Consider the following 56,401-nt stretch of genomic DNA (forward strand, 5'->3'; position numbering starts at 1 on the left):
TGGGCATGCGGCGCGGGATGGACCGCTTCGGCCTCGCGCTCGTCGGCGCGGTGACGGCGCTCGGCGGCGGCACGGTGCGCGACGTGCTGCTCGGCCACTATCCGCTCGGCTGGATCGCACATCCCGAGTATCTCGTCATCACGCTGGCCGCGGCGACGTTTGCGTCGTGGGCGGCGCGCCGTCTCGCGCGGATGAGGACGCTGTTCGTCACGGTCGACGCGGTCGGCCTCGCGGCGTTCACGATCATCGGCTGCGACATCGGCGCAAAGACCGGCAGCGCGCCGATCATCGTCGTGCTGGCCGGCGCGATCACCGGCGTGTGCGGCGGGATGCTGCGCGACCTGCTGTGCAACGAAATGCCGCTGATCCTGCGCGAGGAGCTGTATGCGAGCGTCGCGTTCTGCACGGGTGCGCTGTATGTCGGGATGCAGTACCTGGGCATCGACGCCGGCGTGGCGACCGTGGCCGCGCTCGTGGCCGGCTTCGCGATGCGGATGCTCGCGGTGCGGCTGGGCTGGAAGATGCGGACGTTCGGCGTGGCCGACGTCGAGCGTTGACAGGCGGCGCAAGCCAGTCGTCGACGTAAGCGTGCGCTATGCCGGCACCATCACCGGCGGCCCACCGTCGCCGGTCTCGACCATCCTCACCGCAAACCCATAGCAGCGCGCGATATTTGCGGGCGTCATCACGTCGCGCGGCGCGCCGTGCGCGACGATCGTGCCGTCGGCCAGCATTGCGATGCGGTCCGCGTGGCGCGCGGCGAGGTTCGGGTCGTGGACGATCGCGAGCACGCCGAGCCGCCATTCGCGCGCGACCGCGCGCACGGTCTCGAGCAGCCGGTGCTGGTGCGCGAGATCGAGCGCGGCGGTCGGTTCGTCGAGCAGCAGATAGCGGGGCTGCGCGGCATCGTCGCCGTCGTCGGGCCACAGCTGCGCGAGCACGCGCGCGAACTGCACGCGCGCGAGTTCGCCGCCCGACAGCGTCGTGACGTCGCGGCCGACCAGCATGTCGGCGCCCGCGCGTTCGAGCGCGCACCACGCGATGTCGCGATCCCGGCGCGACGCCGAGCCGCCGCGGCGGGCGTGCGGATAGCGGCCGAGCAGCACGATCTCGTCGACGCTGAACGGAAACGCCGGCTGTGCCGCCTGCGGCAGCACGGCGCGCAGGCGCGCGAGCCGGGTCGCGTCGATGTGCGCGAGCGCTTCGCCGTTCAGCGTGACGGCGCCGGACATGCGTGCGCCGGCCGGCGCGCCGCGCCCGCTCAGCTCGCCGGCGAAGGTCTTCAGCAGCGTGCTCTTGCCGGCGCCGTTGCGGCCGAGCAGCGCGGTGACATAGCCCGGCTCGATCGACAGCGACAGGTCGCGAAGGATGACGGCGCGGCGGCGCGCGACTTCGAGTTGGTGGGCGATCAGCATGGTCGTGAAGGAAGGGGCGCTGGCGTGGAAAACGGCACGCTCATCCGCCGAGCGCGCCGCGGTTTTTCCACAGCAGCGCGAGAAAGAACGGCGCGCCGAGCAGCGCGGTCAGCACGCCGAGCGGAATTTCCGCCGGCGCGGCGACGGTGCGCGCCGCGAGATCGGCGGCGAGCGTCAGCAGCGCGCCGAGCAGCGCGGCGCCGGGCATCACGATCCGCTGGTCGGGGCCGCACGCGAGGCGGATGCAATGCGGCGCGACGAGCCCGATGAAGCCGATGATCCCCGCGCACGACACGAGCGCGCCGACGGCGAGCGCGACCGCGACGAGCACGCGCCGCTTGAGCCGCTGCACCGGCACGCCAAGATGCAGCGCTTCGGTTTCGCCGAGCTGCAGCGCGTTCAGTGCGTCGCGCTCGCGCGCGAGCAGCGCGCAGCCGATCGCGACGCACGGCGTGACCGCCGCGAGCGCCGGCCATTGCGCGCCGCCGAGGCTGCCGAGGCTCCAGAACGTCAGCGTGCGGAGCTGTGCATCGTTCGCGGCGAACGTGAGCAGCCCGATCGCCGCGCCGGCGAGCGCGTTGATCGCGATGCCGGCGAGCAGCAGCAGCGGCAGCGCGAGCCGGCCGCGCGACGCGGCGAGCCGGTAGACGAGCGCCGCGACCGCGAGCGCGCCCGCGAACGCGGCAATAGGGAGCACGGCGGCGCCGGCCGATGCGGCGAACAGCGCGGGACCGAGCACGATCGTCGTCGTCGCGCCGAGCGCCGCGCCGCTCGATACCCCGACGAGCCCCGGGTCCGCGAGCGGATTGCGGAACAGCGCCTGCATCGCGGCGCCCGCCGCGCCGAACCCGCCGCCGACCAGCAGCGCGAGCGCGACGCGCGGCGCGCGGATGTCGAGCAGGACCGCGCGCGCCTGTTGCGCAGCGGCGTCGCCGGTCAGCGCGGCCCAGAGTTCGGCCGGCGGGATGCGATACGCGCCGACGCACAGCGAGGCGACGGCGGCAGCGGCGACCAGGACGGCAAGGGCCGTCAGTGCGAACGGCGCGAGCCGGCGCGACGCGCCGACGCGCGCGGCGCCGGACGAGGCCGCGCGCGTCGGTGCGGTGAAGGACGAAGCATGAGCGGGCATCGTGACGATCCGGAATCAGGCGAGCGCATCCGACAGTTGCCGGTGCAGCGTGGTGAGGGCGAGCGGCAGGCGCGGGCCGAAGCCGAGCAGCAGCAGTGCGTCGAGCGACACGACGCGCCGCGCGCGGCCGGCCGGCGTCGCGGCGAAGCCCGGCGCGGCCAGCAGCGCCGCCCGGCCGCCGACCGCGGCGAGCCCTTCGTCGGAGATCAGCACGACGTCGGGCGCGGCGGCGGCGAGCGCCTCGGTCGTCAGCGGCTTGTAGTGATCGAAGCCCTGCATCGCGTTGCGCGCGCCCGCGTAGCGGATCATCGCGTCGGCGGCGGTGCGCTGGCCCGCGGCGAGCGCCTGGTTGCCGGTGTGGTTGAGCACGAACAGCACGCGCGGCGGTTGCGCGCCGCCGGGCGGCTGCGCGGCGACCGTCGCGCGCGCGGCCTGCCAGTCGCGGTCGAAGCGCTGCAGCAGCGCCGCGCCCGCGTCGCGCACGTCGAGCGCTTGCGCGACGCCCGTGATCTTCGCGCGGGCGGAATCGACGTCGTGGCCTTCGCGGAACGTCGTCACCGCGACGCCCGCGCCCTTCACCTGCGCGAGCGCGGCCGGCGGCCCGGCCTCGGCCGACGCGAGCACGAGGTCCGGCCGCAGCGACAGCAGGCCCTCGGCCGACAGCGCGCGCTGGTAGCCGACCTTCGGCAGCCGGCGCGCGGCGTCGGGATACGTGCAGGTCGTGTCGGCGCCGACGAGCGTATAGCCGCGCGCGTCGGCGGCGCCGAGCGCGAACGCCGTTTCCGCGAGTGCACCGCCGATCACGACGACGCGCTTCGCCGGCGCCTGCGCGCGCCCCCGGCCCGGCAGCGCGCCCGCGAGCGCACCGACCGCCGCGCTCGCGAGCAGGATGCGGCGCTGCCGGTTGAGCGGCCCGCGGCTCACCGTGCGTCTCCGTGCTCCACCGGCGGCAGGCCCGCCACCAGCGCCCGCCAGTCGTCGCGTTCCGGCCGGCCCGGCTTGCGTTCGCCGAACAGCAGCGCGACGTGCTCGCCCTGCCGGTCGAACAGCTCGAGCGACGTGACGATGCCGTCGCTCGTCGGCTTCTTCACGACCCACGCGGCGGCGATCATGTCCTCGCGCACGTGCAGGTTGAAGCCCGGATCGAGCACGTTGATCCACGCGCCCATCTCGCGCACGTTTGCGACGGGCCCGGTATGGATCTGGATCATCCCCGCATTGCCGACGAACACCATGATCGGCTGCCCGCTGCCGGCCGCGCGTTCGAGCGCGTGACGCAGCGCACGCGTGCCGACCGGGTACGCGTACCGCGGCTCGGCGAGCCGCAGCGCCTGCAGTCGGCTCACGCCGAAGCGCTGCGTGATGCCGAAGAACTGGTGCGTGTCGGTCATCGCGTCCCACGCCGCGCGAAAGCCCTCGACGTCGATCTCGCTGTCCGCGCGCTCGGGCGCCTTCGGCGCGGCCGGCGTCACCGCGAGCCCCGCTTCCTGCGACGGCGCGCGCCAGCGCTCGACGAATGCGTCGTATGCGGCGTGATCGCTGTGCGCGCGCAGATAGACCTTGTGGATCGCATCGCCGTGCGCGTCGAAGAACTGCAGGCTCTTCAGCGTGCCGTGCGCGGTCGCATCGCTGACCGCGAACGCGGATGCCCAGTGACGGTAGAAGATGCGCAGGTCGATGTCGCCGAGCGCGAGCCCGACCGGGCCGTCGTGGCTCATCTGCGCATATGCGCCGTCCTTCTCGTGGACGGCGGTCTCGTTGCGCGTGAGCGCCATCACGCGGCCGAGCCGCGGCATTTCCTCGAACATCGCCGGGAAGCGCGCGTCGAGCCGCACGACGTGCTCGCCGACGAACGCGGCGAGCGCCTCGCCTTCGCTGACGCCGAGCGCCTGCGCGGCGTCGCGGTTGCGCAGCTGGCGCTCGGCCTTGAGCTTGACGAACGCGTCGCGCAGCGCGGCGGCGGTGCGCGCTTGGGCGGCGGGTTGACCGGGAGCGGCGGATTGCATCATGTCGGACTCCTTCATGTGACGGATGGGTAGGGAACGCCGGCGGCACGCATCAGAAATCGACCTTCATGCTGACGGCGACGGTGCGCCCGGGCGCGGTGTACGCATCGAGCACCTGCGAATCGGCCGCGATGCCGCGCACGTCCGACCAGTTCCAGTATTTGCGATCGAACAGGTTGCGGATGCCGATCGTCGCACTCACGTGCTTGTTGAAGCGGTAGCCGCCGCGCACGTCGACGACGAACGACGACGGCGGCGCGAAGCACGGCTTGTTGGCCTGCGAGCATGCGCCGGCCGGGATGTCCTTGTCGCGCTTCGCGGCCTGGAACAGCAGGTCGGTCTGCACGAACCAGCGCTCGCCGGGCTCGTAGCGCACGCCGAACACCGCGGAGAACGGGTTGATCGAATCGAGCGGCTGGCTGGCCGCGCCGTTGTTCTGCGTCGAGCCCTTCGTGAAGGCCAGCGCGGTCTTCAGCGTGATGCCGTTCGGCATGATCCATTCCGCGCGGCCTTCGAGGCCGTGGATGCGGGCGTCGGCGAAGTTCACGTACTGGAACACGAACGGATCGTTCGGCCGGCCGCTGCCGGCGATCGTGGTGCGCGAGATGAAGTTGCGATAGCGGCCCGTGAACGCTGCGGCGCTGTAGCGCACGACGCCGTAGCCGGTGCCCGCCTTGCCGCGCAGGCCCGCCTCGAACGTGTCGCTCGTCTCGGGCTTCAGGTCGGGATTGCCGATCGACGTGTAGCCGAACACCGGGTTCGAGAAGCTGCTGTTGGCCTGGTCCGGCGTCGGCGTGCGGAAGCCGTGCGCGTACTGCGCGTACGGAATCAGCGCGGGCGTGATCTCGTACAGCACCGCGACGCGCGGCGACAGTTCGCGCGCGCTCGTCGACACCGCCTTGCCGGTGAACAGCGGATCGTTCGCGCTCGGGCTCAGCCGGTACGCATCGAAGCGCAGCCCCGGCGTGACGAGCAGCCGCCCGTAGCCGATCTGGTCCTGCACGAACGCGCCGAGCAGCGTGTAGTCGGTGTCCGGGAACGCCTTGTTCGGGAATGCCTCGCCGACGCCCGGCACCGTGCCGTCGCGATAGTTCTTCACGCGCGACAGGCTGCCGTCGACGCCATACAGCAGCTTGTGCGCGAACGGGCCGGTCGAGAAGCCGCTTTCCGCGAACGCCGAGCCGCCGAACGTGCGTTCCTCGTAATGGTTGTCGCGCGAGCGGGAGCGCAGCGAGCCGCCGCGCGTCTCGAACGCGAGCTGGTCCTGCGTCGCTTCCTGGTAGTAGAACTGCGCGTGCGCGTTCTGGAACCAGCGGAAGGCGTCGTCGTGGAAGTCGTAGTCGATGCTGAAGCGGTTGCGCTCGAGGCGGTCGCTCGTCGTGAGGCCGAGTGTCGTCGGCGGATTGATCGCCGACAGCACGTTCGTGCCGATGCGCCGCTGCACGGTTTCCGCGGTGAGCTTGATCGTGTCGCGCGAGGTCGGCGTCAGCACCAGCTTGCCGAGCAGCGATTCCGAGTAGACGTCCTGAGGATTCGACGTGGTGCGCAGCGTGCTCGCGGTGTTGTTGCTGCCGCGCGTGTCGATCTCGTGGCCGCGCCGTCCGTCGGCGATGATCATCCCTTGCACGCGATCGTTGCCGGCCGCGGCCGACACCGTCGCGCCGATGCTGCGGTCGGTCGAGTCGTAGCTCGGCCGGAACGAGAAATAGTAAGGCTTGCGATAGATCGACAGCAGGTCCTGCGGGTCTTTCGTGATGAAGTTCACCGCGCCGGTGAGGCCGTCGCTGCCGTACAGCGCCGACGCCGGCCCGCGCAGGATCTCGATGCGCTTCAGTGTGTCGAGGTCCGCGTAGTCGCCGCGGCCCGCTTCGAGCGGGCCGAACGAGAACGCGCTCGGCAGGCGGATGCCGTCTTCCATCAGCAGCACGCGATTGCCTTCGAGGCCGCGGATGTTGATGCTCGAGTCGCCGTCGCGGCCGCCGCCGAGCGCGGCGTTGCCGGGCCGGTACGCGGTGCGGCGCACCGTGACGCCCGGCTCGTAGCGCAGCGCGTCCTTGATGTTCGCCGCCTGCTGTTCCTCGAGATCCTCGTCGGTGATCACCGACACGGACGCGGCCGTGCGGCTCGCCGCCGTTGCGGTGCGGGTGGCCGTGACGGTGACGGGGTCGAGCAGCGCGGCATCGCCGCGCGTGGACGCGGCGAGCAGGGTCGGCGGGGTGGCGCCTTGCGGCAACGAATCGGCGAAAGCCGGAGCGACGGACAGGCCGAACGCGCCGAACAGCGCAGCGCAAATCGGCCGCCGCGCCAGCGTGTAGCAATGCACAGGTGGTCTCCCAGTGATGAAAACAAGCCCGAAGGCTGGCTGGGTGACGCGTTCACCTGGCTGGCCCGTTCGCGCACGCGAGGCGGCGAACGGCTGGATGAAAGGAAAAGAGTAAAACGTGCCGAATTGTAAATGAGAATTATTATCAATTCAAGGCGGGTGAGTGCGTCGGGTGCCGCGAGGTGGCGATGACGCGCGGACGCCGCAAGCGCGGACGCCGCTCTACGACAACGATTCGAGGCGGATCAGCAGATTGCGCGCATGGGCGATGAACGCGTCGTGCGTGTCGCGCTCGCTGCGGCCCTCGAGGTGGTGCTCTTCCGCGAACGCGATCTGCTCGGCGAAGATCTCGCCGAGCGTGTGGCGGGCGTCGGGGGGAAGCGCACGGATCATCGAGACGAGCAGCAATTCCTGCGCGCGGAGCATGCCGGACAGCGATTGAGCGTTCATGCCGACCCCCTTGGTCGATGCGGCGCCGGGCGCCGGTCTTTCCATACTAGGCGGTCGGCGCGCGCGCGTCGCGGTGCGGCGGCGGAAAAGCAGAGCGGCGGAAGAGAGGGAAAAGGCTGAAGCGATCAGGCGGCAGCGGCCGCCGCCTGCGCGTCGCGCACGACCTGCGCGACCTGCTCGACGAACCCGGCGTCGATGCTCGACAGCGCCTCGCGCTTGCCGTCGGGCATCTCGACGATGAGCCGGTACGTGACGTCCTGCGTCGTCCACGCCAGATAGCCGACGACCACCAGCATCACGCCGACGACGAGCGCGGCGGTCGACCCGAAAAGGCCGCCCGCGACAGCCGACACCGCGCCGATCAGCGAGATCAGTGATGGCACGAGTTTGTTTTTCGGGATCTTGACGACATCGACGCGACGAATGTCACGCAAGGGAAAGACCTGCCCGGCGGCCGACAGGCCGTTGCGCGTGACCGTCACGCCCCGTTCGTTGAAAGCGTTTTCCATCATGTGTGGCGTGGACGAAAACGCGCAGCGTAGCAGACTTCAATGCCGCGTCAAACGGGGCCGAGTGCCGCACGCGAGGCGGCATCGCGTCAGAACTGCAGCCGGCCGTCGCCGTAGAGCCGGCCGGGCACGTGCGACGCGACCGCTTCGGCGATCTCCGCGTCGGTCGATTCGGCCGGCACGACCTGGCGCCGCGCGGGTGCGTCGAGATGCATCGTCCATTCGACGAGCCGGTACGGGCGCCCCCACGGGCGCTGCATCTCGACCGACACGCGGCAACTCTGGACGGGCAGCGAGTGCTCGCGCGTCAGAATCGCATGCAGATGGCTGAAAACGGTATCTTCGATCATCGTGGCCTCCGATCCTGTCTCGTGGTGGCCGGCAGCCGCGCCGCCGGAGTCAAAAAAAAAGCCGCCGATGCTCAGGCGGCCAACAGGGGGGGTGAGTGCATCGTCTCAGCCCAGAATTAAGCGAAACTTAAAAGCCCATAAAAAAGCGCCCCGCCTGGGAGGCGGGGCGCTCTTGCCGTCGTGATCCGCGTGTTAAGCGAACGCTTTAGAACTTGTGACGGATGCCGAGGCGCGCGGCGACCTGGTTCGACGAGCCGGTGCCCGACGTGCCGAAGTAGCTCGATGCGCTCGAGCCGATTTGCGCCTGGACGTTGTCGCCCGACGCCTTCTGGTAGATCACGAGGCCGTACACGTCGGTACGCTTGCTGAGCGCGTAGTCGAGCGCGAGGTTGCCCTGGTTCCAGTGGGCCGAACCGCCGTTTTGCGTCGCGTTCGTGTACGTGTATCCCGCAGCGGCCGACAGGGCCGGCGTGAGCGCGTACTTGAGGCCGGCTTCATACGCGTTGTAGAACGTGCCGCCCGAACCGGAGACCGTGGAGAACTGCGTGCGCGTCCAGAGCGCCCATGCCGTTGCCGGGCCCCAGACATAGCGGCCGCCGACACCGTAGGTGCGCAGGTCGCGGACGTTGCCCGTGACGACGTTCGAGAACGACGACGAGATCGGCGGCGTCGACTGGCTCGGGTAGCGGATGTCCGTGTACGCGGCGCCGAGCGCGAACGGGCCGTTCGCGTAGTTCAGGCCGAAGCTGTATGCACGCGACGAACCGCCCGAGTTCGTGGCGCCCGAACCCGGTGCGCCTGCGAAGTCGGTCGTGTTCGAGAAGCCGTACATCGCGCCGAACGTGAAGCCGGCGTAGTTCGCGCTCTGGAACTTCACTGCGTTGTTGATGCGGCTCGACGTCAGTTGGTCGACGTCGTTCGAGTGGTAAGCGTAGTTGCCTGCGACCGTGTTGCCGCCGGTCGAGTAGTTCGCGCCGAGGACGTCGGTCGAGAACGAGTACTGGCGGCCGAACGTCAGCGTGCCGTACTGGGTCTGGCTCAGGCCGACGTATGCCTGACGGCCGAACATTGCGCCGCCTTGACCCGCCGCGCCCGTGCCGACGTTGAAGCCGTTTTCGAGCACGAAGATCGCCTTCAGGCCGCCGCCCAGGTCTTCCGTGCCGCGCAGGCCCCAGCGGCTGCCTTGCGCAACGCCGTCGTCAAACTTGAACAGCTTGCTGCCGACGCCCGTGGTCTTGGGGCTGCTGTGGTTCACATAGCTGATACCAGCGTCGATCAAGCCATACAGCGTGACGCTGCTTTGCGCATGGGCCGCGCTGGCCGTGGCTGCCAGGATGGCGGCGGTCAACAGTTTCTTGTTCAAAGGAATCTCCGAGCGAGTAAAGCGAGTAATTTGCGTGTCCAGTTGCGGTTCCGGCGCTCTTCGGGCGCGTCTACGGACCGGTCGCAACTTTACCGGCAGGCAACGTAATGAATGTGACAGTTTCTGTCATATGAAGAATATGTGGTGCCGATACGACACCCAATCATGCCCGGTTGCGATCGCTGCGGTTATGCCGATTTCGGCTGAGGTTCGACGCGGATCGGGAATATGCACATGAAATAAGCTTGGTTGGTGCCGGTCTGGCCCCGTGCGACGATGCGCGCTCTTACAACGACACGCGACGGAGAACACCCACATGCGACGCTCGAACTGGTTGACCGGCCTTGCCGCGCTCGGCGCGGCCCTGATGTTCGCGGCGCCCGGCGCGCACGCCGACCCGCAGGCACTGAAGATCGGCACGATGAGCGGCCCCGACGCGGACATCTGGGCCGTGGTGACGAAAGTGGCCGCGCGCGACGGCCTTGCGATCAAGGTCATCGAATTCAACGACTACGTGCAGCCGAACGCCGCGCTCGACGCCGGCGATCTCGAAGCGAACGGCTTCCAGCACCAGCCGTTCCTCGACAGCCAGATCAAGCAGCGCGGCTACAAGATCGTCAGCGTCGGCCTGACCTACACGATGCCGATGGCTTTCTATTCGAAAAAGATCAAGTCGATCAAGGATTTGCCGGTGGGCGCGAAGGTCGGCATCCAGAATGACCCGTCGAACGGCAACCGCGCGCTGCTGCTGCTGCAGAAATACGGCGTGATCAAGCTGAAGCCGGGTGCCGGCACGAACGGCGTGAACGCGACGCCGCTCGACGTCGCCGAGAACCCGAAGAAGATCAAGCTCGTCGAGCTCGACGCCGCGCAGCTGCCGCGCGCGCTGCCCGACCTCGACGCCGCGTCGATCAACACCGATTACGCAGTGAAGGCCGGGCTCACGCCGGTGAAGGACGCGATCGCGATCGAGGACCTGAAAGGCCCGTACGCGAACCTGATCGCGGTGCGCGCGCAGGACCGGGACAAGCCGTGGGTGAAGAAGCTCGTCGCCGCCTACGAGTCGAACGACGTGCGCCGGTTCATCGAGACGAAGTTCGGCGGTGCGATCGTGCCGGCGTTCTGACGCAAACGGCCGGCGCACGTAACGTGGCCGCCCCGTGAAAACGACATCGCCCGCGCAAGCGGGCGATGTCGTTTGAAGCAGACCGTCCGGGTGATCAGGCCGACAGCAGCGAGCCCGTGCGGATCGGCGTCGCGCCGGCGATGCGCGCGACCTCCATGCCGGCCGTCGCGAAGCGCACCACCTGGCGCGCGTACAGCACGCCCGACACGCTGCTCTTCAGCGTGACGACGCGATCGGTCAGCGGATCGACGATGTCGGCCACTTCCTGCCCCACCTCGATCCACGCGCCGACCGGCGTGCGGAACACGATCACGCCCGACACCGGCGCGACGAGCGGATCGGTGCCCGCGAGCGGCGTCGCCGGATACGCGAGCGGCGGCAGCGGCGCGGGCGTGCCTTCGATCACGCCGCGCGCGGTCAGGTATTCGACGATCGCCTGCGCGTCCTTTTCCGCGAATTCATACGACACGTCGCGTTCGCTGCGCAGCTCGACGGTGACCGAGATCGCGCCGTTCGGGATCGGGAAGCGGTCGCCGAAGCGCTCGCGCAGGTCCGACCAGCAGAAGCTGTGGATCTCGTCGAACGGATTGCCGACCGAGTTCAGCGCGAGCAGCGACGCCTGCGCGTCGAGGTAGCGCGCGAGCGGCTCGACGTCTTCCCACAGGTCGGGGTTCGTATACAGGTGCATCACTGCGTCGTTGTCGCAATGCAGATCGAGCACGATGTCGGCGTCGTACGACAGCTTCTGCAGCGCGAGGCGCTGCGATTCGAGCTCGGTGCGCGGCGCCTGCTCGTCGAGCGCCTCGCGCATCGCCGCGCGCACGGCCGCGACGTTGCGCGCCCCGTCCTTCGTCAGGCGTGCTTCGACGCGCGGCAGCACGAGCGCCGCGAGGTCGTAGAAATTGCGGTTGAAGTTCTGCATCGAGCCGAGCTCGAAGCGGCCGAGGTGATCGCCGAACACATGCTGCGCGAGGCCGATCGGGTTCGGCACCGGCACGATGACGATTTCGCCGCGCAGCTTGCCGGCCGTCTCGAGCGCGGCGATCTTGCGGCGCAGCAGCGCGGCGACCAGCATGCCGGGCAGCTCGTCGGCGTGCAGCGACGACTGGATGTAGATCTTGGTGCCGCCGCGCGGGCCGTAGTGGAAGCTCGTGATGTGGCGTTCGGTGCCGACGGCGGGGGAAATCAGCGGATGGGTCTGCGTTTGCATGATGAGAAGAGTGCGGCGCAGCCGCGAATGATCCGGTGTGCGGGGAAGATCGATTGTACGTTGCCTTACGCGAACCCATCAAACCGCTTCCGCCGCGCTGGTTTTTCCGTTGAGAATCATCCGTTTAATGCGAAAAAAAAACGTGCATCCCGCCATCGGCGCCGGCATGTTTCGCGCGATTCGTTGCGCGCGCGCATAAAAAAACGGGCTCCTCGCGGAGCCCGTCTGCGTGCGCGCAAATCGCGCGCTGCTTACTTGCCGTACACGTCGAAGTCGAAGTACTTCTTCGCGATCTTGTCGTACGTGCCGTCCTTGCGCATGTCGCCGATCGCCTTGTCGATCTTCGCCTTCAGGTCGGTGTCTTCCTTGCGCAGGCCGATGCCCGCGCCGTTGCCGAGCGTCTTCGGATCGTCGAGATCCGTGCCGACGAACTGGAAGTCCTTGCCGCGCGGGGTCTTCAGGAAGCCGATGTCGGCCTGCACCGCGTCCTGCAGCGCGCCGTCGAGGCGGCCGGCGATCAGGTCGGCATAGACCTGGTCCTGGTTCTGGTACGGCACGACCGTCGCGCCGGCCGGCGCCCAGTAGGTCTTCGCGTACGTTTCCTGGATCGTGCCCTGCTCGACGCCGATGCGGTGGCCCTTCACCGACTTCACGTCCGGCATCAGCGACGAACCCTTCTTCGCGACGAGGCGCGTCGGCGTGTTGAACAGCTTCGCCGAGAACGCGATCTGCTCCTCGCGCGCCGGCGTCATCGACATCGACGACAGCACGCCGTCGAACTTGCGCGCCTTCAGCGCCGGAATCATGCCGTCGAAATCATTCTCGATCCACACGCACTTCGCCTTCATGCGCGCGCAGATTTCGTTGCCGAGATCCACGTCGAAGCCGACCACCTTGCCGTCCGGGCCTTTCGATTCGAAAGGCGGGTAGCTTGCGTCGACGCCGAAACGCACGGTGGTCCAGTCCTTCGCGTATGCGCTGCCGGCCGATACGGCAAGCAGGGCAACCGTCACAGCCGCAAGAATTTTTTTCACTCGGTGACTCCTCGTTTTGTTCGATGGATGCGCGGTCGTGCCGCGCCGTAAGCCTTCGGCCCGGCGCGGCTTCGCGTCGGACTGTCAGATTCGCCCGCCCGATAAGGACGCACGACGTGCGCAGATTATCAAGACAAAATACCGGTGGTGCGCTTAGGACATGCCCTTAGCGCCTGTTCACGCCGGTGACGGGCCTGCGCGACCGTCTCGGGGAGAGGAACGATTCAGCCCAGCGTTTCGTTGACGGCGCGCTGCAGGCACGTGACGAACTGGGTGACGGCCGGCGTCGGCAGCAGGTCGCGCCGCGCGATGATCGACAGGTCGAAGCGAGGCAGGCGTTCGTCGAGCTCGGCCGTGCGGATGCCGAGCGGCGCGACCATCGCCGCGAGCGGGCGCGTGAAGCAGCCGATCACGTCCGAGCGCGCGACGAGCCCGAGCGTCACCGCGAACGACATCGGCGAGTGCAGCAGTCGCTGCGGCGGCGGCAGGCCGTGCGCGCCGAACATCGCGATCATCACGCTGTGCGGGAACTCGTCGGGGCCGACCGTGACGATCCATTCCGCGTCGACCAGCTCGGCGAGCCGGCGCGCGCCGGCGAGCGGATGGCCGTCGCGCATCGCGACCACGAACTCGGTCGAGAACAGCGGCCATTGCGTGAAATCGCGGTCCAGCGCCGGGACATGGTGCATCGCAGCGATGTCGAGCGTGCCGTTGCGCAGTTGCGCGAGCGCTTCCGGCACCGTCACCTCCTCGAGATGCAGGCTCACGCGCGGCATCGCGCGGCGGAACGCCGTGACCGCGTGCGGCAGCGCGGTCAGCGCGATCGACGGCATCGTGCCGACCGCGACGCGTCCCGCCATTTCCCCCTTTACCTGCTCGACCGCCTCGACGGTGCGGCGCATGTCGCCGAGCAGCTGCTCGGCGCGCGGCAGCAGCGCATGGCCGCACGCGGTCAGCTCGACGCCGCGCACGGTGCGCACCAGCAGCTCCGCGTTGAGCGCCGTTTCGAGTTCGCGGATCGTATGCGTGATCGCGGGCTGCGTGACGCCGAGCTCGCGCGCGGCGGCGCGCAGGCTGCGGTGGTGCGCGGCGCAGACGAAGGCCTGGAGCTGCGCGATGTTCAGGGGGCTGCGGATGCGGGTCATGGGGCGGGTCCGGGTGCATGGGGCGATGCCGGCGAATTCGCTTAGCGGTTCTTATTTACATCGCGAGGCCGGGTTTGCAAAGCGGGACGGCATCGCAACGCAAACCGGATCTTTATCCGACAAAATTCGCCGCCGTTCGGGCAAGATGGCGACCGGAAGGCCGCACGCGACATGAATTCGGCCAATTCAAGAAAATATCCGGGAAAAGCCATTTGATGCGTGACTGGCTCGATCGGGTTTCGGGGAAGGTGACGTCGGGGCTGCAGGCGATCCGCGTCGCCTGCGCGTCGCTGCCGAGCGGCGACGTGCGCGGCTACGCGCAGGATCATGTGTCGAGGCTCGGCCATGTCGCAGCCGGCACGCTGAAGCGGATGCTTTGACGATTGGTGGCGCAGACACCAAGGGTGGGAAGCGCCGCAGCCGCTCCCGTGCTACGCGAGCGCCGTTTCGACGGCAGCCAGCGTGCGGCGGCGGATCCAGCCGCTCGCCAGCCGGATCGCCAGCCAGTAGGGCGTGAACAGGAGTCTCGTGCGCGCCGTGGGGCAATGCACGAAGGTTTCGGTGCGCAGCGCGTGCGCGCCGTGTCCGCACTCGACCACCTCGAAACGCAGCACGAGCTTCGCATCGCGCGGGTCGGCGTGGCGCATGAAGGCGGCAGCGTCGTCGATGGTTCGCACGTCGAGAGCCGGGCGCCAGAATGGCCCGACGAGGCCGAGCGTCAGCGATCGATCGTCGCGTTGCAGCGGCGTGAACGTGTCGAAGCCGAATCGCTCGCGGCGCGCCGATTCGTTGCGCAGCGCGCCAATGACGGTCGACGGGAATTCGCGCACGGTCAGCAGCGCGTCGACGAGCGGGTCGGCGCGCATGTCCAGCGACGTAACGGCGTCGATGATGCGGCGCGCGTCCGCGGCGATCGGCCGCGATTGATGCACTTCATGGAAACCGAACGATGGAATGAACGGCGGCCGGCGCTCGGATGCCCGGCTCGCCGATTCGGAAACGATCCCCAGCGCGTTCATCGCGGCTCCGTGACGAAAAGCTCGATCGTAGCACCGGCATTGCGATATTGCCTTTTGCGCTGCACGCGCTACGAGAGCGCCCGCAACTGGTCGCGCAGGCGATCCACCTCGTCCGGGGAGAACGGCTGCTCGATTTCGGCGTGCGTCTGCTGCCATACGGGGAACGCCTTGGCCAACAGTCGATGGCCGGCCGGCGTCAGGCTGAGCAGGCGGCTGCGCTTGTCGTCGGGGTCCGGCTCGATCGCGACGAGGCCGCGGCGCTCGAGCGGCTTGAGCGCGGCCGTCAGCGTCGTGCGATCCATAGCCAGCAGCGACGCCACGTCCTTCATCGCGGGCGGATGAGGACGATTGAGCGACATCAGCAGCGAGAACTGCCCGTTCGTGAGGTCGAGCGGACGCAGCGCGTCGTCGAAGATGCGCGCGAGGTTGCGCGCCGCGCGCTGCATGTGCAGGCACAGGCAGCAGTCGCGCACCATCAGCGTCGTTTCGAAGGGGAGCTTGGCTGTACGGGACATGTTGCAATTGTGTTGATATCAACCTATTGTGTCAAGGGCGGGGAGCGACATCCCGTTGCTCCCTTCATCGGACGGAGGCGTCATGAGCGATCAGCAGTTGTTTCTCGCGGTTTTCCTCGCCGGCAAGGACAGCCCGCGCATGAAGGCGTGGCAGGCGATGACGGAGCAGGAGCGGCATGCCAGGGAGCGGGAAGGCATCGCGGCCTGGAAGGCGTGGGTTGAAAGGCACCAGCCGTCGATCGTCGAGCTCGGCGGGCCGCTCGGCAAGACCAAGACGATCGGCGAGCACGGCATCGCCGATACGGCCAACGCGCTGACGGCCTTTACGGTCGTGCGCGCCGCTTCGCACGAAGACGCGGCCAGGATGTTCGAAAGCCATCCGCATTTCACGATCTTTCCGGGCGAGACGATCGACGTGATGCCGGTCCTGCCGATTCCCGCCGCGTGAACGCCGCCGGCAGGAGCTTTCCCCGACACTTTGGAGATTCGCCATGAAACTCTACGGATTCGCCGGAACCCGTTCGCAACGCGCGCTATGGGGGCTCAAGGAGCTCGATGCGGATTTCGAATTCATCTCGGTCAACCTGCTCGAAGGCGAGCACAAGCGGCCCGAATTCCTGCGCCTCAATCCCGCGGGCAAGGTCCCCGTGCTGGTGGACGGCGACCTCGTGATTCCCGAATCGGCGGCAATCGTGCTGTATCTCGCGGACAAGTACCCGCAGAAGGCGCTGCTGCCGGTCGATCTCGCCGCGCGGGCGCAGGCCTATCGCTGGGTCATGTTCGCGGTCACCGAGCTCGAACAGCCGCTGTGGAGAATCACCCGGCACACGATGCTCTATCCGCCGGACAAGCGCCTGCCGGCCGATATCGCGCTGGCGCGGGAGGATTTCGTGAACATGGCGGCGATCCTCGACAGGCATCTCGACGGGCGTGCGTTCATCGTCGGCGACGCGCTGACGGTTGCCGACTGCGTGACGGCCTATCTGATCGACTGGGCCAACGAACTCAAGCTGATCGACGCATTTCCGCAATTGCAGGCGTATCTCGAACGCCTGTATGCGCGGCCCAACGCGCCGCAGCGCATCGCCGACGCGCGCCGGGCGGCGTGACGAAGCGGGCTGGCCGCCGGGGAGGGAGGCGATCCTGCGACGAGCGCGTCTCTCGTCGGCGTTTCGAAGCCCGGCCAAGCATTGCCTGCCCGTCAAAGGGCTGCCGAAAAAGGGCGTTCATCAACTGTTTGCCAACGCAACCGGTTATCCGGAATGGCGGCCGTTCATCGCGCAATACGCGCGGCTGGCCATGCGCGAGCACGAGTGGTACACGAACATCGACGAAGCGGACCCGGCGATGCCCGGCACGTTCGCCGTGTTCGACGGCGGCGGCTGCGTTCCTGACCACGCGTGGAAGGCGGTCGTCCATGCGATCTGGGGGGAGGCTGGGAGCACGCATCCCGAGACGCTCGTCGCCGAGGCGCCCCTGACGGGCTCAAGGCACTGCACGAGGCGGTGCCGGGCTGATCGCGCGTGCGGGCTCGCTCGGGATAACCCTGATTAAAAAACCTTATCGCGGTGAAAAATTCCGCATCTTATTGAACGGGATTTGGCTCGATATAGTGGCTCGCCTTCATCGCCCCATCGACGCGGGCGCCACACAGGAACACGAGCCGGAGCCCGTTCATGACCGCCCCCCGCTTTACCGAAATCGACGATCTGCTGCCTGCCGCCGACGGCCTGCGCGAGATCCGCCATCACATCCACCGCCATCCCGAACTCGCGTACGAGGAAATCGAAACCGCCGGGCTCGTCGCCGACAGGCTCGCGCAATGGGGCTGGCAGGTCACGCGCGGCGTCGGCAGGACCGGCGTGGTCGGCACGCTGCGAGTCGGCGACGGCGCGCGCAGCATCGGCATCCGCGCGGACATGGACGCGCTGCCGATCGTCGAGGCGACGGGCCTGCCGTACGCCAGCGCGGCGCACGGCAAGATGCACGCGTGCGGGCACGACGGCCACACGACGATGCTGCTCGGCGCCGCGCAGCATCTCGCGAAGACGCGCAACTTCTCCGGCACCGTGCACCTGTATTTCCAGCCGGCCGAGGAGCACGGCGTCGACAGCGGCGCGAAGAAGATGATCGACGACGGCCTGTTCGAGCGCTTCCCGTGCGACGCGGTGTTCGGCATGCACAACCATCCGGGCGCGGCACCCGGCGTGTTCCTGACGCGGCGCGGCCCGTTCATGTCGGCGGGCGACAAGGCGATCATCTCGATCGACGGCGTCGGCGGGCACGCGGCGCGGCCGCACCTGACGGTCGATCCGGTCGTCGTCGCGGCGAGCATCGTGATGGCGCTGCAGACGATCGTCGCGCGCAACGTCGATCCCGCGCAGCCCGCCGTGGTCACGGTCGGCTCGATGCACGCTGGCACCGCGAACAACGTGATTCCGCACGGCGCTCGGCTCGAGCTGAGCGTGCGCTCGTTCAGCCCCGACGTGCGCGCGCTGCTCAAGCGCCGCATCGTCGAGCTCGCCGAGTCGCAGGCCGCGAGCTACGGCGCGACCGCGCACGTCGAGTACATCGAAGGCTATCCGGTCGTCGTCAATTCGGATGCCGAAACCGATTTCGCCGCGCAGGTCGCGCGCGAGCTGGTCGGCGACGCGAACGTCGTCGAGCAGGCCGACCTGCTGATGGGCAGCGAGGATTTCGCGTTCATGCTGCAGCGGCGCCCCGGTTCGTTCGTGCGCCTCGGCAACGGCGCGGGCGAGGACGGCTGCATGGTGCACAACCCGAAATACGACTTCAACGATCGCAACCTGCCGATCGGCGCGGCATTCTGGACGCGCCTCGTGGAGCGTTTTCTGGGCCGCTGACACCGGCGGCGCGCGGCCGGCGGTTCCGGCCGATTCGATCGGAGACCTGAACGATGCAGAAAGATCCTCTCGCATTGCCTGCCGCCGCGCCCGCCGCCATCGCGGCCGACGCCCGGCCCGATTCCCCCGCGGTTACCCGGCGCGGCGCGATCGCGGCGGCCGTGATCGGCAACTGGCTGGAATTCTTCGATTTCACCGTGTACGGATTCTTCGCGGTGCTGATCGGCAAGCTGTATTTCCCGTCGAGCGATCCGACGACGTCGCTGCTGCTGTCGGTCGCGACGTTCGCGGCGGGCTTCTTCACGCGGCCGCTCGGCAGCATCGTGCTCGGCGTCTATGCGGATCGCAACGGACGCAAGGCCGCGCTGAACCTGACGATCATGCTGATGGCGCTCGGCACCGGCCTGATCGCGATCGCGCCGACCTATGCGCAGATCGGCGTGGCCGCGCCGCTGATCGTCGTCTGCGCGCGGCTGATGCAGGGCTTCTCGCAAGGCGGCGAGTTCGGCGCGGCGACGTCGACGCTGCTCGAGCAGGGCGGCGTGTCGCGGCGCGGCTTGCGCGCGAGCTGGCAGCTCGCGACGCAGGGCGGCGCGGCGCTGATGGGCTCGGGCTTCGCGGCGCTGCTGTCGAACACGCTGACGAAGGGCGCGCTCGAAAGCTGGGGCTGGCGGATTCCGTTCTTCGTGGGCGTGCTGATCGCGCCGGTCGGCATGATCCTGCGCCGGCGCCTCGCCGACGACGCACCGGGCGACAGTCGCCACGGCATCGACGGCGGCGTGCTGCGCGAGCTGTTCACGCAGCATGCGCGCACGGTGCTGCTGCTGGCGCTGACGGTGATGGGCGGCACGGTGTCGACCTACATCCTGACCTTCTACATGCCGACCTATGCGATCCACACGCTCGGCCTGCCGATGAAGCTGTCGATGTTCGTCGGCGTCGCGTCGGGATGCGTGATGCTGCTGACGTGCCCGCTGTTCGGGTGGCTGTCGGACCGGATCGGCAGCCGACGCCTGCCGATCTTCGTCGGGCGCGGCGTGCTCGTCGTGCTGTTGTTCCCCGCGTTCTGGCTGATGAACCGTCACCCGTCGCTGTCGGTCATCATGCCGCTGACCGCGCTGATGCTGCTGTTCTATTCGATGGGTTCCGCATCGGAATTCGCGCTGATGTGCGAATCCTTTCCGCGCCGCGTGCGCGCGACCGGGATCTCGATCGCGTATGCGCTCGCGGTGACGATCTTCGGCGGCACGTCGCAGCTCGTCGCGACGTGGCTCGTGCAGACGACCGGCAGCAAGCTCGCGCCGGCGGGTTACGTCGCGGTGTGCGTGCTGGTGTCGCTGGCGGCGGTGGCGATGCTGCGCGAGACGGCAGGGGAGCGGGGCGACTGACGGCGCAACGGCGCGTCCGATTTGCCGGTTGCCGACCCGTCACCCCCGCCGCGCAACCAGCTCCGACACCGTCTGCGCCGCCTGCTGCAGCGGCCCGAGAAACTCCTTCACCATCTGCTTCGCGGTATGCCGCTGCGCATTGCCGCTCACGTTCATCGCCGCGATGATCTGCCCGCGCCGGTTGCGGATCGGCGCCGAGATCGACAGCAGCCCCACTTCCAGTTCCTGGTCGACGATCGCCCAGCCCTGCCGGCGCACGAGCGCGATCGCTGCCTTCAGTTCGCCGAGGTCCGTGATCGTGCGCGGCGTGTGCGCGCGGATGCCGCTCTGCGCGAGCGTGGCGTCGAGCGTCGCGTCGTCGAGCGCGGACAGCAGCACGCGGCCCATCGACGTGCAGTACGCGGGCAGCCGGCTGCCGATCGACAGGTTGATCGTCATGATCTTGTGCGTCGGCACGCGCAGCACGTAGACGATCTCGGTGCGGTCGAGCACGGCCGCCGAGCAGCTCTCGTGGATCTGCGCGGACAACTGCTCCATCACCGGCTCGGCGAGATTCCAGAACGGCATCGACGTCAGGTACGCGAAGCCGAGCTCGAGAATCTTCGGCGTGAGCCGGAACAGCCGGCCGTCCGCCTCGACGTAGCCGAGCGTCTGCAGCGTGAGCAGGATCCGGCGCGCGCCGGCGCGCGTCAGGCCGGTGGCCGACGCGACTTCGGTGAGGGTCTGTTCGGGACGGTCCGCGTCGAACGCGCGGATCACCGCGAGCCCGCGCGCGAACGACTGGACGTAGGAGTCGCCGGGTTTGGCCTGGATGTCTTCGGTAGTCATGACCTGTCGGAATATCGTGCAGCCGAGAAGATAGCGCATGGGGCCTGACACGCCAACCGCGCGGCCGCCGCCGGCGCTTGACAGGCCGTCCCCGCACTCCCTATGATGCATCGAACGTTCGATACACGATCTTATGTTCGTATATAGAACATTTAAGCGCATCCCGGCGGGCAATGCAATGGGGGCGCCCATATCATTTCCTCCCGGAGACACTGATGACCGAAGCTTTCCTGTGTGATGCGATCCGCACGCCGATCGGACGTTACGGCGGCGCGCTGTCCGGCGTGCGCGCCGACGATCTGGGCGCGGTGCCGCTCAAGGCGCTCGTCGAACGCAACCGCGACGTCGACTGGTCCGCGATCGACGACGTGATCTACGGCTGCGCGAACCAGGCGGGCGAGGACAACCGCAACGTCGCGCGCATGTCGCTGCTGCTCGCGGGCCTGCCGCAGGTCGTGCCGGGCTCGACGATCAACCGCCTGTGCGGCTCCGGGATGGATGCGGTCGGCTCCGCCGCGCGCGCGATCAAGTCCGGCGAGGCCGGGTTGATGATCGCGGGCGGCGTCGAGAGCATGACCCGCGCGCCGTTCGTGATGGGCAAGGCGGCGAGCGCATTCGCGCGCCAGGCCGACATCTTCGATACGACGATCGGCTGGCGCTTCGTGAATCCGCTGATGAAACAATTGCACGGCGTCGATTCGATGCCGGAAACCGCCGAAAACGTCGCGACCGACTACCACGTCAGCCGCGCCGACCAGGACCTGTTCGCGCTGCGCAGCCAGCAGAAAGCCGCACGCGCGCAGCAGGACGGCACGCTGGCGGAGGAGATCGTCGCGGTGACGATCCCGCAGAAAAAGGGCGACCCGCTCGTCGTGTCGCGCGACGAGCATCCGCGCGAGACGTCGCTGGAGACGCTGGCGAAGCTCAAGGGCGTCGTGCGCCCGGACGGCACTGTGACGGCCGGCAACGCGTCGGGCGTCAACGACGGCGCAGCGGCGCTGCTGCTCGCGAACGAGGAGAACGCGAAGCGCTTCGGCCTGACGCCGCGCGCCCGCGTGCTCGGCATCGCGACGGCGGGCGTCGCGCCGCGCGTGATGGGCATCGGCCCGGCGCCGGCCACGCAGAAGCTGCTCGCGCGGCTCGGCATGACGATCGACCAGTTCGACGTGATCGAGCTGAACGAGGCGTTCGCGTCGCAAGGGCTCGCGGTGCTGCGCATGCTGGGCGTCGCGGACGACGATCCGCGCGTGAACCCGAACGGCGGCGCGATCGCGCTCGGCCATCCGCTCGGCGCATCCGGCGCGCGTCTCGTGACCACCGCGATGTACCAGCTGCACCGCACGAAGGGCCGTTATGCGCTGTGCACGATGTGCATCGGCGTCGGCCAGGGCATCGCGCTCGCGATCGAACGCGTCTGACGCCGCGGGTGCGGCGCGGCCGCACCCATCCCTTTCTTCCCGGTTGGCAACCGCCCGGCTCGCGCGCCTGTCGCGCGAAGCCGGGCGGTTTTGCTTTGGGGGCGAGCAACGCCGAAACCGAATTGCTGCGTCATGCCGATTCATCGCGCTTCATACAGCGAAATATCCGCAAGTTCATCGCAATTCTTTTGTTGTTTTAAATCTCGAAATAATCGTATTGCTATTCAACTTGCTCGTGCCGTTCATCGCGACTCGGCATCGTCGACTTGACTGGCATGGATTTGCTCTGTCGCAAACGATTCTGTTGATTTAAATCATTGCGCGAGCTTTTTTGACATATTTTCTACGCGCGGGGGGTAATGTTTTAGAGGGGGTTGTCGAAATAGCAGAGGCACGATCATTCGCGAGCGGTGAAACCGGGCGCGAATGATCCGAGTCGTCAATCCTGAAGCGGGCGCAAGACCCGCCATTCGGAGCTCTGCTTGATGCGCAACAACCAGCCCGTTACCCAACACGAATTCGAATTCCCCGACGATGCGACGCTGATGTCGACCACTGACGCAGACAGCATCATCACCTATGCGAATGCGACGTTCATTCATATCAGCGGCTATTCCCGCGAGGAGATACAAGGCCAGCCGCACAACCTCGTGCGGCACCCGGACATGCCGAAGGAGGCGTTCGCCGACATGTGGGCGACGCTCAAGGGCGGCGAACCATGGACCGCGCTCGTCAAGAACCGCCGCAAGGACGGCGACCATTACTGGGTGCGCGCGAACGCGGTGCCGGTGATGCGCAACGGCCGCACCGAGGGCTACCTGTCGGTGCGCACGAAGGCGCCGCGCGACCAGATCGCGGCCGCCGAGGCGCTGTATCGCGACTTTCGCGAAGGCCGCGCCGGCAAGCGGCGTTTCCACAAGGGGCTGGTCGTGCGCACCGGCCTGCTCGGCTTCACGTCGCTGTTCCGGACGATGTCGGTGCGCTGGCGTCTTCACTCGACGCTGCTCGCGCTTGCGCCGGTGGTCGTCGGGGCGGGCTGGGCGTGCGGTCTCGACGGCGGCGGGCTCGCGGCGTTCGCCGCGGTGACGGTCGGCGCCGCCGCGGCGGCCGGCATGTGGCTCGATGCGCAGATTGCCCGCCCGCTGAAGCAGTTGCGCGACCAGGCGCTGAACGTCGCGACCGGCGATCGCCGCGGCGGCGCCCGCATGGACCGCGTCGACGAGATCGGCATGACGCTGCGCACGATCAACCAGCTCGGGCTGATGTTCCGCTGGCTGGTCGACGACGTCAGCGAGCAGGTGCTCAACGTGCAGCGTGCGAGCAACGAGATCGCGCAGGGCAACAACGACCTGAGCGCGCGCACCGAGCAGGCCGCGTCGAGCGTGCAGCAGACGGCCGCGTCGATGGCGGAGATGACGGCGACCGTCGACAGCAACGCGCAGACCGCGCAGCAGGCGAACCAGTTGTCCGTCTCGGCCAGCGAGGCGGCGGAACGCGGCGGGCATGCGATGTCCGAGATCGTCAATACGATGAACGACATCACGGACAGCTCGCGCCGGATCTCGGACATCATCGGCGTGATCGACGGGATCGCGTTCCAGACCAACATCCTGGCGCTGAACGCAGCGGTCGAGGCGGCGCGCGCGGGCGATCAGGGGCGGGGTTTCGCGGTGGTCGCGGGCGAGGTGCGCTCGCTCGCGCAGCGCAGCGCGAATGCGGCGAAGGAGATCAAGACGCTGATCGAGAACAGCGTGGCGCGCATTTCATCGGGCGCGCAGCTGGTCGACGGCGCGGGGCGGACCATGGAGGACATCGTCGCGCAGGTGAAGCGGGTGTCGGACCTGATCGCGGAGATCAGCGCGTCGACCGCCGAGCAGAGCTCGGGCGTCACGCAGGTCGATCAGGCGGTCGTGCATCTCGACAGCATCACGCAGCAGAACGCGGCGCTCGTCGAGCAGAGCACGGCGGCGTCGGAAAGCCTGAAGCAGCAGGCGACGCGGCTCGTCGAGGCGGTGAACGCGTTCAGGTGATTGGCCGGGCGCTGTCGTCGTCCGGCGCGCGCCCTCAGATGCGGAACTTGGCCGGGACATGGCGGACGTTCGCGGCCCGATGACGCCTCGGGCCGCGCGCCGCCCTGTCAAAGCAGGGATGATTGCAGCGGCGCCCGGTGCTCGTGCACCTTGAGGATGCGGTATTCGTTCTTGAGCCCGTCATCGCCGATGATCTGAATTTGACGAAGATCGACCACCAGCACGTCCCCTTTTCCGAATCGTTCGCCGGCATTGACCTTTGCAAGGAATTCCTCGTCATCCAGGGCAGCGAAGAACGGATATGTTCCATCGTGTACGCGCCACTTGTTGCCGTCCTTGAACACAACGGATTCGAGGAGGAGTACCTTTCGGCCCACCACGTCCGAAACGACTTCGCCCGCTTCTTCGAAGATGGCGAATGTGCCGAGTTCATCGTTCTCGATTGCGAGTTCGACCTTGGTGCCTCGAACAATACCGAAGCTGGTAATTCCGTCCCGCTCCAATGGGGACAGGGTCTTCTGCAAACTGACCCGCACCGTTTTGCTTCGATAGAGGCGATATACCGCTTCTTCGACCTCGAGCGATTCCTTTTCCGTCACCCAGATTCTTACGTTCGAACCCGTCGGCTCGATTCGATGCGGTCGGTTGCCTCGCAATTTGCGAATGAGACCGATCAGTCCTCCGCTGCCGACGATGCCAAGTGCGCCAAGGATGGCAAGCGCATTGCTGAAGGCAGCGGCGTTTGGTCCAGCGAAGATGTCGCGAATCTGGTTGGCTAACGACTGGATGAAAATCAGCTCGGAATGAAACGAACCAGCTTTGAAGCTTCCTTTGACCTCCAGCCGAACCTCGGTATTGTCGCCATTGAGTTCCTTGTTGGCGAACGAGAATAGATCCGCGATCGCGACCAGCGCCGGGGCAAGGTCGCGCACATCCATGCGGTGCTCGGTCAGCGCTGGCCCGTCGTAGACGACATTGAACTGTTCGTGATCGGTCGTTCGTGTCATTTCGAAGAAGGGAAGGTGATTGAATTGCGCGAGCCGGATGGGCGCCTGGGGTCCATTGTTGACCGACGCAAAGGGAATTCGAGAGGCGGGAGATTCATTCGTTGGCGATCAAGGTTGAGTAAGGACTATCAACCTAAATGGTTCCAACGATCAAAGGAATGAGACGTGACCGAAAATTGCGCGAAAGCCTGACAAAATCTCAAGCAGCGGGTAACGCGTCGCGTGAATGCGGTGAACGCGTTCAGGTGACGCGGGCGCGGCGGAGAGGATGCCGGCCCGCGCCGGACCGCCCGGTTCCGGCCGGGCGGTCAGGGCCCGTCACCGAAGCGGCAGGCCCCGAACCGTCAAACAGCGAGGCAGAGGTACTTGATCACGACGTAGTCGTCGATGCCGTAGTGCGAGCCTTCGCGGCCGAGGCCGGACTGCTTCACGCCGCCGAACGGCGCGACTTCGTTCGAGATCAGGCCGGTGTTGACGCCGACCATTCCGTACTCGAGCGCTTCGGCGACCTTCCACACGCGGCCGATGTCGCGGCTGTAGAAGTATGCGGCGAGGCCGAACTCGGTGTCGTTCGCGAGGCGGATCACTTCGTCGTCGCTGCCGAACTTGAACAGCGGCGCGAGCGGCCCGAACGTCTCTTCCTTCGCGACCTTCATCGCCGGCGTGACGCCCGTCAGCACGGTCGGCTCGAAGAAGCCGTGGCCGAGCGCGTGGCGCTTGCCGCCCGTGACGACGGTCGCGCCTTTCGCGAGCGCGTCCTCGATGTGCGCCTCGACCTTCAGTACGGCCGCTTCGTTGATCAGCGGGCCTTGCGTGACGCCCGGCTCGGTGCCGCGCCCGACCTTCAGCTGGCCGACCGCCGCCGCGAGCTTCTGCGCGAACTGGTCGTACACGGCTTCGTGCACGTAGAAGCGGTTCGTGCACACGCAGGTCTGGCCGCTGTTGCGGTACTTCGACGCGATCGCGCCCTGCACCGCCGCGTCGAGGTCGGCATCGTCGAACACGATGAACGGCGCGTTGCCGCCCAGCTCCAGCGACACCTTCTTGACCGTCGGCGCGCATTGCGCCATCAGCAGGCGGCCGACCGGCGTCGAGCCGGTGAACGACAGCTTGCGCACGACCGGGTTCGACGTCAGTTCGCCGCCGATTGCTTTCGGGTCGCCCGTCACGACGCTGAACACGCCGGCCGGCACGCCCGCGCGCTCGGCCAGCACGGCCATCGCGAGCGCGGAGAACGGCGTCGCCTCGGCCGGCTTCACGACGATCGGGCAGCCCGCGGCGAGCGCCGGGCCGACCTTGCGCGTGATCATCGCCGCCGGGAAGTTCCACGGCGTGATCGCCGCGCACACGCCGACCGGCTCCTTCGTCACGACGATGCGCTTGTCGTTCGCCGGCGTCGGGATCGTATCGCCGTACACGCGCTTGCCTTCTTCCGCGAACCATTCGAGGAACGACGCGGCATAGCCGATTTCACCCTTTGCCTCGGCCAGCGACTTGCCTTGCTCGGTGGTCAGGATCAGCGCCAGGTCGTCGGCGCTTTCCATCATCAGGTCATGCCACTTGCGCAGGATCGCCGCGCGTTCCTTCGCGGTCTTCTTGCGCCACGCGGGCCATGCGGCGTTCGCGGCGTCGATCGCCTGGCGCGTCTCGGCCGCGCCCAGCACCGGCACGACGCCGACGAGGCCGCCCGTCGCCGGGTTGCGGACCTCGAACGTCTCGCCGTTCGCCGCGCCTTGCCATGCGCCGTTGACGTAGGCCTGCTGGCGGAACAGCGACGGGTCCTTCAGGGAAAGGGATTCCTGGACAGAGCTCATATGGATTGCCTGCTTTGAAGATGAAACGGCCGCCGCCGTCGTCACGACGGCGGCGGCGCGATCAGTTGACTGGACCTCAGGCCGGCACGCCGACCGTTTCCTTCAGCACGTCCTCGAGGATCACGAGCGCTTCGTCGAACACGGTTTGCGGAATCGTCAGCGGGAACAGGAAGCGCACGACGTTCGAGTACACGCCGCACACGAGCAGCAGCAGGCCGCGCTCGAGCGCGCGCGCCTGCACGCGCTTCGTGAATTCCGCATCGGGCTCGCCCGAACCCGGCTTCATGAACTCGACCGCGATCATCGCGCCCGGGCCGCGCACGTCGGCGATCTGCGGCACGTCGGCCTGCAGCGCGTTCAGCTTCGCCTTCAGCACGTCGCCGAGCTGCGTCGCGCGCTCGCACAGCTTCTCTTCATCGATGATCTCGAGCACCGCGTGCGCCGACGCGACCGCGAGCGGGTTGCCCGCGTAGGTGCCGCCGAGGCCGCCGGGGGCAGCGGCGTCCATCACGTCCGCACGGCCGACGACGCCCGACAGCGGCATGCCGCCCGCGAGGCTCTTCGCCATCGTGATCAGGTCGGCCTGCACGTCGTAGTGTTGCATCGCGAACAGCTTGCCGGTGCGCGCGAAGCCCGTCTGCACTTCGTCGGCGATCAGCAGGATGCCGTGCTCGTTGCAGATCTTGCGCAGCGCGCGCACGAATTCCGCAGGCGCCGGGTTGAAGCCGCCTTCGCCCTGCACCGGCTCGAAGATGATCGCGGCGACGCGCTTCGGATCGATGTCGGCCTTGAACAGCATCTCGATCGCCTTGATCGAATCGGCGGTCGTCACGCCGTGCAGCGCGGTCGGGTACGGCGCGTGGAACACGTCGCCCGGGAACGGGCCGAAGTTCAGCTTGTACGGCGCGACCTTGCCGGTCAGCGCCATGCCCATCATCGTGCGGCCGTGGAAGCCGCCCGAGAACGCGATGACGCCCGGACGGCCGGTCGCCGCGCGCGCGATCTTGATCGCGTTCTCGACGGCTTCGGCGCCGGTCGTGAAGAACGCGGTCTTCTTCGTAAAGTCGCCCGGCGCGCGCGCGTTGATCTTCTCGGCCAGCTCGACGTACGACGCGTACGGGACGATCTGGTACGCGGTGTGCGTGAAGCTGTTCAACTGGTCGGCGATCGCCTTGACGATCTTCGGATGGCGGTGGCCCGTGTTCAGCACCGCGATGCCGGCGGCGAAATCGATGAAGCGGCGGCCTTCGACGTCCCACAGTTCCGCGTTCTCGGCGCGGGCTGCATAGAAATCGCACATCACGCCGACGCCGCGCGGGGTGGCGGCGTTCTTGCGGGCCTGCAGGTCGGCATTCTTCACGGTCATCTCCTTGATGTTTCGTATCCGGTGGGAAGGGATCGGGCGCGCTCCGGCAGCCCATGACGGCGACTATAATCAGATTTGGCTCTGACAATCAGAGCCATTTCAATAAATAGTTAGGAGCCAATCATGCGGGCAAGCGTGTTGTCGGACTGGCTGGCGCAGCGTCTCGTGCGCGGCGGTGCGCAGCCGATCTACCGGCAGCTGCACCGGCTGCTGCAGCAGGCGATCCTGTCGCGGGAGCTGCCGGCCGGCACGCGCGTGCCGTCGTCGCGGCTGCTGGCGGCCGAACTCGGGATCGCGCGCAACACGGTCACCCAGGTGTACGAGCAGCTCGCGCTCGAAGGCTATGTAAGTTCGGCGACCGGCCGCGGCACGTTCGTCGCCGACAGCGCGCCGGACGAGCTCGTCGGCGTGCCGGCGGACGCCGCGGGCCTGACGCCGGCCCCGCGGGCCGCCGCGCGGCCGCTGTCCGCGCGCGGCGCGCGGCTCGTCGAGGGCGCGGGCGTGTCGAAGCGGCAGGGCGGCGCGTTCATGCCGGGCGTGCCCGATGTGTCGCGATTTCCGGCGCGCGTGTGGACGCGCCTGCACAACAAGTACTGGCGGCGCCTGCGCCCCGATTTGCTGACCTACGCGCCGGGCGGCGGGCTCGCGCTGCTGCGCGAGGCGCTGGCCGACTATCTGCGCACGTCGCGCTCGGTGCGCTGCGCGCCGGAGCAGATCGTGATCACGACCGGCATCCATCAGTCGATCGATCTCGCGGTGCGGCTCCTGACCGATCCGGGCGACGCGATCTGGACCGAAGACCCGTGCTACTGGGGCGTGCGCAGCGTGCTCAACGTGTCGGGGCTCACGACGCGGCCGATTCCGGTCGACGACGAAGGCATCGCGCCGTCGGCCGCCGATCTCGCCGAGCCGCCGAAGCTGATGCTCGTCACGCCGTCGCACCAGTATCCGCTCGGGATGGTGATGAGCCTCGCGCGGCGCCGGATGCTGCTCGAATATGCGCGCCAGCACCACTGCTGGATCATCGAGGACGACTACGACAGCGAATTCCGCTACGGCAGCCGGCCGCTCGCGTCGCTGCAGGGGCTCGATACGGCGGGGCAGGTGATCTACGTCGGCAGTTTCGGCAAGACGCTGTTTCCGGGGCTGCGGGTCGGCTACCTCGTCGCGCCGGAGCCGCTCGCGGAAAGCTTCGCGACGGCGAGCGCGGAGCTGTACCGGGAAGGGCAGCTGCTGCAGCAGGCGGTGCTCGCGGAGTTCATCGCGGAAGGGCACTTCGTGTCGCACATCCGCAAGATGCGCACGCTGTACGGGCAGCGCCGCGAGATGCTGCTCGACGCGGTCGCGCGCCGCTACGGCGATACGCTGCAGGCGGCTGGCGGTGACGCCGGGCTGCACCTGGTGACGCGGCTGCCGGACGGCGTCGACGATCGCGCGGTCGCGCAGGCCGCGCTCGCGCGCAACATCGTCGTGCGGCCGCTGTCCGGGTATTACGCGGACCCGGCGCGCGCGGCGTCGGGGCTGCTGCTCGGCTACGCGTGCGTGCCGGAGGAAGAGATCGCGCCGGCGTTCGCGACGCTGGCGGAGGCGATCGACGAGCGGGCGTTCGGGCGGACGGCGGTCGCGGCCGCGTGACGGCGGCGCGCTCGCGTGCGATCACAGCCGGATCAGCGCCGCCCCCGCGACGACCAGCGCGCACGCGACGAGCCGCTGCGCGCCGGGCCGCTCGCGCATCGCGAACCAGCCGATCGCGACCGCGAAGATCGAGCTCGTCTCGCGCAGCGCCGACACGGTCGCGACCGGCAGGTGCCGGTACGCGAGCACGACGATCCCGTATGCGACGAGCGAGATCGTGCCGGCCACGACGCCCTGCCGCACCGCGTCGCGCGACCCGAACACGCTGCGCGGGCCGCCGCGCACCGCGCACACCAGCAGGATCTGCGGCACGCTCCACAGCAGGTACACCCACGCGACGTAGCCGAGCGCGCTGCCCGCGACGCGCGCGCCGATGCCGTCGCAGATCGAATACGCGGCGATGAACACGCCCGTCAGCAGCGCATAGGGCACGCTTTCCCCGGAGAACCTGAACCCGCGCCGCAGCGCGAGCGACATGATGCCGAACGACACGAGCACGATGCCGGCGAAGCCGAACGGCGTCGGCCGCTCGTGCAGCGCGGCGAACGCGAGCACCGACACGAGCAGCGGCGACAGGCCGCGCGCGATCGGATAGATCTGCCCGAACTCGCCGCTGCGGTATGCGCGCGCGAGCGTGAAGCAGTACGCGACCTCGAGTGCGGCGGACGCCGCGACATAGGGCCATGCGGCGCGCTCCGGCGCCGGCAGCAGCCACGCGCCCGCGATGCCGAACGCGAGATACGGCAGCGACATCGTGCCGAGCTGCGCGAGCCGGTCTTCGCTGACGTGCAGGAACGCGTTCCAGACGGCGTGCAGCAGCGCGGAGCACAGCACGAGGGCGATGAAGAGGTGGTCCATGACAGACGGTCAGGCGGTCGAGGGGGGCGGATGCGGACGGCGCCGTCATTATGTGGGCGGCGGGCACGCCGGCGAGGAATTGTCGATAATAGAACGTTGTTATTCACCTGATGCCGACGATGACCGAAGCCACCCAGACCCCGCCCGCCGTTCCGCGCCTCACGAGCCTGTCTCATGGAGGCGGCTGCGGCTGCAAGATCGCGCCTGGCGTGCTGTCCGAGCTGCTGAAGCGCGCGGCGCCGCCCGCCCTGTTTCCGGACCTGCTCGTCGGCACCGAAACCTCCGACGATGCCGCGGTCTATCGCCTGAACGACGAGCAGGCGATCGTCGCGACCACCGATTTCTTCATGCCGATCGTCGACGATCCGTTCGATTTCGGGCGGATCGCGGCGACCAATGCGCTGTCCGACGTCTACGCGATGGGCGGCAAGCCGCTGCTCGCGCTCGCGCTGGTCGGCATGCCGATCAACGTGCTGCCGCACGAGACGATCGCGGCGGTGCTGCGCGGCGGCGAGTCCGTCTGCGCGGACGCCGGGATTCCGGTCGCGGGCGGCCATTCGATCGACTCGGTCGAGCCGATCTACGGGCTGGCGGCGATCGGCGTCGTGCATCCGTCGCGCGTGAAGCGCAATGCGGCCGCGCGCGCGGGCGACGTGCTGGTGCTCGGCAAGCCGCTCGGCGTCGGCGTGCTGTCCGCCGCGCTGAAGAAGAACCAGCTCGACGACGCCGGCTACGCGCAGATGATCGCGACCACGACCAAGCTGAACCGGCCGGGCGCCGAGCTGGCCGCGCTGCCGGGCGTGCACGCGCTGACCGACGTGACCGGCTTCGGCCTGCTCGGCCACACGCTCGAGCTCGCGCGCGGCGCGGGGCTCACGGCGCGCGTGAACTACGCGGCGCTGCCGTGGCTCGCGGGCGTCGAGGCGTTCGCGGCGGCCGGCGTGTTCACCGGCGCGTCGGGCCGCAACTGGACGGCCTACGGCGCGGACGTGCGGCTCGGCGACGCGCTGCCGCCGGTCGCGCAGGCGCTGCTGACCGATCCGCAGACGTCGGGCGGCCTGCTCGTCGCATGCTCGCCCGATGCGGTCGACGACGTGCTCGCCTGCTTCCGCGCGGACGGTTTCGATCGCGCGGCGGTGATCGGCGAGATGACGGACGGGCCGGCCCGCGTCGACGTCGCCTGACGTACTTTCCCCGGACATTTTTGCGGCCGCTAGAATCGGCGTTTTCCATCGAAGACGTCGATTCCCAATGAACGACTTCCTGTTCGGGCTGATGATCGCGCTGTCGGTCGGCCCCGTGGCGCTGATGATCGCGAACTACGGGATGCGCGCCGGCACCGCGAGCGGCGTGCGCGCGGCGGCCGGCGTCGCGACGGCCGACGGCTGCTATGCGGTCGTCGCCTTCACGATCGGCGCGCTGCTCGCGAGCACGCTCGCGTCGCACCTGTCGCTGTTCCGTCTGGCGGGCGCGCTCGTGCTGCTCGCGATGGGCGCGCGGATGATGTGGCAGGCGCTGCGGGATCGCCGCCGCACGCTCGACGGCGACGCGCCTGCGCCCGGCAGCCGCCCGTTCACGTCGATGTTCTTCGTCACGCTCGCGAACCCGCTCACGATCCTGCTGTTCTACGGCTACGCGACGGCTGCCGCCGCCGCGCATCGTCACTGGCTGCTCGGCGCGGCGTGCGTGTTCGCGGGCAGCCTCACCGGCCAGCTCGTGTTCGCGTTCGGCGGCAGCGCGATCGGCCGCCTCGTCAAGTCGCCCGCGCTGCTCGCCGCTAGCCACGTCGTCGCGGCGCTCGTCGTGCTCGGGTACGGGGTTGCGGGGCTCGCTCGGTTGTAGCCGACACTCGTCTCGATAGCATTCCTCACGTTCTCGCGGAACCGGTCGCGCTGCGTCGGCGGGTGTTCGGCCCGCCATCGCGCATCGCAATCGGGTTCCGCATCGGACACGGACCGTTCTATACTCCGTCGCGCAGTCTCCGAGAGTCGTTCACACTCAACATCACTCGTACAAAGACACAAAGGACGCCGATGCTGACTCGCTCCATTCTTTCCGCCGCCGCCTTCTCGCTCGCCGCCTGCGCGACCGCGCCGTCGATCGCGCAGGGCAACAATGCGGACCAGTCGTTTGCCGACACCGGTGCACAGGGCCGCCCGGTCAAGGTCATGATCGTCACGATGTTCGCGCCGGAAGGCCAGGCCTGGCTCGACCGCCTCGGCCCGTGGCGCGACGTAACGGTGCCGGGCCTGTCGCCCGATTACCCGGCGGTCCACTGCAACAAGCAGGACGTATGCGTGATGACGACCGGCATGGGCTATGCGAACGCCGCGGCGTCGATCATGGCGCTGACGTTCTCGCAGCGCTTCGATCTGCGCCGCACGTATTTCCTGATCTCCGGCATCGCGGGCGTCGATCCCGCGCAAGGGACGGTGGGCTCCGCCGCGTGGGCGAAGTACCTCGTCGATTTCGGCCTGCAGTGGGAGCTCGACGCGCGCGAAATTCCCGCCGGCTGGAACTCCGGCTATCTCGGCATCAACACGAAGAGCCCGAGCGACAAGCCGCCGCTCGACTACCGCAGCGAGGTGTTCCAGCTCAATCCGCAACTGGCCGACGCCGCCTACGCGCTGTCGCGCAACGTCGTGCTCGCCGACAGCACGCAAGCGCAGGCCGCGCGCGCGAAATTCAGCTACGCGCCCGCGAACCAGCCGCCGTCGGTGATCCGCTGCGACACGTCGTCGGGCAATACGTGGTTCTCGGGCACGCTGCTCGGCGAGCGCGCGCGGCAATGGACCAAGATCCTGACGGACGGCAAGGGCACGTACTGCATGACCGCGCAGGAAGACAACGCGACGTTCGAGGCGCTGAAGCGCGCGGCGAGCGTGAAGCGGGTGGACCTGTCGCGCGTCGCGGTGCTGCGCACCGGCTCCGATTTCGACCGCCCGTATGCGGGGCAGACGAGCGTCGACAACCTGCTGAACTACGCGGACCAGGGCGGCTTCGTTCCGGCGACCGAGAACCTGTACCGCGCGGGCAATCCGCTCGTGCAGGACATCGTGTCGCACTGGGGCGAATGGCGCGACGGCGTGCCGCGCCGTTGACGCACTGTTTGCGTCAGTGCGATTGCGGGCGGAACGGCGTCCAGACCGGCGTATCGCTGTTCCAGTGATCGAGCGGCGAGGGCAATTGATCGTTCATGATGCGCAACTCCTGCAAGTAACCGATTGATGTGATTCATGACGCCGCGCGCGGGGCGACCCGACGCGCGGCGTCGCGCGTTTACCGGCCCGCGCCTGCGAGCTGGTTGCCTTCCGGCGTCGGACGATACGGGCGCGGCACGAGGTCGAGCCCTTGCGCGTATGACGTGGCCTTGCGGATGTACGCGACGGTCCCGTCGCGCTGCGCCTGTTCGAGTTCCGCGCGGACTTCGGCGCGGGTGCGCGGGCCGTTGCTTTGTGCGTACAGCGACGTATTGCCGTAATCGCCTGCGTGGCCCGTGTCGGTGTCGGCGAAGGCCGGCGCGGACACGACGAGTGCGAGGGCAAGGGTGGAGAGCAGACCGCGGCGTTTCATGATGGGACTCCTGTCGATTCGATGCGAATGCTGCTGCGCGACAGGATCTACTCTAAGAGCGCGAGCGCCGTCGATAAATGGCGTTGCGGTGAATTGAATTGTCGCCTCAATGGAACAATCGGAAACCGCACCCTCGATAGGGATTTCGCTCGACGCCTTGCAGCGCGGGGCCAAGCAGGACAACGCACATGCCGTTTCGGGGGCGCCGCGTGCGCCGCGCAATTCGATTGGTGCTATCGGCGCAATGGTCTTCTGCGAATCATGGAGAAACGGCGCATGCTGCGATGCGCCGTCGTCAGTCGCTTCCGGGCGTCTCAGCGCGTCGCGCGGCCTGATGCGCCCCTTATGCGACCCACTCGTTGAGCACCGGCGTGTCGAGCGCCGGCGCGCGTTCCGCTTCCTCGAACGTGCGCTTGCTGCACGTCGCGTCGAGGCTGCCCTTGCCGCTCAGGAGCGGGCAGCGGTCGAACACTTCGGCGATCCAGTCGACGAACACGCGCACCTTCGGCGACAGGTGGCGGCTGTGCGGATAGACGACCGAGATCGGCATCGGCAGCGGCTTGATGCCGGGCAGGACTTCCTTGAGCCGGCCCTCGCGCAGGTGCGGCAATACCATGAACAGCGGCGGCTGCACCAGCCCGAAGCCTTCGAGCCCGCACGTCACGTAGGCGTCCGCGTCATTCACCGACACGACGCTGTCCATCTTGATCTCGACTTCCTTGCCGTCGATCAGGAACGTCCAGTCGATCACGCGGCCCGTGCGGCTCGAGAAGTAGTTGACGGCCTTGTGCTGGCTCAGGTCCTCGATCGACTGCGGCTCGCCGTACTTCTCGAGATAGGCGGGCGACGCGACCGACGTGCATTCGAACAGGCCGATGCGGCGCGCGACGAGCGACGAGTCCTGCAGCGCGCCGACCCGGATCACGCAGTCGACGCCTTCCTGCAGCAGGTCGACCGGGCGGTCCGACAGGCCCAGTTGCAGGTCGATGTCCGGATAGCGCGAATGGAATTCACACAGCGAAGGAATCACGAGCAGCCGCCCGATCGAGCCCGGCATGTCGATACGCAACTTTCCGTGCGGCTTGCGGTTGTTGTTCTGGAAGCTCGCCTCGGTTTCCTCGACGTCCGCGAGAATCCGCACGCAGCGTTCGTAGTACGCGGCGCCGTCGGGCGTCAGCGACAGCCGGCGGGTGGTGCGATGCATCAGCCGCACGCCGAGGAATGCCTCCAGATTCTGGATGATGGTCGTGACGGACGCCCGCGGCAGGCCGAGCGTCTCCGCCGCCTTGGTGAAGCTGCTCGTGTCGACGACGCGTGTAAACACCTGCATGGCCTGAAGCCGGTCCATCGCAACCTCCGCATTTGACGGGCCGAACAAAGAGGCTGCGTTGCCTCGAAAGCAAACGCAGCCCGTGATTGTTCGGAGTCGTTGAATTGTGTTGCCGGATTATAGGCATTTATCCGGATGTCTGCCGGACCCAGAATGCGTTCCATCTTGAAATGGATGCCGTTTCCTCATGGACGCCTCTGAATTCAGCAAATTCCTGAAAGCCGCGCTGCCGGTGGAACCCTGCGCCGGCGCGGCTCTGACGGTCACCGAGGTCGAAATTCCCGGCTACGCGCAGGACATCGCGCTGCGCTTGTACCGTCGCCCGGACAAGACCGGACTGCCGGTAGTGCTTTATTTCCACGGCGGCGGGTTCGTGCGCGGCACGCTCGACGATGCCGATTTCGCCGCGCGCTTTTTAGCAGAACGCTTACCGGCGCTCGTCGTCTCCGTCGATTATTCGCTCGCGCCGGCCCATCCGTTTCCGGCTGCGCCGGAGGACGCGTATCGCGCGGTGATCTGGGCCGCGACCCGCGCCCGCGCGTTCGGCGGCAATCCGAAGAAGATCGGCGTCGCCGGCCACGACGCGGGCGGCCAGCTCGCGAACTGCCTCGCGTTCATCGCGCGCGACCGCGGCGAGGTGCCGATCGCCGCGCAGGCGCTGTTCGGCCCGATGCTCGACCCGAGCATGACGCGCATCGGCGACGCCGAGCGCCTCGCGTCCGACATCACCGCGCGCGAATGCGCGGCGTGCTATCGCGCGTACCTGCCGCAGGCGGCGCAGCGGATGCACCCGTACGCGGCGCCGCTCGAATCGGTGCGCCTCGCGGGCCTGCCGCCGACGCTGATCGTCACCGCGCAGAACGACGTGCTGCACGTCGAGGCGGAAAAGTATGCGGGCTGCCTGATCGAATCCGGCGTGCTCACGCAGGTGATCCGCTATCCGGATATCACGCACGCGGCGCTTGCGACGCACGAGCTCGCCTTCGAGGAAGCCGTGCGCTTCTTCCAGTGCCGCTTCCAGGCGCGGCAGCCGAACCGAACCGCGAATTGAACCGAATAACCAATCCAATCCACGTTCACTGGAGATCTACATGGCCATCCTACGCACCCCTCGTTCCCGGATCGCAGCCGCGGTCGCGACGCTCGCCGTCGTCGGCCTGGGCACGTTCGGCGCGATCCGCGTCAGCGCGAGCGCGCCGGAGAAGCCGGCGGCGCCGCTGCCGGAAGTCGACGTCGCGACCATCGTGCCGCAGACCGTGACGGACTGGCAGGCCTATTCGGGCCGCCTCGAAGCCGTCGAGAAGGTCGACGTGCGCCCGCAGGTGCCGGGCACGATCGTCTCGGTCAATTTCAAGGACGGCGCGCTCGTGAAGAAAGGCGACGTGCTGTTCGTGATCGATCCGCGCCCGTACCAGGCCGAAGTCGACCGCGCGGGCGCGCAGCTCGCGGCCGCGCAGGCGCGCAACGGCTACGCGCAGAGCGACTGGCAGCGCGCGCAGCGGCTGATCGGCGACAACGCGATCGCGAAGCGCGACTACGACGAGAAGCAGAACGCGGCGCGCGAGGCGAGCGCGAACCTGAAGGCCGCCGAGGCCGCGCTCGAGACCGCGCGCATCAACCTCGGCTATACGCGGATCACCGCGCCGGTGGCGGGCCGCGTGTCGCGCGCGGAGATCACGCTCGGCAACGTCGTGTCGGCGGGCGCGTCGGCCGCGCCGCTGACGACGCTCGTGTCGGTGTCGCCGATCTACGCGTCGTTCGACGCGGACGAGCAAACCTACCTGCAATACATCGGCGGCGCGCGCGACGGCCGCAAGGTGCCGGTCGAGCTCGGCCTCGCGAACGAAGCCGGCTATTCGAGGAGCGGCGTGATCGACTCGGTGGACAACCGGCTCGACACGTCGTCCGGCACGATCCGCGTGCGCGCGCGCTTCGACAACGCGGACGGCTCGCTCGTCCCGGGCCTCTACGCGCGCGTGAAGGTCGGCGGCAGCGCGCCGCACCAGGCGCTGCTCGTCGACGACGCGGCGATCAACACCGACCAGGACAAGAAGTTCGTGTTCGTCGTCGACCAGCAGGGCCGCGTGTCGTACCGCGAAGTGCAGCCGGGGATGCAGCACGGCAACCGGCGCGTGATCGTCAGCGGCATCGCCGCCGGCGACCGCGTGATCGTGAACGGCACGCAGCGCGTGCGGCCGGGCGAGCAGGTCAAGCCGCACATGGTGCCGATGACGGGCGCAGATGCACCGTCGGCGCCGTCCGCGCCGCTCGCCGACAACGCGAAGCCCGCCGCGCCGGCCAAGGCGAATTCGTAAGGGGCGCACCCGCCGCGCATTCGCGTCGAACCAGACAGAGCCAGCCATGAACATATCCAAATTCTTTATCGACCGGCCGATCTTTGCAGGAGTCCTATCTGTGGTCATCCTGCTTGCCGGGGTGATCGCGATGTTCCTGCTGCCGATTTCGGAATACCCGGAAGTCGTGCCGCCGTCGGTCATCGTCAAGGCGCAGTATCCGGGTGCGAACCCGAAGGTGATCGCCGAGACGGTCGCGTCGCCGCTCGAGGAGCAGATCAACGGCGTCGAGGACATGCTGTACATGCAGTCGCAGGCAAACAGCGACGGCAACATGACGATCACCGTCACGTTCAAGCTCGGCACCGATCCGGACAAGGCCACGCAGCTCGTGCAGAACCGCGTGAACCAGGCGCTGCCGCGCCTGCCGGAGGACGTGCAGCGGCTCGGCATCACGACGGTGAAGAGCTCGCCGACGCTGACGATGGTCGTGCACCTGATCTCGCCGGACAACCGCTACGACATGACCTACCTGCGCAACTACGCGCTGATCAACGTGAAGGACCGCCTGTCGCGGATCCAGGGCGTCGGCCAGGTGCAGCTGTGGGGTTCGGGCGACTATGCGATGCGCGTGTGGCTCGATCCGCAGAAGGTCGCGCAGCGCGGCCTCGCCGCGGAGGACGTCGTGCAGGCGATCCGCGAGCAGAACGTGCAGGTCGCGGCCGGCGTGATCGGCGCGTCGCCGTCGCTGCCGGGCACGCCGCTGCAGCTGTCGGTGAACGCGCGCGGCCGCCTGCAGACGGAGGAGGAGTTCGGCGACATCGTCGTGAAGACGACGCCGGACGGCGGCGTCACGCACCTGCGCGACATCGCGCGCATCGAACTCGACGCGTCCGAGTACGGGCTGCGCTCGCTGCTCGACAACAAGCCGGCCGTCGCGATGGCGATCAACCAGTCGCCGGGCGCGAACTCGCTGCAGATCTCGGACGAGGTGCGCAAGACGATGGCCGAGCTGAAGCAGGACATGCCGGCGGGCGTCGACTACAAGATCGTCTATGACCCGACGCAGTTCGTGCGTTCGTCGATCAAGGCCGTCGTGCACACGCTGCTCGAGGCGATCGCGCTGGTCGTGATCGTCGTGATCGTGTTCCTGCAGACCTGGCGCGCGTCGATCATTCCGCTGATCGCGGTGCCGGTGTCGATCATCGGCACGTTCTCGCTGCTGCTCGGCTTCGGGTATTCGATCAATGCATTGTCCTTGTTCGGGATGGTGCTCGCGATCGGGATCGTCGTCGACGACGCGATCGTCGTCGTCGAGAACGTCGAGCGCAACATCGAGAGCGGGATGAGCGCGCGGCAGGCGACCTACAAGGCGATGCAGGAGGTGAGCGGGCCGATCATCGCGATCGCGCTGACGCTCGTCGCCGTGTTCGTGCCGCTCGCGTTCATGTCGGGCCTGACCGGCCAGTTCTACAAGCAGTTCGCGATGACGATCGCGATCTCGACGGTGATCTCGGCGTTCAACTCGCTGACGCTGTCGCCGGCGCTGTCCGCGATCCTGCTGAAGGGCCACGGCGACAAGGAGGACTGGCTGACGCGCGTGATGAACCGCGTGCTCGGCGGCTTCTTCAAGCGCTTCAACAAGGTGTTCCATCGCGGCGCGGAGAACTACGGGCGGGGCGTGCGCGGCGTGCTGTCGAGAAAGGCGGTGATGCTAGGCGTGTACGTGGCGCTGGTCGGCGCGACCGTGATGGTGTCGAAGATCGTGCCGGGCGGCTTCGTGCCCGCGCAGGACAAGGAATACCTGATCGCGTTCGCGCAGCTGCCGAACGGCGCGTCGCTCGACCGCACCGAGAAGGTGATCCGCGACATGGGCTCGATCGCGCTGAAGCAGCCGGGCGTCGAGAGCGCGGTCGCGTTCCCGGGCCTGTCGGTGAACGGCTTCACCAACAGCTCCAGCGCGGGCATCGTGTTCGTCACGCTGAAGCCGTTCTCGGAGCGGCACGGCAAGGCGCTGTCGGCCGGCGCGATCGCGGGCGCGCTGAACCAGCAGTACGGCGCGATCAAGGATTCGTTCGTCGCGGTGTTCCCGCCGCCGCCGGTGCTCGGCCTCGGCACGCTCGGCGGCTTCAAGCTGCAGATCGAGGACCGCGGCGCGGTCGGCTACGCGAAGCTCGCCGATGCGACCAACGACTTCATCAAGCGCGCGCAGCAGGCGCCGGAGCTGGGGCCGCTGTTCACGAGCTACCAGATCAACGTGCCGCAGCTCAACGTTGATCTCGACCGCGTGAAGGCGAAGCAGCTCGGCGTGTCGGTCACCGACGTGTTCAACACGATGCAGGTGTACCTCGGCTCGCTGTACGTGAACGACTTCAACCGCTTCGGCCGCGTGTACCAGGTGCGCGTGCAGGCGGATGCGCCGTTCCGCCAGCGCGCGGACGACATCCTGCAACTGAAGACGCGCAACGCCGCGGGCGAGATGGTTCCGCTGTCGTCGCTCGTCAACGTGACGCCGACGTTCGGCCCCGAGATGGTGGTGCGCTACAACGGCTACACGGCGGCCGACATCAACGGCGGCCCGGCGCCGGGCTTCTCGTCGGGGCAGGCGCAGGCGGCGATCGAGCGGATCGCGCACGAAACGCTGCCGCGCGGCGTGCGCTTCGAGTGGACCGACCTCACGTACCAGCAGATCCTCGCGGGCGATTCGGCGATCTGGGTGTTCCCGATCAGCGTGCTGCTCGTGTTCCTCGTGCTCGCCGCGCTGTATGAAAGCCTGACGCTGCCGCTCGCGGTGATCCTGATCGTGCCGATGAGCATCCTGTCGGCGCTCACCGGCGTGTGGCTCACGCAGGGCGACAACAACATCTTCACGCAGATCGGCCTGATGGTGCTGGTCGGGCTGTCGGCGAAGAACGCGATCCTGATCGTCGAGTTCGCGCGCGAGCTGGAGCACGACGGCAGGACGCCGCTGGAGGCGGCGATCGAGGCGAGCCGGCTGCGGCTGCGGCCGATCCTGATGACGTCGATCGCGTTCATCATGGGCGTCGTGCCGCTCGTCACGTCGACCGGCGCGGGCGCGGAGATGCGTCACGCGATGGGCGTCGCGGTGTTCTTCGGGATGCTGGGCGTGACGCTGTTCGGCCTGATGCTGACGCCGGTGTTCTACGTCGTGCTGCGCACGCTCGCGGGCGGCAAGATCCACGTCGCCGGCAAGGACTCGGCCGGCTATGGCGTGCCTGCGCCCGATGCTTGAGGACTACAAAATGGACAACTCGAAGACTCAATCCGGTTTGATGCGCGTGGCGAGGCTCGCGGCGGCGAGCGGCCTGCTCGTGTCGCTGCTCGCCGCGTGCGCGGTCGGGCCCGACTACAAGCGGCCGGATGCTGCAACGCCCGCCGCGTTCAAGGAAGCGCCGACGCTCGCGCCGGGCGAGCAGGCCGGCACGTGGAAAACCGCCGAGCCGTCGGACGCCGCGCATCGCGGCGAATGGTGGAAGGTGTTCGGCGATCCGGTGCTCGATGCGCTCGAGGCGCAGGCACTGGCCGCGAACCAGAACCTGAAGGCCGCGGCGGCGCGCGTCGAGGAAGCGCGCGCGGCGACCCGCGCGGCGCGCTCGCAGTGGTTCCCGCAGGTCGGCGTCGGCTTCGGGCCGACGCGGCAGGGGCTGTCGTCGGCGTCGCAATCCCTGCCGCAAGGCAGCGGCCCGACCACCTCGACGCTGTGGCGCGCGCAAAGCACGGTGTCGTATGAAGCGGACCTGTTCGGCCGCGTCGGTCGCAACGTCGAGGCGTCGCGCGCGGATCAGGCGCAGAGCGAGGCGCTGTTCCGCTCGGTGCAGCTCGCGCTGCAGGCGGACGTCGCGCAGAACTACTTCGAGCTGCGCCGGCTCGATTCCGACCAGGACCTGTACCGCCGCACGGTCGAGCTGCGCGATCAGGCGCTGAAGCTCGTGCAGCGCCGCTTCAACGAAGGCGACATCAGCGAGCTCGACGTGTCGCGCGCGAAGAACGAGCTGGCGACCGCGCAGGCCGATGCGGTCGGCGTCGCGCGCCGTCGCGCGGCGTCCGAGCATGCGCTCGCGATCCTGCTCGGCAAGGCGCCCGCGGACTTCGCGTTCAAGGAGACGCCGCTCGTGCCGGTCGGCGTGAAGATCCCGGCCGGCCTGCCGTCGGCGCTGCTCGAGCGTCGCCCCGACGTCTCGGCGGCCGAGCGTGCGATGGCGGCGGCGAACGCGCGCATCGGCCTCGCGAAGTCCGCGTACTTCCCGAAGCTCGACATCACGGGGGCGTTCGGCTATGAGGCGTCGACGCTCGGCAGCCTGTTCATGTGGTCGAGCCGCACGTTCCTGCTCGGGCCGTTCGCGGGCACCGCGCTGACGCTGCCGCTGTTCGACGGCGGACGGCGCGCGGCGGGCGTGCAGCAGGCGCGCGCGCAGTACGACGAGCAGGTCGCGAACTACCGGCAGCAGGTGCTCGTCGCGTTCCGCGAGGTCGAGGACAACCTGGCCGATTTGCGGCTGCTCGACGACCAGATCCGCGCGCAGGATGCGGCCGTCAACGCGTCGCGGCGCGCGGCGAAGCTGTCGCGCACGCAGTACCAGGAAGGCGAGGTCAGCTATCTCGACGTGATCGACAGCGAGCGCTCGGTCCTCGTGTCGCAGTTGCAGGCGAATGCGCTGACGGGCACGCAGGCGGTGTCGACCGTGAACCTGATTCGCGCGCTCGGCGGTGGCTGGGGTGATGCGCCGGCGGCGGTGGGTGATGCGGCGCGCAAGGAGGATGTTGCGGCGCGTTGAGCGGGCGGCACGCGTGGCGGCTCGGGATGGGCCGCCGGGGCAGGTGTGTAGCGAAGAACCCCGATTCGTGGTGACGCGGATCGGGGTTTTTTATCGGGTCGTCGAGGATTATCGGGGAACACGGGGCCGATTGTCGGCGTACGGCCACTTTCGGTCGTTCAACCGCGCGCTCAGGCGGACGTTCGAATGTCCGTTGCGTCTTGGATAACGGATGTTCCCTCGGTCGCGTCGCTACTTGACGTACTTCAACAGCCCGCTGTCGGGCAAGCCCCAGATTCGTCCAACATTGCTGGTCGACAAAGCCGGACGTGCTCGCGATTACCCATCACGAGCGTCAAGCGATCGGGCAACCCGAAAGCCAAGATCATCGATTGCAAATGTCGGATGACTACGACGTCGATTCGTAGCAAGGCAGCCTCGTTCGGCATCAGCCCAACCACCGCCACGAAACACGCGATACGAACCATAGACTTCCGGGTCGTATAGGTCGTCGCACCACTCCCAAACGTTTCCTAGCGTGTCGAAAAGCCCCCAGTCATTTGCTTGCTTTTGACCCACCTCATGCGTGTGCCCCCCCGAGTTTTCTCTATACCAGGCTATATCGCCGAGTTTGCCGTATCTCGGACCATTTGTTCCGGCGCGGCAAGCGTACTCCCATTCAGCTTCGGTGGGCAGGCGATAGCCGTTACCTTCCGGGACAAGAGAAGCCCCCGTTCCATCGCCATGAAATTCATAACAGTCGAGAAGGCCGGCCGCCTTTGAAAGCATGTTGCAGAACCGGGCGGCATCAATCCAGGATACGTTGACTACTGGACATTGCGCGGCGACATTTGACGATGGCCATTGTCCGGTTACCGCAGCATATTGCGCCTGAGTGACGGGATAGCGGCCGATCAAAAAGTGCGGTAGGTCGACAGACCATCTACGGCCAATTCTGTCGTCCCTCAATGCAATCGTTCCTGCGGGAACGCGTATCGTTTGTATATCGAGTGTTTCAGACAGATGTTCCATTTTCTCCATGACAATAGAAGCTGCTTACAGCGGCAAAGGCCTCCAATGCAGTATCTCACAGGGCTTACCTCGCGTTATCGGAAGCAGCACGAGTGGGTAGCGAGGTGCGCCCAAACGAAGGATGCGTTGGATCAAAAGCGCGCGCGTTCGATAGCCGGACGAAGCTGACGTCGCGCGAGCGACTGTTGTATGTTGGAAGCCGTCATTGTCGTCGAGCTGGGGCGACGGGTCGAAGTGGGTCGATCCGCGCCAGTTGCGCGTTGCGGGGCGGCGGCAGGCCGCGATCGACCATAAGCGGTCTGTCGCAATTCTGGACCACGGCTTCGCTTTAGTCCTGATTGCGGTCATTCAGCTCGACATAAGGGAGTGATCACATAGCTCCAAGAAGCGCCATTCGTGGCCGGCAGCTATGTCACGCCCATCGCGCGGGCCTCAAGCTCGGGGCCGCGTACAGGACATGCGCGTCCTTGCCAACGGCAAGTCTGTGCGTCAGCCGTGCTGAGATAATGGACTGTGCTAAGTTCGAGACCGCCACATCAACAGATTTGCCCCAGGAATCCCATGGATTACTTCGCGGCAGTACGGGCCTTCGTCCGCGCAGCTGAACTGGAGAGTTTCAGCAAGACGGCCAGTGACCTGGCCGTCAAGACATCGACCGTCTCACGCTACATAAGCGAACTGGAAAAAGATCTAGGCATAGCCCTGTTCAACCGGTCGACGCGCGGACTCGTCTTGACAGAGGGCGGCCGACTCTTTCGCGAACGCGCAGTTTTTGCGTTGCAAGCACTCGACGAAGCGCGGGAAGCGACATCATCGCTGAATCGCTCGCCGAAAGGCCTGCTCCGCGTGACGATACCGCCTGCATTCGGACGGCTGCACGTCGTGCCGCATCTGCCAGCCTTCATGGCGTGTTATCCCGACATCGACCTCGACATCGTCTCGACGGACGAAACGCTCAACATGATCGACGCGGGCGTCGATGTCGCCATTCGTACCGGCGTGATGCCAGATTCGTCACTGATGGCGAAGCGCCTCGCGCCACATCGCCGTATCGTGTGTGGCAGCCCCGCGTATTTCGGGCGTAGCGGCACTCCACGTACCCCCGACGATCTGCCAGCCCACGATACGCTTCGTTTGTCGCTGATGCCCGACGACAAATGGTCATTCACACGTCGCCGCGCAGATTTGCGGTCGGCGCAGAAAGTGCCTGAGCCGGTGATGGTCGAACTGAAAGGCCGATTGCGCGCAGATGACCAGGAAGCCGTGCTCGCACTCGCGGTGGCCGGTTGCGGTTTGGCGCTTCTGCCGACCTGGCTGGCGTCCGCGGACTTGCGCGCGGGAAAGTTGCAGCAGGTGCTGCCAGAATGGGAGGCGCGCATCGGACGAGCTGAACCCGCAGTCTGGGCGGCGTACCCGCCCAAAAAAATCGTTTCGTCCAAAGTGCGCGCCTTCGTGGACTTCTACGCCGAAGCGTTCGGCGAGCCGCCGTACTGGGACGACGGACTCGAGTCGGAGCGCGCTCCTTAACGGGCGAAGCGGATGTCCAGCGTGCGGAGATATGTCTGCAAGCCCGCATCCTGGATCGGAATCACATACGCGTTGTCATCGGTTTCATTGAAATGCGCGTGCCAGTATCCCGGCGGCGTCACGAACGCCATGCCTGCTTCCCAATCGACGCGAGTGGGATTCACGATATTGCCCTCTGCGTCGAGTTCGGTTCCGACTAACGTGTAGACGCCCGGCCCGCCGCCGGCGATGAAGTCGAGCGCAATCGACTGGTGCCGATGCGGTTTCTGCACCGAACGCGGCGGCACAATGCCGAACATTGCCCACAGCACGTGCGTCACCGTGCGCGTCTGGGGAAAGTTGGCGTTGCCCAACAGTACACTGATGCGGTTGCGGCGGCCTGCGTTGCTTTGTTCCGCGACTTCGCGCAACGCCGCCTGCGCCTCTGCTGCCGGATAGCGTGTGGGCGAAAAGCGCGCCTGTACCTGGGTTGCACCGAGGTAGCTCAGCAATGGCGCATCGTTGACGTAATACAGTGTGGCGGTCGCATCCGCACGGAGCACAGCAGAGATACCGCCGGGAAGCGTAAAGAAGTCGCCCTGCGCGAACGGAAAGCGCGTTGCGCCTTGTTCCACCCGGCCCGTTCCGCTGATCACGTAGCAGACCTGCGAGGTCGCGATCGGATCGAACTTCAAGGCTTCGCCAGCCTCAATGCGCAGGAAGTTGGCGCTCAAGCCCGGGCCGGTCGCGGGACTGGAACACCCGAGCTCGGCGGACAGGTCGAGCGGCACGACCCGAGTCGGGCCGTCGGAGTAGAGCGAAGGCGGAAAATCGCGAAACGGCACGCGCGAGATAAGTTTCGCGCCGATCGGATTGGCGGATGAAGTGTATTCGAAGTATTGCGCGTCTTCGGTCGCCACCTCGGGGTTGGTGGCAAGTGTGGGTGATGTCCTGGTCAGCATGATTGTTCCTTTCGAATGTCAAGGAAGCTTCGTGCGGGCCCGCTCTGGAGGAAAGCGCCGCATCCGAAGGCTGACCTCACTGTATTTGCGGGGAACTGGCGCCAGAAGTACCGAACATCGAAATCACCATTGCGCAAAAGGTACACCCTGCCTGTTCCAGGCATGGCGGATTCCCGGACCGGCCTTTATGTCCTTTACTTGTCCGAGGAATCGGTTACGAGGCTGCGTTCACCGATATGGTGTCAAGGGCCGAAGGTGGGACGACAGCGGACGTTGAGTTGCGGAAGCTGATCGACCCGTTCAGGGTCGACAAGAGCCGGTCGTGCCTGCCTGGCCGCGGCCATTCACCACCCCCGCGTTGGGCGAGGGACGCACTGTCTCGGTTGCAGCAGCACGCGGAACGTGCCACTGGGGCGTCTCGCCGACGCCACGTTGCGCGACGCGAAGAGCCGTCGGCGAGGACGAGTCGACCGAATAATTCAGGCGGTGCCGTGCCGACGGCACGTGTTGCGCAGTCCGGCGTCGTCCTGGAAGGCGCTGAAGGTGACTCCCGCATGCTGCAATGCACCCGCCGCATCGAACCCGTCATGCTAGGATTTCTGCGTTCAACGCTGGCGTCAGGAGGGCAGCATGGACGGCTTCGTCAGACATCAGATCGAAGGCGCATCCGTCGAAATCGACGTGGTCCCGGTCACGCCGCGCGGCTATTGCGCGCGCTTCCGCATTTTCCGCGACGCTTCCGACAAACCCGAATGGCATCAGGTCCACGTGTCGGACAGCGTGTTCGACACCCCTGAAGAGGCCGAAGAAGCGGCACGCTCGATGGCCGTCGAGCAGGTTCTGGCCGGCGGTGGATCGTAACGTTTTGCTTCGGCGATTATTCATACCCGTCTGCCTTTGCACGCGTGACCGGTTCGGGTCGCGCGTCTTCTCTTTATCTGACGCCTGCGCAGTTCGCCCAGGCGCACGATGAGAAGGAGCAGTTTTTAACCTCGGACTCTAACTGCAGTTCGGACTAAAACCGGGGGCAGGTCGCTCAAACCGCACCCCGCCAACCGTCTCACCTGCCAACCCGTGCCCACTGGCCGGACAGCGGTGTTAATTAGCGCGCAACGGCTTCCGTGTTCCGGATGCTGCCCAGAAACCGCGTCAACTCCACCGTCTGCGGCCGCTCGAAGATATCTTCGGCCGTCCCGGTCTCCCACACCCTGCCCTGGTGCATGAACACGATCGTGTCGCTGACAGCACGCGCGAAGTTCATCTCGTGCGTGACCATGATCAGCGTCATGTCCTCGCGCGCGAGTTGCTCGACGACGCCCAGTACTTCGCCGACGAGCTCGGGATCGAGCGCGGACGTGATCTCGTCGCACAGCAGCACGCTCGGCTTCATCGCGAGCGCCCGCGCGATCGCGACGCGCTGCTGCTGGCCGCCCGACAACTGTTCCGGAAACGCGTCGAACTTGTCGCCGAGGCCGACGCGCTCGAGCATCAATTCCGCGATCGCGCGCGCCTGCTGGCGATGCGCCTTCTTCACGACCGACTGCGCGAGCATCACGTTCTGTCCGGCGCTCAGGTGCGGAAACAGGTTGTACTGCTGGAACACCATCCCGACCTTGAGCCGCAGCGCACGCAGGTCCGCGTGCCGCGCATCGACGCGCTCGCCGTCGATCGAGATCGTGCCCGCGTCGATGCTCTCGAGCCCGTTGAGCGTGCGCAGCAACGTGCTCTTGCCCGAGCCGCTGCGGCCGATGATCGAGACGACCTGCCCGCGCTCGACGGAGAAATCGATCCCCTTGAGCACATGATGGGTGCCGAAGTTCTTTTCGAGACCACGGGTTTCAACGAGCGGCATGCCATCTCCTTTGCAACGTGCGAGCATAACGGGTAAGCGGATAACAGAGCGCGAAATAGATCAGCGCGACGAGCCCGTACACGACGAACGGCCGGAACGTCGCGTTCGAGATCGCGATGCCGACCTTCGTCAGCTCGGTGAAGCCGATGATCGACACCAGCGCCGTATCCTTCACGGCCTGCACGCCGAAGCCGACCGTCGGCGCGATCGCGATGCGCGCGGCCTGCGGGAGGATCACGTGACGCAACTGCTCGATATAGCTCATGGCCAGGCTCGCTGACGCCTCCCACTGCCCTTTCGGCACCGCTTCGACGCAGCCGCGCCAGATTTCGGCGAGATACGCACTGGTGAAGAACGTGAGCCCTGCCGTGGCCGCGACCCACGGCGGAACGTCGAGCCCGACGAGCGGCAGGCCGAAGAACACGATGAACAGTTGCATCAGCAACGGGGTGCCCTGGAAAACCTCGATGTACAGCTTCGCGCTGCCGCGCAGCACCGTCGAACCCGACACGCGCATCACGAGCAGCCCGAGGCCGACGAGGCCGCCGGACACGAACGACACGATCGACAGCACGATCGTCCAGCGCGCGGCCAGCAGCAGGTTCGCGAGAATCTGCCCGAACGTGAAATCGGTCATCGCGCACCTCGCACGCGGCGGGAGAACAGCCGGCGCCCCATCGTGCCGAGCGCGCCACGCAGCAGCAGCGCCATCGCCAGATACGCGAGCGTGATGACGAAATACGTCTCGAATGCGCGGAAGTTGCGCGACTGGATGTAGCCCGCCGCATAGGTCAGGTCGGCCACCGAGATCTGCGACACCACCGCCGAACCGAGCATCGTGATCACGATCTGGCTCGAGAGCGCGGGAAACACCTTGGCGAGTGCCTGCGGCAGCACGACGTGGCGCAGCATCTGCGCGCGCGACATCGCAAGCGCGGATGCCGCCTCCAGATGCCCGTTCGGGACGGCGGCGACGCCCGCGCGCACGATCTCGACCGAGTACGCGCCGAGATTGAGCGTCATCGCGAGAATCGCGGCCGTGTATTCGTCGATGTGCACGCCGAGCGCGGGCAATCCGAAGAAGATGAAGAACAGCTGGACGACGAACGGCGTATTGCGGATCGCCTCGACGTACGCGCCGATCAGCGGGCGCAGCCGCATGGCCACGGGCGCGTCGGCGCTGTACGCGGCCGCGCCGAGCACGCCGATCGCCACGCCGAGCACGGTTGCAACCGCGGTCAGCGCGAGCGTGATCGTCGCGCCGCTCGCGAACACGCCGGCGTATTCGGCAAGCTCGCCGAATTGAAGCTGATAGCTCATGACGATTGAGTAAATTCGGGTTCGGACAATGACACCCGCCGCGCCGGCGGTGCCGGCCGCCGCGATGTATCAGGCGACACGGCGATCCGTCACAGGCCGGCCGGCAGCGGCTGGCCAAGCCACTTCCTCGACATCGCGCCCAGCGTGCCGTCCTGCTTCGCATGCGCGATCGCATCGTCGATCTTCGCGAGCAGGCGCGGTTCGTTCTTGTTGACGCCGACGAAGCATGGCGAATTCTTGATAACAAACTTGACCTCGGGCCGACGCGGCGGATTCTTCGCGAGAATCGCCGCCGCGACGATGTTGCCGGCGGCGATCAGTTGCACTTGCCCCGACAGGAACGCCTGGATCGTCGCGTTGTTGTCCTCGAAGCGCTTGATCGTCGCGTTCGGCGCAAGCTGCGACAGCGCGATCTCTTCCAGCGCGCCGCGCGTGGCGCCGACCGTCTTGCCGGTCAGGTCGTCGGGTGTGCTCACCTTCACGTCCGCCGGCCCGAACACGCCCTGGAAATACGGCGCGTACGCGGTCGAGAAGTCGATGACCTTCTCGCGCTCCGGGGTCTTGCCGAGCGACGAGATCACCATGTCGACCTTGTTGGTCGTCAGGTACGGAATTCGGTTGGCGCTGTTCACGGGCACCAGCTTCAGCTTGACGCCGAGCGCCTTGGCGAGCACGCCGGCCATGTCGATGTCATAGCCCTGCGGCTGCATGTCCGTGCCGACCGAGCCGAAAGGCGGATAGTCCTCGGGCACCGCGACGCGCAGCGCGCCGTTTTTCGCGATGGTATCGAGCGCATCGGCATGGGCCGGCGCGGCGGCGAACAGCGCCATCACGGGTGCGGCGATCAACGCAGCCAGCCAGGTGCGTCGGGGAAACGGTCGGGTCGTCGGGCTCACGGTGAATCTTCCTTGTCTGATATGTCGTCGTCTGGCAGTGCGAAACTATTGCGCTGCCGACACAACTCCAGCAAAAACCGGGCCATCGCCGTGAAACGCTTGCCGCACGGGCCCGAGGCGGAAATTCCGGCGAACCGCATTCCTCATTTCGGTGCATGCGCCGGCACCGGCGGCAGCGGTTGCCCTCGCAGTGCGCGCCGGCGCACCATATTAACTGACTGGTTCATCCGTCGCCGAGGCGCCCATGCACGGATTCGAACAGGCCCAGTCCAAATTTGCATTCCGTTTGTGACGGGAATTTCAGCCGAATACGTTCGCGACATACCGTGCCATTCGCCACGATCGGCGAATCGCAAGCAGGACGGGCACGCCTGATTCCGCGCCCTGGTCCTCCGGTACGAGTGGTTCCGATCGTCTCGCGATCGGGATGAACGCAATCACATCAAAATCAAAGCACGAGGACGCAATCATGGCATCGCTACCCGAACCGTCGACAACGGGCGAAACCGACAAACGCAGCTGGCTCGAATCGCACGAGGCCGGCTATCACAAGACCCTCGGCAATCGACAGGTGCAGATGATCGCGATCGGCGGGGCCATCGGCACCGGTCTGTTCCTCGGCGCGGGCGGCCGTCTGCAGGCCGCCGGACCGTCGCTCGCGATCGTCTATCTGGTATGCGGCGCGTTCTCGTTCCTGATCCTTCGCGCGCTCGGCGAACTCGTGATGCATCGCCCCAGCAGCGGCAGCTTCGTGTCGTACGCACGCGAATTCCTCGGCGAGAAGGCTTCGTTCGTCGCAGGCTGGATGTACTTTCTGAACTGGGCGATGACCGGCATCGTCGACATCACCGCCGTCGCGCTCTACATGCATTACTGGGCGCCGTTCGCAGGCGTGCCGCAGTGGGTTTTCGCGCTCGTCGCGCTCTGCATCGTCGCGACGATGAACCTGATCGGCGTGAAGTGGTTCGCCGAGATGGAGTTCTGGTTCGCGCTGATCAAGGTCGCCGCAATCGTGTTGTTTCTCGCGATCGGCTCCGTGCTCCTCGGCACGGGCGTGCAGGTCGCCGGCCATGACACCGGCATGCATCTGATCACCGACAACGGAGGGTTCTTTCCGCACGGAATGATGCCGGCGCTGGTACTGGTGCAGGGCGTGGTGTTCGCGTTCGCGGGCGTCGAACTGGTCGGCACGGCCGCCGGCGAATGCAAGGATGCGCGCAAGGTGCTGCCGCGCGCGATCAACAACGTGATCTGGCGCATCGCGATCTTCTACGTCGCGTCGGTCGTTCTGCTGGTCTGCCTGCTGCCGTGGAGTGCGTACAAGGCGGGCCAGAGCCCGTTCGTCACGTTCTTCGGCGCGCTCGGCGTGCCGGGCATCGGCTCGGTGATGAACCTGGTGGTGCTGACGGCGGCGCTGTCGAGCCTCAACTCCGGCCTGTATTCGACCGGGCGCGTGTTGCGTTCGCTGTCGATGGGCGGCTCGGCCCCCACGTTCCTCGGGCGAATGAGCGCGCAATCCGTGCCGTATGCGGGCATTCTGGTGACGGTCGCGATCTATGTGGTTGGCGTACTGCTCAACTATCTCGTGCCGTCAAGTGTGTTCGAGATCGTCCTGAACATCGCGTCGCTTGGCATCATCAGCACATGGGGCTTCATCGTCGTGTGCCAGATGAAGTTCCGCGCCGCGGTCAGGCGTGGCGAGGTGGACGACGTGTCGTTCAGGATGCCGGGCGCGCCCGTGACATCGTGGCTCACGCTGCTGTTCCTGCTCGGCGTGCTGGTGCTGATGGCATTCGACTACCCGAACGGTACGTGGACGATCGCATCAATCCCGCTGGTTGCACTGCTGCTCGTGGCTGGCTGGAAGTGGCTCAGCAGCCGCGCGCGCCGTGGGTTGCTCAAGCCGACGATTCCGTCGGTCACGCTGACACAGCAAGTGCTCGAGAAGGGCAACAACTAAGCCGACGCGCAATTGGGGGACGGCCTCCGGCCCGATGCAGGCCGCCTCGCGGAAAAAGAGAAAATTCAATGGCACTGTTTGACGAAATGCTTGCAGGCGATCAGGTTCGCCCGCCCTACTCGCGAGTCAAGGCATGGCTCGACGCGCAGAACCCCGCGAGCCTCGCCCAGAAAGCCCGCGACGCGGAGAACGTATTCCGCAAGACGGGCATCACGTTCGCCGTCTACGGCGACGCGGACGCCGCCGAGCGGCTGATCCCGTTCGACATCGTGCCGCGCATTATTTCCGGGAACGAGTGGAATCGGCTGTCGCTCGGCATCGAGCAGCGCGTGATGGCGCTCAATGCCTTCCTCGACGACATCTACCACCGCCAGGAAATCGTGCGCGCCGGGATCGTGCCGAAGCACCTGATCGCGCACAACGACGCGTTCCTGCCCGAGATGATCGACTTCCGGACGCCCGGCAACGTCTACACGCACATCATCGGCGTGGACATCGTGCGCACCGGCGAGAACCAGTTCTACGTGCTCGAGGACAACGCGCGCACGCCGTCCGGCGTGTCGTACATGCTGGAAAACCGCGAGATGATGATGCAGCTGTTCCCCGAGCTGTTCCAGCAGGTCAAGGTGCGGCCGGTCGAGACCTACCCGCAGATGCTGCGCCAGTCGCTCGCGGCCGTCTGCCCGCCGGGCGGCAACGGCGACAACCCGACCATCGCCGTGCTGACGCCCGGCATCCACAATTCCGCGTACTACGAACATTCGTTCCTCGCCGACCAGATGGGGGTGCACCTCGTCGAGGGCAGCGACCTGCAGGTGATCGACGACCGCGTCGCGATGCGCACCACCGAGGGCTTCCGGCCGATCGACGTGCTGTACCGCCGCGTCGACGACGCGTTCCTCGACCCGCTGACGTTCCGCCCCGACTCGGTGCTCGGCGTCGCGGGGATCATGGACGTGTACCGCGCGGGCAACATCACGATCGCGAACGCGCCCGGCACCGGCATCGCCGACGACAAGGCGATCTACTCGTACATGCCGGAAATCGTCGAGTTCTACACGGGCCGCAAGGCGCTGCTCGAGAACGTGCCGACCTGGCGCTGCGGCGAGGCGGACAGCCTGAAGTACGTGCTCGATCATCTCGACGAGCTGGTCGTGAAGGAAGTGCACGGCTCGGGCGGCTACGGGATGCTCGTCGGGCCGTGCGCGTCGAAGGCCGATATCCGCGGACAACCCGCCGCTGAACGACTGCGCGTGCGGCGGGAGAAAAGCGCGCCGCTGCTGGCAGCCATCAAGGCGTGGATGACGGACAAGCTCGCGACGCTGTCGAAGAAATCCGAGTTGGCCAAGGCAATCCGTTACTCGCACAACCAGTGGGAGGCGCTCATGCTGTACTGCGAAGAGGGCCGTGCCGAGATCAGCAACGCCTTGGCCGAAAACGCGCTGCGCTGCGTGAGTCCGGGTCGCAAGAACTTCCTGTTCGCCGGCTCCGATAGCGGGGGCGAGCGGGCTGCGGCGATGTACGGCCTGATCGGCACGTGCAAGCTCAACGGGATCAACCCGCGCGCCTGCCTCGAATACGTCCTGACCCATATCGCTGACCATCCCATCAACCGCATCGACGAACTGCTACCCTGGAACGTCGCCAAGAAACTGCCCCGGCAGCCGGATCCAGCACCATCGCCTGCATGATTGCCGGCCAGTGAGATCCAGGTCGCCCGAATCCCGATCATGCTTCACGCGGGCGTCGCATTGTGGACGGCCGTCGTGAGGTGCTTACATTGGCCGAGTACTCGCCGGCGGACACAAAGAGCGCGGACGACCGTCGAACCCCTGGAAGCTGCCATTGAAGTTGCGTGTGATCCAGTGGCCGAATCGGGTCGGCAAGCGACACCCACGGAATTCCACGAATCCCCTTTTTATCCGCAGCCCGCTATTCCCGCCGCTTCTCCGGCTGCGCCTCCGCGCATTCCGCGATCACCACCGCATACTGCCCGACAGCATCCGCGATACGTTCCGCCAGCGCGGGATCGCGCACCGCGCGCGCGAGCGTGACCCCGCCCGATAGCAGCGCGAGAAACGCGATCGCGCGCGCATCGTCGGGCGCGTCGCCCAGCCCGGACGACACTTCGTCGATGACCTGCCGCAACGCCTGTTCGTAAGCGTCGCGGGTGTCGTCGTCGGCGCGCATCACTTCCGGTGACAGGCTCGGCAGCGCGCAGCTTTCGCCGAGCGCGCAGGTGCGCCGCGGCCCCAGATAGAACGACACGAACGGGCGCCGCCAGCGCGCGCCGTGCTCGGCCTTGAACGCCGCGACGCCTTGCCGGAGCTGGTCGAGGCCGGCGAGGACGACGCTGCGGAACGCTTCGCCTTTCGATTTGAAGTGGCCGTAGAACGCGCCGTTGGTGACGCCCGCCGCCTTCGTCAGCGGACCGATGCCGGAGCCGCCATATCCCTCCTCGCGGAACAGGCGGCTCGCGGCATCGAGGATGCGCGCGCGGGTTTCGTGCTTGTGCTCGATCGAATAACGCATGACTGGCTCGTTTCAGAGAGATCGCGCTTTATCTTGCATAGAGAGCGATCGGTGTCTAATGTATAGAGAGTGACTGATATTTATATTACGTCACGATTCCGATGACCTGACCATGACCTGACCAGGAGGTGTGCGATGCCGATCACGCTGACAGTATCCGAAGGGGTTTTCACGCCGGACGACGAAGGGCCGGTGTTTGCCGAACTGACCGATGCGCTGCTGGATGTCGAAGGGTTGACCGGGAATGCGTTTCTGGCGCCGAACGTGGTGGGCACGCTGAACGTGCTGCCGCGCAACCGCACATTCGTGCGCGGGCGCGCGGAGCCCGCGGCGTTCGTCGAACTGAAGCTGCCCGCCGTGGCGCTCGCGGCGCCCGACGCGCAGCGGCAATTCGTCGAACGGGCGACCGCGATCGTGCTGCGGCGAGCGGGCGGGCGGCTGACGCCGGCGCAAGTCTGGGTGAATGTCGTCCACGCGGTCGACGGCGGATGGGGCATTGCCGGACGACGCTACGACAACGCGTCGCTCGTCGATTCGATCCGGAGCGCCGCGGCGGCACAGTGACCGCAACTAACGGTCAGCCCTGTTCGGCGCCGGCCGACGGTGCGGCGGCATCCCGCCGCACCGGTTACACCTCGTCGCCGGCAGCCCGCAGCGCGCGCACCAGTTCGTCGGCCGCCTTGCCGAGCCCCGTGTGCTTCGGCAAGCGCAGATACACGGGCAGCGCGAGGCCGTTGCGAATATTGGCGAACGTCAGCGGCGCAAGTTCGCCGTCGGCAACCTGACGCCCGATGACGGAGGCCGGCAGGTTCGCCCAGCCGTGGCCGGCCTTCACGAGCGAGATCGCGGTGGCCATGTCGTTGACCTTCCACGTCCGGTTGCCGATCACGGGCCGGATGTCGGTCAACGGCCGGTCCGCGTCGGCGATCACGATCTGCCGGAAGCCCGACAGCCGCTCGATCGCTTCCGGACGCGCGCATTCGGCAATCAGCGGATGGCCCGGCGCGGCTACCGCGACGAGGGTCTCGGTCCACAGCGCATGAATCTGCTCCTGCGGGTGGAGATCGAGCCCGCCGAAGGCCACGCAGAGATCGACGGCTGAGCGATGAAGCGCATCGACGATCACGTCCTGCGGCGCCGTGACGACGCTGATCGCCAGCGCGGGGTATTTCGCCGCGACCGCGGTGAGCGCCCGCGCGACGGGGCCGCCGTCGATCTCGGCCGCGATGCCGATGCGCAGCGTGTCTTCGACGCCTTCCGACAGATGCTGCGCGTGCGCGCGGAGCGCCTGCAGCCGTTCGGCGATCGAGCGCGCGTCGGGCAGCAGCGCCGCCATCGCCGCGGTCGGCGTGGGCTCGCGCGTGCCGCGGTTGAACAGCACGAGGCCCAGTTCGGCCTCGAGGTTCGCGATGGCCATGCTGACGGCCGACGGCGTGCGGCCCAGCGCGCGCGCCGCCGCGGAGAAGGAGCCCTTGTCGACGACGGTCAGCAGCATGTCGATGTGGTCGCTGGTGAGCACGAGCGGCCTCCTTTAAGCGAAATTGAAAGAACCTGACTTTTGCGGACC

General features: G+C 67.2%; 52 protein-coding genes (1 of these 52 running past the window's edge). 23 read left to right on the forward strand and 29 right to left on the reverse strand.

Annotated features, from left to right (window positions below; all coding sequences use genetic code 11):
* On the forward strand, positions 1–557 hold the 3' portion of the coding sequence (locus KY49_RS12010) for a trimeric intracellular cation channel family protein (protein ID WP_042584878.1). It extends 55 nt beyond the left edge of the window; the window shows 557 of its 612 coding nt (coding positions 56–612); the start codon falls outside the window, past its left edge; its stop codon occupies positions 555–557.
* Positions 558–593: 36 nt separating this feature from the next.
* Here the strand turns inward: KY49_RS12010 and KY49_RS12015 are convergent, their stop codons facing one another.
* The 9 genes from KY49_RS12015 to KY49_RS12055 all read right to left on the reverse strand — a co-directional run bounded on the left by KY49_RS12015 (position 594) and on the right by KY49_RS12055 (position 9,545).
* Positions 594–1,415: a heme ABC transporter ATP-binding protein gene (locus tag KY49_RS12015; protein WP_042584879.1), complete on the reverse strand. Its 822-nt coding sequence runs from the start codon at positions 1,413–1,415 to the stop codon at positions 594–596.
* A 40-nt stretch (positions 1,416–1,455) separates the two neighbouring features.
* On the reverse strand, positions 1,456–2,544 hold the full coding sequence (locus KY49_RS12020; RefSeq protein WP_042584880.1) for a FecCD family ABC transporter permease: 1,089 nt from the start codon (positions 2,542–2,544) through the stop codon (positions 1,456–1,458).
* A gap of 15 nt (positions 2,545–2,559) precedes the next feature.
* Entirely contained in the window at positions 2,560–3,468 is a 909-nt protein-coding gene (locus tag KY49_RS12025) for a heme/hemin ABC transporter substrate-binding protein (RefSeq protein ID WP_042584881.1), read from the reverse strand.
* Complete coding sequence (locus tag KY49_RS12030; RefSeq protein WP_042585000.1) at positions 3,465–4,553, reverse strand: hemin-degrading factor; 1,089 nt, start codon at positions 4,551–4,553, stop codon at positions 3,465–3,467. The genes KY49_RS12025 and KY49_RS12030 overlap by 4 nt, the downstream gene beginning before the upstream one ends.
* Before the next feature lie 49 nt (positions 4,554–4,602).
* Positions 4,603–6,873, reverse strand: a complete 2,271-nt coding sequence (locus KY49_RS12035) for a TonB-dependent hemoglobin/transferrin/lactoferrin family receptor (protein ID WP_042584882.1) — start codon at positions 6,871–6,873, stop codon at positions 4,603–4,605.
* A 222-nt stretch (positions 6,874–7,095) separates the two neighbouring features.
* On the reverse strand, positions 7,096–7,323 hold the full coding sequence (locus KY49_RS12040) for a hypothetical protein (RefSeq protein WP_042584883.1): 228 nt from the start codon (positions 7,321–7,323) through the stop codon (positions 7,096–7,098).
* Positions 7,324–7,448: 125 nt separating this feature from the next.
* Positions 7,449–7,832, reverse strand: coding sequence for a DUF6232 family protein (locus KY49_RS12045; RefSeq protein WP_042584884.1), 384 nt, complete (start codon positions 7,830–7,832; stop codon positions 7,449–7,451).
* An 89-nt stretch (positions 7,833–7,921) separates the two neighbouring features.
* Positions 7,922–8,182 (reverse strand): DUF2866 domain-containing protein, encoded by a 261-nt coding sequence (locus KY49_RS12050; RefSeq protein ID WP_042584885.1) that lies wholly within the window; start codon positions 8,180–8,182, stop codon positions 7,922–7,924.
* 205 nt (positions 8,183–8,387) lie between these two features.
* On the reverse strand, positions 8,388–9,545 hold the full coding sequence (locus KY49_RS12055) for a porin (RefSeq protein ID WP_042584886.1): 1,158 nt from the start codon (positions 9,543–9,545) through the stop codon (positions 8,388–8,390).
* A gap of 316 nt (positions 9,546–9,861) precedes the next feature.
* On the opposite strand from KY49_RS12055, the gene KY49_RS12060 reads away from it, so the two are divergent.
* Positions 9,862–10,671, forward strand: coding sequence for a MetQ/NlpA family ABC transporter substrate-binding protein (locus KY49_RS12060; protein ID WP_010090098.1), 810 nt, complete (start codon positions 9,862–9,864; stop codon positions 10,669–10,671).
* Positions 10,672–10,765: 94 nt separating this feature from the next.
* On the opposite strand, the gene KY49_RS12065 is transcribed toward KY49_RS12060, so the two are convergent.
* The 3 genes from KY49_RS12065 to KY49_RS12075 form a co-directional block, all read right to left on the reverse strand.
* Positions 10,766–11,881 (reverse strand): succinylglutamate desuccinylase/aspartoacylase family protein, encoded by a 1,116-nt coding sequence (locus KY49_RS12065; protein ID WP_042584887.1) that lies wholly within the window; start codon positions 11,879–11,881, stop codon positions 10,766–10,768.
* A gap of 251 nt (positions 11,882–12,132) precedes the next feature.
* Positions 12,133–12,915 carry an ABC transporter substrate-binding protein gene (locus KY49_RS12070; RefSeq protein WP_042584888.1) on the reverse strand — a complete coding sequence of 261 codons (783 nt, stop codon included), beginning with the start codon at positions 12,913–12,915 and terminating at the stop codon, positions 12,133–12,135.
* Between the two features lie 224 nt (positions 12,916–13,139).
* Positions 13,140–14,060 (reverse strand): LysR family transcriptional regulator, encoded by a 921-nt coding sequence (locus tag KY49_RS12075; protein WP_042584889.1) that lies wholly within the window; start codon positions 14,058–14,060, stop codon positions 13,140–13,142.
* Positions 14,061–14,275: 215 nt separating this feature from the next.
* Here KY49_RS12075 and KY49_RS37105 point away from each other — a divergent pair, with 215 nt between their 5' ends.
* Entirely contained in the window at positions 14,276–14,440 is a 165-nt protein-coding gene (locus KY49_RS37105; RefSeq protein ID WP_156162483.1) for a hypothetical protein, read from the forward strand.
* A gap of 51 nt (positions 14,441–14,491) precedes the next feature.
* Here KY49_RS37105 and KY49_RS12080 read toward each other — a convergent pair whose 3' ends face one another.
* Positions 14,492–15,079 carry a hypothetical protein gene (locus tag KY49_RS12080; RefSeq protein ID WP_042584890.1) on the reverse strand — a complete coding sequence of 196 codons (588 nt, stop codon included), beginning with the start codon at positions 15,077–15,079 and terminating at the stop codon, positions 14,492–14,494.
* A 68-nt stretch (positions 15,080–15,147) separates the two neighbouring features.
* On the reverse strand, positions 15,148–15,594 hold the full coding sequence (locus KY49_RS12085) for a MarR family winged helix-turn-helix transcriptional regulator (protein ID WP_042584891.1): 447 nt from the start codon (positions 15,592–15,594) through the stop codon (positions 15,148–15,150).
* 82 nt (positions 15,595–15,676) lie between these two features.
* On the opposite strand from KY49_RS12085, the gene KY49_RS12090 reads away from it, so the two are divergent.
* The 5 genes from KY49_RS12090 (at position 15,677) to KY49_RS12110 (ending at position 19,846) form a co-directional block, all read left to right on the forward strand.
* Positions 15,677–16,042 (forward strand): hypothetical protein, encoded by a 366-nt coding sequence (locus KY49_RS12090; protein ID WP_010093842.1) that lies wholly within the window; start codon positions 15,677–15,679, stop codon positions 16,040–16,042.
* 43 nt (positions 16,043–16,085) lie between these two features.
* A complete protein-coding gene (locus KY49_RS12095) occupies positions 16,086–16,703 on the forward strand; it encodes a glutathione S-transferase family protein (protein WP_042584892.1) in 618 nt (205 codons plus the stop codon).
* The gene (locus tag KY49_RS37110) at positions 16,651–17,148 is read left to right on the forward strand and encodes a DUF6138 family protein (protein WP_156162484.1); all 498 of its coding nucleotides are present in this window, start codon (positions 16,651–16,653) and stop codon (positions 17,146–17,148) included. The genes KY49_RS12095 and KY49_RS37110 overlap by 53 nt, the downstream gene beginning before the upstream one ends.
* A 122-nt stretch (positions 17,149–17,270) precedes the next feature.
* Complete coding sequence (locus tag KY49_RS12105; protein ID WP_042584894.1) at positions 17,271–18,458, forward strand: M20 aminoacylase family protein; 1,188 nt, start codon at positions 17,271–17,273, stop codon at positions 18,456–18,458.
* A 53-nt stretch (positions 18,459–18,511) separates the two neighbouring features.
* Positions 18,512–19,846: an MFS transporter gene (locus KY49_RS12110; protein ID WP_042584895.1), complete on the forward strand. Its 1,335-nt coding sequence runs from the start codon at positions 18,512–18,514 to the stop codon at positions 19,844–19,846.
* A gap of 39 nt (positions 19,847–19,885) precedes the next feature.
* Here KY49_RS12110 and KY49_RS12115 read toward each other — a convergent pair whose 3' ends face one another.
* Positions 19,886–20,674 (reverse strand): IclR family transcriptional regulator, encoded by a 789-nt coding sequence (locus KY49_RS12115; RefSeq protein WP_042584896.1) that lies wholly within the window; start codon positions 20,672–20,674, stop codon positions 19,886–19,888.
* A 215-nt stretch (positions 20,675–20,889) separates the two neighbouring features.
* Here KY49_RS12115 and pcaF point away from each other — a divergent pair, with 215 nt between their 5' ends.
* Positions 20,890–22,092 carry a 3-oxoadipyl-CoA thiolase gene (gene pcaF, locus KY49_RS12120; RefSeq protein ID WP_042584897.1) on the forward strand — a complete coding sequence of 401 codons (1,203 nt, stop codon included), beginning with the start codon at positions 20,890–20,892 and terminating at the stop codon, positions 22,090–22,092.
* 485 nt (positions 22,093–22,577) lie between these two features.
* Positions 22,578–24,122, forward strand: coding sequence for a methyl-accepting chemotaxis protein (locus KY49_RS12125; RefSeq protein WP_042584898.1), 1,545 nt, complete (start codon positions 22,578–22,580; stop codon positions 24,120–24,122).
* 107 nt (positions 24,123–24,229) lie between these two features.
* Here the strand turns inward: KY49_RS12125 and KY49_RS12130 are convergent, their stop codons facing one another.
* The 3 genes from KY49_RS12130 to KY49_RS12140 all read right to left on the reverse strand — a co-directional run bounded on the left by KY49_RS12130 (position 24,230) and on the right by KY49_RS12140 (position 28,303).
* Positions 24,230–25,129 (reverse strand): hypothetical protein, encoded by a 900-nt coding sequence (locus KY49_RS12130; protein WP_042584899.1) that lies wholly within the window; start codon positions 25,127–25,129, stop codon positions 24,230–24,232.
* Positions 25,130–25,473: 344 nt separating this feature from the next.
* Positions 25,474–26,943: an NADP-dependent succinate-semialdehyde dehydrogenase gene (gabD, locus tag KY49_RS12135; protein WP_042584900.1), complete on the reverse strand. Its 1,470-nt coding sequence runs from the start codon at positions 26,941–26,943 to the stop codon at positions 25,474–25,476.
* A 76-nt stretch (positions 26,944–27,019) separates the two neighbouring features.
* Positions 27,020–28,303, reverse strand: coding sequence for a 4-aminobutyrate--2-oxoglutarate transaminase (locus tag KY49_RS12140; RefSeq protein WP_042585001.1), 1,284 nt, complete (start codon positions 28,301–28,303; stop codon positions 27,020–27,022).
* A 129-nt stretch (positions 28,304–28,432) separates the two neighbouring features.
* On the opposite strand from KY49_RS12140, the gene pdxR reads away from it, so the two are divergent.
* The gene (pdxR, locus tag KY49_RS12145) at positions 28,433–29,944 is read left to right on the forward strand and encodes a MocR-like pyridoxine biosynthesis transcription factor PdxR (RefSeq protein ID WP_042584901.1); all 1,512 of its coding nucleotides are present in this window, start codon (positions 28,433–28,435) and stop codon (positions 29,942–29,944) included.
* Between the two features lie 21 nt (positions 29,945–29,965).
* Here the strand turns inward: pdxR and KY49_RS12150 are convergent, their stop codons facing one another.
* Positions 29,966–30,802: a DMT family transporter gene (locus tag KY49_RS12150; RefSeq protein WP_042584902.1), complete on the reverse strand. Its 837-nt coding sequence runs from the start codon at positions 30,800–30,802 to the stop codon at positions 29,966–29,968.
* Between the two features lie 119 nt (positions 30,803–30,921).
* On the opposite strand from KY49_RS12150, the gene selD reads away from it, so the two are divergent.
* The 3 genes from selD (at position 30,922) to KY49_RS12165 (ending at position 33,903) form a co-directional block, all read left to right on the forward strand.
* Positions 30,922–31,986, forward strand: coding sequence for a selenide, water dikinase SelD (gene selD, locus KY49_RS12155; protein WP_042585002.1), 1,065 nt, complete (start codon positions 30,922–30,924; stop codon positions 31,984–31,986).
* Positions 31,987–32,053: 67 nt separating this feature from the next.
* Positions 32,054–32,644, forward strand: coding sequence for a LysE family translocator (locus KY49_RS12160; RefSeq protein WP_042584903.1), 591 nt, complete (start codon positions 32,054–32,056; stop codon positions 32,642–32,644).
* A gap of 191 nt (positions 32,645–32,835) precedes the next feature.
* On the forward strand, positions 32,836–33,903 hold the full coding sequence (locus KY49_RS12165; protein ID WP_042584904.1) for a purine-nucleoside phosphorylase: 1,068 nt from the start codon (positions 32,836–32,838) through the stop codon (positions 33,901–33,903).
* Positions 33,904–34,081: 178 nt separating this feature from the next.
* On the opposite strand, the gene KY49_RS12170 is transcribed toward KY49_RS12165, so the two are convergent.
* Together KY49_RS12170 and ceoR are read right to left on the reverse strand one after the other, a co-directional pair.
* Positions 34,082–34,375: a DUF4148 domain-containing protein gene (locus KY49_RS12170; RefSeq protein WP_042584905.1), complete on the reverse strand. Its 294-nt coding sequence runs from the start codon at positions 34,373–34,375 to the stop codon at positions 34,082–34,084.
* A 343-nt stretch (positions 34,376–34,718) separates the two neighbouring features.
* Positions 34,719–35,723 carry a putative multidrug efflux transcriptional regulator CeoR gene (gene ceoR, locus KY49_RS12175; RefSeq protein ID WP_010090076.1) on the reverse strand — a complete coding sequence of 335 codons (1,005 nt, stop codon included), beginning with the start codon at positions 35,721–35,723 and terminating at the stop codon, positions 34,719–34,721.
* Between the two features lie 169 nt (positions 35,724–35,892).
* Between ceoR and KY49_RS12180 the strand changes: the two genes are divergently transcribed.
* From KY49_RS12180 to opcM, 4 genes are read left to right on the forward strand one after another with little or no spacing between them, the layout of a single operon-like run.
* Positions 35,893–36,756 carry an alpha/beta hydrolase gene (locus tag KY49_RS12180; RefSeq protein WP_042584906.1) on the forward strand — a complete coding sequence of 288 codons (864 nt, stop codon included), beginning with the start codon at positions 35,893–35,895 and terminating at the stop codon, positions 36,754–36,756.
* A gap of 40 nt (positions 36,757–36,796) precedes the next feature.
* Complete coding sequence (locus KY49_RS12185; RefSeq protein ID WP_042584907.1) at positions 36,797–38,020, forward strand: efflux RND transporter periplasmic adaptor subunit; 1,224 nt, start codon at positions 36,797–36,799, stop codon at positions 38,018–38,020.
* A gap of 46 nt (positions 38,021–38,066) precedes the next feature.
* On the forward strand, positions 38,067–41,252 hold the full coding sequence (ceoB, locus tag KY49_RS12190; protein WP_042584908.1) for a multidrug efflux RND transporter permease subunit CeoB: 3,186 nt from the start codon (positions 38,067–38,069) through the stop codon (positions 41,250–41,252).
* 10 nt (positions 41,253–41,262) lie between these two features.
* On the forward strand, positions 41,263–42,795 hold the full coding sequence (opcM, locus tag KY49_RS12195; RefSeq protein ID WP_042585003.1) for a multidrug efflux transporter outer membrane subunit OpcM: 1,533 nt from the start codon (positions 41,263–41,265) through the stop codon (positions 42,793–42,795).
* 318 nt (positions 42,796–43,113) lie between these two features.
* On the opposite strand, the gene KY49_RS35400 is transcribed toward opcM, so the two are convergent.
* On the reverse strand, positions 43,114–43,815 hold the full coding sequence (locus KY49_RS35400) for a formylglycine-generating enzyme family protein (protein ID WP_071734288.1): 702 nt from the start codon (positions 43,813–43,815) through the stop codon (positions 43,114–43,116).
* Between the two features lie 552 nt (positions 43,816–44,367).
* On the opposite strand from KY49_RS35400, the gene KY49_RS12200 reads away from it, so the two are divergent.
* Positions 44,368–45,333 (forward strand): LysR family transcriptional regulator, encoded by a 966-nt coding sequence (locus KY49_RS12200; protein WP_042584909.1) that lies wholly within the window; start codon positions 44,368–44,370, stop codon positions 45,331–45,333.
* Here the strand turns inward: KY49_RS12200 and KY49_RS12205 are convergent.
* A complete protein-coding gene (locus KY49_RS12205; protein ID WP_042584910.1) occupies positions 45,330–46,274 on the reverse strand; it encodes a cupin in 945 nt (314 codons plus the stop codon). The genes KY49_RS12200 and KY49_RS12205 overlap by 4 nt on opposite strands.
* 630 nt (positions 46,275–46,904) lie before the next feature.
* Between KY49_RS12205 and KY49_RS12210 the strand changes: the two genes are divergently transcribed.
* Positions 46,905–47,135, forward strand: a complete 231-nt coding sequence (locus KY49_RS12210) for a hypothetical protein (RefSeq protein WP_010095929.1) — start codon at positions 46,905–46,907, stop codon at positions 47,133–47,135.
* 241 nt (positions 47,136–47,376) lie between these two features.
* Here KY49_RS12210 and KY49_RS12215 read toward each other — a convergent pair whose 3' ends face one another.
* The 4 genes from KY49_RS12215 to KY49_RS12230 all read right to left on the reverse strand — a co-directional run bounded on the left by KY49_RS12215 (position 47,377) and on the right by KY49_RS12230 (position 50,342).
* Positions 47,377–48,126, reverse strand: coding sequence for an amino acid ABC transporter ATP-binding protein (locus KY49_RS12215; protein WP_042584911.1), 750 nt, complete (start codon positions 48,124–48,126; stop codon positions 47,377–47,379).
* Positions 48,113–48,763 carry an amino acid ABC transporter permease gene (locus tag KY49_RS12220; RefSeq protein WP_042584912.1) on the reverse strand — a complete coding sequence of 217 codons (651 nt, stop codon included), beginning with the start codon at positions 48,761–48,763 and terminating at the stop codon, positions 48,113–48,115. The genes KY49_RS12215 and KY49_RS12220 overlap by 14 nt, the downstream gene beginning before the upstream one ends.
* Positions 48,760–49,446: an amino acid ABC transporter permease gene (locus KY49_RS12225; protein ID WP_010097592.1), complete on the reverse strand. Its 687-nt coding sequence runs from the start codon at positions 49,444–49,446 to the stop codon at positions 48,760–48,762. The genes KY49_RS12220 and KY49_RS12225 overlap by 4 nt, the downstream gene beginning before the upstream one ends.
* Positions 49,447–49,535: 89 nt before the next feature.
* Positions 49,536–50,342, reverse strand: a complete 807-nt coding sequence (locus KY49_RS12230; protein WP_042584913.1) for a transporter substrate-binding domain-containing protein — start codon at positions 50,340–50,342, stop codon at positions 49,536–49,538.
* Between the two features lie 469 nt (positions 50,343–50,811).
* Between KY49_RS12230 and ansP the strand changes: the two genes are divergently transcribed.
* Both ansP and KY49_RS39235 read left to right on the forward strand, forming a co-directional pair.
* Positions 50,812–52,302, forward strand: coding sequence for an L-asparagine permease (gene ansP, locus KY49_RS12235; RefSeq protein WP_042584914.1), 1,491 nt, complete (start codon positions 50,812–50,814; stop codon positions 52,300–52,302).
* 68 nt (positions 52,303–52,370) lie between these two features.
* A complete protein-coding gene (locus KY49_RS39235) occupies positions 52,371–53,993 on the forward strand; it encodes a circularly permuted type 2 ATP-grasp protein (protein WP_082062333.1) in 1,623 nt (540 codons plus the stop codon).
* A gap of 241 nt (positions 53,994–54,234) precedes the next feature.
* Here the strand turns inward: KY49_RS39235 and KY49_RS12245 are convergent, their stop codons facing one another.
* Positions 54,235–54,834, reverse strand: coding sequence for a TetR/AcrR family transcriptional regulator (locus tag KY49_RS12245; RefSeq protein ID WP_042584915.1), 600 nt, complete (start codon positions 54,832–54,834; stop codon positions 54,235–54,237).
* A 135-nt stretch (positions 54,835–54,969) separates the two neighbouring features.
* Here KY49_RS12245 and KY49_RS12250 point away from each other — a divergent pair, with 135 nt between their 5' ends.
* Positions 54,970–55,398, forward strand: coding sequence for a hypothetical protein (locus KY49_RS12250; RefSeq protein WP_042584916.1), 429 nt, complete (start codon positions 54,970–54,972; stop codon positions 55,396–55,398).
* Between the two features lie 64 nt (positions 55,399–55,462).
* Here KY49_RS12250 and KY49_RS12255 read toward each other — a convergent pair whose 3' ends face one another.
* Complete coding sequence (locus KY49_RS12255) at positions 55,463–56,353, reverse strand: LysR family transcriptional regulator (protein ID WP_042584917.1); 891 nt, start codon at positions 56,351–56,353, stop codon at positions 55,463–55,465.
* Between the last annotated feature and the right edge of the window lie 48 nt (positions 56,354–56,401).

The organism is Burkholderia sp. MSHR3999, assembly GCF_000833595.1.
GTDB lineage: Bacteria > Pseudomonadota > Gammaproteobacteria > Burkholderiales > Burkholderiaceae > Burkholderia > Burkholderia ubonensis.

What these genes read in the sequence shown, in the direction of transcription:
- KY49_RS12015 (WP_042584879.1), bottom strand. Translation starts at nt 1,415, where the DNA reads ATGCTGATCGCCCACCAACTCGAAGTCGCGCGCCGCCGCGCCGTCATC.
- KY49_RS12020 (WP_042584880.1), bottom strand. Translation starts at nt 2,544, where the DNA reads ATGCCCGCTCATGCTTCGTCCTTCACCGCACCGACGCGCGCGGCCTCG.
- KY49_RS12030 (WP_042585000.1), bottom strand. Translation starts at nt 4,553, where the DNA reads ATGATGCAATCCGCCGCTCCCGGTCAACCCGCCGCCCAAGCGCGCACC.
- KY49_RS12040 (WP_042584883.1), bottom strand. Translation starts at nt 7,323, where the DNA reads ATGAACGCTCAATCGCTGTCCGGCATGCTCCGCGCGCAGGAATTGCTG.
- KY49_RS12045 (WP_042584884.1), bottom strand. Translation starts at nt 7,832, where the DNA reads ATGGAAAACGCTTTCAACGAACGGGGCGTGACGGTCACGCGCAACGGC.
- KY49_RS12050 (WP_042584885.1), bottom strand. Translation starts at nt 8,182, where the DNA reads ATGATCGAAGATACCGTTTTCAGCCATCTGCATGCGATTCTGACGCGC.
- KY49_RS12060 (WP_010090098.1), top strand. Translation starts at nt 9,862, where the DNA reads ATGCGACGCTCGAACTGGTTGACCGGCCTTGCCGCGCTCGGCGCGGCC.
- KY49_RS12065 (WP_042584887.1), bottom strand. Translation starts at nt 11,881, where the DNA reads ATGCAAACGCAGACCCATCCGCTGATTTCCCCCGCCGTCGGCACCGAA.
- KY49_RS12075 (WP_042584889.1), bottom strand. Translation starts at nt 14,060, where the DNA reads ATGACCCGCATCCGCAGCCCCCTGAACATCGCGCAGCTCCAGGCCTTC.
- KY49_RS37105 (WP_156162483.1), top strand. Translation starts at nt 14,276, where the DNA reads ATGCGTGACTGGCTCGATCGGGTTTCGGGGAAGGTGACGTCGGGGCTG.
- KY49_RS12080 (WP_042584890.1), bottom strand. Translation starts at nt 15,079, where the DNA reads ATGAACGCGCTGGGGATCGTTTCCGAATCGGCGAGCCGGGCATCCGAG.
- KY49_RS12085 (WP_042584891.1), bottom strand. Translation starts at nt 15,594, where the DNA reads ATGTCCCGTACAGCCAAGCTCCCCTTCGAAACGACGCTGATGGTGCGC.
- KY49_RS12090 (WP_010093842.1), top strand. Translation starts at nt 15,677, where the DNA reads ATGAGCGATCAGCAGTTGTTTCTCGCGGTTTTCCTCGCCGGCAAGGAC.
- KY49_RS12095 (WP_042584892.1), top strand. Translation starts at nt 16,086, where the DNA reads ATGAAACTCTACGGATTCGCCGGAACCCGTTCGCAACGCGCGCTATGG.
- KY49_RS37110 (WP_156162484.1), top strand. Translation starts at nt 16,651, where the DNA reads ATGCGCGGCCCAACGCGCCGCAGCGCATCGCCGACGCGCGCCGGGCGG.
- KY49_RS12105 (WP_042584894.1), top strand. Translation starts at nt 17,271, where the DNA reads ATGACCGCCCCCCGCTTTACCGAAATCGACGATCTGCTGCCTGCCGCC.
- KY49_RS12110 (WP_042584895.1), top strand. Translation starts at nt 18,512, where the DNA reads ATGCAGAAAGATCCTCTCGCATTGCCTGCCGCCGCGCCCGCCGCCATC.
- KY49_RS12115 (WP_042584896.1), bottom strand. Translation starts at nt 20,674, where the DNA reads ATGACTACCGAAGACATCCAGGCCAAACCCGGCGACTCCTACGTCCAG.
- pcaF (WP_042584897.1), top strand. Translation starts at nt 20,890, where the DNA reads ATGACCGAAGCTTTCCTGTGTGATGCGATCCGCACGCCGATCGGACGT.
- KY49_RS12125 (WP_042584898.1), top strand. Translation starts at nt 22,578, where the DNA reads ATGCGCAACAACCAGCCCGTTACCCAACACGAATTCGAATTCCCCGAC.
- KY49_RS12130 (WP_042584899.1), bottom strand. Translation starts at nt 25,129, where the DNA reads ATGACACGAACGACCGATCACGAACAGTTCAATGTCGTCTACGACGGG.
- gabD (WP_042584900.1), bottom strand. Translation starts at nt 26,943, where the DNA reads ATGAGCTCTGTCCAGGAATCCCTTTCCCTGAAGGACCCGTCGCTGTTC.
- pdxR (WP_042584901.1), top strand. Translation starts at nt 28,433, where the DNA reads ATGCGGGCAAGCGTGTTGTCGGACTGGCTGGCGCAGCGTCTCGTGCGC.
- KY49_RS12150 (WP_042584902.1), bottom strand. Translation starts at nt 30,802, where the DNA reads ATGGACCACCTCTTCATCGCCCTCGTGCTGTGCTCCGCGCTGCTGCAC.
- selD (WP_042585002.1), top strand. Translation starts at nt 30,922, where the DNA reads ATGACCGAAGCCACCCAGACCCCGCCCGCCGTTCCGCGCCTCACGAGC.
- KY49_RS12160 (WP_042584903.1), top strand. Translation starts at nt 32,054, where the DNA reads ATGAACGACTTCCTGTTCGGGCTGATGATCGCGCTGTCGGTCGGCCCC.
- KY49_RS12165 (WP_042584904.1), top strand. Translation starts at nt 32,836, where the DNA reads ATGCTGACTCGCTCCATTCTTTCCGCCGCCGCCTTCTCGCTCGCCGCC.
- KY49_RS12170 (WP_042584905.1), bottom strand. Translation starts at nt 34,375, where the DNA reads ATGAAACGCCGCGGTCTGCTCTCCACCCTTGCCCTCGCACTCGTCGTG.
- ceoR (WP_010090076.1), bottom strand. Translation starts at nt 35,723, where the DNA reads ATGGACCGGCTTCAGGCCATGCAGGTGTTTACACGCGTCGTCGACACG.
- KY49_RS12180 (WP_042584906.1), top strand. Translation starts at nt 35,893, where the DNA reads ATGGACGCCTCTGAATTCAGCAAATTCCTGAAAGCCGCGCTGCCGGTG.
- KY49_RS12185 (WP_042584907.1), top strand. Translation starts at nt 36,797, where the DNA reads ATGGCCATCCTACGCACCCCTCGTTCCCGGATCGCAGCCGCGGTCGCG.
- ceoB (WP_042584908.1), top strand. Translation starts at nt 38,067, where the DNA reads ATGAACATATCCAAATTCTTTATCGACCGGCCGATCTTTGCAGGAGTC.
- opcM (WP_042585003.1), top strand. Translation starts at nt 41,263, where the DNA reads ATGGACAACTCGAAGACTCAATCCGGTTTGATGCGCGTGGCGAGGCTC.
- KY49_RS35400 (WP_071734288.1), bottom strand. Translation starts at nt 43,815, where the DNA reads ATGGAGAAAATGGAACATCTGTCTGAAACACTCGATATACAAACGATA.
- KY49_RS12200 (WP_042584909.1), top strand. Translation starts at nt 44,368, where the DNA reads ATGGATTACTTCGCGGCAGTACGGGCCTTCGTCCGCGCAGCTGAACTG.
- KY49_RS12205 (WP_042584910.1), bottom strand. Translation starts at nt 46,274, where the DNA reads ATGCTGACCAGGACATCACCCACACTTGCCACCAACCCCGAGGTGGCG.
- KY49_RS12210 (WP_010095929.1), top strand. Translation starts at nt 46,905, where the DNA reads ATGGACGGCTTCGTCAGACATCAGATCGAAGGCGCATCCGTCGAAATC.
- KY49_RS12215 (WP_042584911.1), bottom strand. Translation starts at nt 48,126, where the DNA reads ATGCCGCTCGTTGAAACCCGTGGTCTCGAAAAGAACTTCGGCACCCAT.
- KY49_RS12220 (WP_042584912.1), bottom strand. Translation starts at nt 48,763, where the DNA reads ATGACCGATTTCACGTTCGGGCAGATTCTCGCGAACCTGCTGCTGGCC.
- KY49_RS12225 (WP_010097592.1), bottom strand. Translation starts at nt 49,446, where the DNA reads ATGAGCTATCAGCTTCAATTCGGCGAGCTTGCCGAATACGCCGGCGTG.
- ansP (WP_042584914.1), top strand. Translation starts at nt 50,812, where the DNA reads ATGGCATCGCTACCCGAACCGTCGACAACGGGCGAAACCGACAAACGC.
- KY49_RS39235 (WP_082062333.1), top strand. Translation starts at nt 52,371, where the DNA reads ATGGCACTGTTTGACGAAATGCTTGCAGGCGATCAGGTTCGCCCGCCC.
- KY49_RS12245 (WP_042584915.1), bottom strand. Translation starts at nt 54,834, where the DNA reads ATGCGTTATTCGATCGAGCACAAGCACGAAACCCGCGCGCGCATCCTC.
- KY49_RS12250 (WP_042584916.1), top strand. Translation starts at nt 54,970, where the DNA reads ATGCCGATCACGCTGACAGTATCCGAAGGGGTTTTCACGCCGGACGAC.